This is a genomic window from Pseudoalteromonas piscicida (assembly GCF_002744175.1).
GTDB lineage: Bacteria > Pseudomonadota > Gammaproteobacteria > Enterobacterales > Alteromonadaceae > Pseudoalteromonas > Pseudoalteromonas piscicida_B.
This window is the reverse complement of sequence record NZ_NKHF01000079.1, coordinates 1-47,614: the sequence shown is the minus strand read 5'-3', so window position 1 is coordinate 47,614 and position 47,614 is coordinate 1. Positions and strand designations below refer to the sequence as shown.

At 42.5% G+C, this 47,614-nt stretch carries 40 protein-coding genes and 2 pseudogenes; 14 read left to right on the top strand and 28 right to left on the bottom strand.

Annotation, left to right across the window (positions count from 1 at the left end; all coding sequences use genetic code 11):
- Window positions 1-267 precede the first annotated feature (267 nt).
- On the top strand, window positions 268-588 hold the full coding sequence (locus CEX98_RS17260; RefSeq protein WP_099643257.1) for a hypothetical protein: 321 nt from the start codon (window positions 268-270) through the stop codon (window positions 586-588).
- 67 nt (window positions 589-655) lie between these two features.
- Here CEX98_RS17260 and pyrF read toward each other — a convergent pair whose 3' ends face one another.
- The 9 genes and pseudogenes from pyrF to gyrA form a co-directional block, all read right to left on the bottom strand.
- The gene (gene pyrF / locus CEX98_RS17255) at window positions 656-1,363 is read right to left on the bottom strand and encodes an orotidine-5'-phosphate decarboxylase (protein WP_099643256.1); all 708 of its coding nucleotides are present in this window, start codon (window positions 1,361-1,363) and stop codon (window positions 656-658) included.
- A 28-nt stretch (window positions 1,364-1,391) separates the two neighbouring features.
- Window positions 1,392-2,527: pseudogene (gene lapB, locus CEX98_RS17250) on the bottom strand (lipopolysaccharide assembly protein LapB).
- A 2-nt stretch (window positions 2,528-2,529) separates the two neighbouring features.
- Window positions 2,530-2,793, bottom strand: coding sequence for a lipopolysaccharide assembly protein LapA domain-containing protein (locus CEX98_RS17245; protein ID WP_010377035.1), 264 nt, complete (start codon window positions 2,791-2,793; stop codon window positions 2,530-2,532).
- 17 nt (window positions 2,794-2,810) lie between these two features.
- On the bottom strand, window positions 2,811-3,101 hold the full coding sequence (gene ihfB / locus CEX98_RS17240; protein WP_010377033.1) for an integration host factor subunit beta: 291 nt from the start codon (window positions 3,099-3,101) through the stop codon (window positions 2,811-2,813).
- Window positions 3,102-3,162: 61 nt separating this feature from the next.
- Window positions 3,163-4,830 carry a 30S ribosomal protein S1 gene (gene rpsA, locus CEX98_RS17235; protein ID WP_099643255.1) on the bottom strand — a complete coding sequence of 556 codons (1,668 nt, stop codon included), beginning with the start codon at window positions 4,828-4,830 and terminating at the stop codon, window positions 3,163-3,165.
- Between the two features lie 99 nt (window positions 4,831-4,929).
- Window positions 4,930-5,646 (bottom strand): (d)CMP kinase, encoded by a 717-nt coding sequence (gene cmk, locus CEX98_RS17230; protein WP_099643254.1) that lies wholly within the window; start codon window positions 5,644-5,646, stop codon window positions 4,930-4,932.
- Between the two features lie 250 nt (window positions 5,647-5,896).
- Complete coding sequence (aroA, locus tag CEX98_RS17225) at window positions 5,897-7,177, bottom strand: 3-phosphoshikimate 1-carboxyvinyltransferase (protein WP_099643253.1); 1,281 nt, start codon at window positions 7,175-7,177, stop codon at window positions 5,897-5,899.
- Entirely contained in the window at window positions 7,177-8,259 is a 1,083-nt protein-coding gene (serC, locus tag CEX98_RS17220; protein ID WP_099643252.1) for a 3-phosphoserine/phosphohydroxythreonine transaminase, read from the bottom strand. The genes aroA and serC overlap by 1 nt, the downstream gene beginning before the upstream one ends.
- A gap of 212 nt (window positions 8,260-8,471) precedes the next feature.
- Window positions 8,472-11,144: a DNA gyrase subunit A gene (gene gyrA / locus CEX98_RS17215; RefSeq protein ID WP_099643251.1), complete on the bottom strand. Its 2,673-nt coding sequence runs from the start codon at window positions 11,142-11,144 to the stop codon at window positions 8,472-8,474.
- A gap of 265 nt (window positions 11,145-11,409) precedes the next feature.
- Between gyrA and ubiG the strand changes: the two genes are divergently transcribed.
- The 5 genes from ubiG (at window position 11,410) to yfaE (ending at window position 16,861) form a co-directional block, all read left to right on the top strand.
- Window positions 11,410-12,120 (top strand): bifunctional 2-polyprenyl-6-hydroxyphenol methylase/3-demethylubiquinol 3-O-methyltransferase UbiG, encoded by a 711-nt coding sequence (ubiG, locus tag CEX98_RS17210; protein WP_099643250.1) that lies wholly within the window; start codon window positions 11,410-11,412, stop codon window positions 12,118-12,120.
- Entirely contained in the window at window positions 12,117-12,764 is a 648-nt protein-coding gene (locus CEX98_RS17205) for an HAD family hydrolase (protein WP_099643249.1), read from the top strand. Before ubiG ends, CEX98_RS17205 begins: the two co-directional genes overlap by 4 nt.
- Window positions 12,765-13,119: 355 nt before the next feature.
- Window positions 13,120-15,405, top strand: a complete 2,286-nt coding sequence (nrdA, locus tag CEX98_RS17200; protein WP_099643248.1) for a class 1a ribonucleoside-diphosphate reductase subunit alpha — start codon at window positions 13,120-13,122, stop codon at window positions 15,403-15,405.
- 53 nt (window positions 15,406-15,458) lie between these two features.
- Window positions 15,459-16,589, top strand: a complete 1,131-nt coding sequence (gene nrdB, locus CEX98_RS17195; protein WP_099643247.1) for a class Ia ribonucleoside-diphosphate reductase subunit beta — start codon at window positions 15,459-15,461, stop codon at window positions 16,587-16,589.
- A complete protein-coding gene (gene yfaE / locus CEX98_RS17190; protein ID WP_099643246.1) occupies window positions 16,589-16,861 on the top strand; it encodes a class I ribonucleotide reductase maintenance protein YfaE in 273 nt (90 codons plus the stop codon). The genes nrdB and yfaE overlap by 1 nt, the downstream gene beginning before the upstream one ends.
- Window positions 16,862-16,887: 26 nt before the next feature.
- On the opposite strand, the gene CEX98_RS17185 is transcribed toward yfaE, so the two are convergent.
- Window positions 16,888-17,412, bottom strand: a complete 525-nt coding sequence (locus CEX98_RS17185) for a YaeQ family protein (protein ID WP_099643245.1) — start codon at window positions 17,410-17,412, stop codon at window positions 16,888-16,890.
- 174 nt (window positions 17,413-17,586) lie between these two features.
- Between CEX98_RS17185 and CEX98_RS17180 the strand changes: the two genes are divergently transcribed.
- Window positions 17,587-20,064: a TonB-dependent receptor gene (locus CEX98_RS17180; RefSeq protein ID WP_099643244.1), complete on the top strand. Its 2,478-nt coding sequence runs from the start codon at window positions 17,587-17,589 to the stop codon at window positions 20,062-20,064.
- Between the two features lie 68 nt (window positions 20,065-20,132).
- Here CEX98_RS17180 and CEX98_RS17175 read toward each other — a convergent pair whose 3' ends face one another.
- The 5 genes from CEX98_RS17175 to CEX98_RS17155 form a co-directional block, all read right to left on the bottom strand.
- Window positions 20,133-21,557 (bottom strand): M1 family aminopeptidase, encoded by a 1,425-nt coding sequence (locus CEX98_RS17175; protein ID WP_099643243.1) that lies wholly within the window; start codon window positions 21,555-21,557, stop codon window positions 20,133-20,135.
- 342 nt (window positions 21,558-21,899) lie between these two features.
- The gene (upp, locus tag CEX98_RS17170; protein ID WP_099643242.1) at window positions 21,900-22,532 is read right to left on the bottom strand and encodes a uracil phosphoribosyltransferase; all 633 of its coding nucleotides are present in this window, start codon (window positions 22,530-22,532) and stop codon (window positions 21,900-21,902) included.
- Window positions 22,533-22,544: 12 nt separating this feature from the next.
- Window positions 22,545-23,093: an NAD(P)H nitroreductase gene (locus CEX98_RS17165; protein ID WP_099643241.1), complete on the bottom strand. Its 549-nt coding sequence runs from the start codon at window positions 23,091-23,093 to the stop codon at window positions 22,545-22,547.
- Between the two features lie 237 nt (window positions 23,094-23,330).
- Window positions 23,331-24,026 (bottom strand): HvfX family Cu-binding RiPP maturation protein, encoded by a 696-nt coding sequence (locus tag CEX98_RS17160; protein WP_099643240.1) that lies wholly within the window; start codon window positions 24,024-24,026, stop codon window positions 23,331-23,333.
- Between the two features lie 68 nt (window positions 24,027-24,094).
- Entirely contained in the window at window positions 24,095-26,056 is a 1,962-nt protein-coding gene (locus CEX98_RS17155; protein ID WP_099643239.1) for an FAD-dependent oxidoreductase, read from the bottom strand.
- Window positions 26,057-26,268: 212 nt separating this feature from the next.
- Between CEX98_RS17155 and sppA the strand changes: the two genes are divergently transcribed.
- Together sppA and ansA are read left to right on the top strand one after the other, a co-directional pair.
- Window positions 26,269-28,149 carry a signal peptide peptidase SppA gene (gene sppA / locus CEX98_RS17150; RefSeq protein ID WP_099643238.1) on the top strand — a complete coding sequence of 627 codons (1,881 nt, stop codon included), beginning with the start codon at window positions 26,269-26,271 and terminating at the stop codon, window positions 28,147-28,149.
- A gap of 71 nt (window positions 28,150-28,220) precedes the next feature.
- Window positions 28,221-29,231 carry an asparaginase gene (ansA, locus tag CEX98_RS17145; protein WP_099643260.1) on the top strand — a complete coding sequence of 337 codons (1,011 nt, stop codon included), beginning with the start codon at window positions 28,221-28,223 and terminating at the stop codon, window positions 29,229-29,231.
- A gap of 67 nt (window positions 29,232-29,298) precedes the next feature.
- Here the strand turns inward: ansA and gndA are convergent, their stop codons facing one another.
- A complete protein-coding gene (gene gndA, locus CEX98_RS17140; protein ID WP_099643237.1) occupies window positions 29,299-30,672 on the bottom strand; it encodes an NADP-dependent phosphogluconate dehydrogenase in 1,374 nt (457 codons plus the stop codon).
- A gap of 448 nt (window positions 30,673-31,120) precedes the next feature.
- On the opposite strand from gndA, the gene pyk reads away from it, so the two are divergent.
- Window positions 31,121-32,554, top strand: a complete 1,434-nt coding sequence (pyk, locus tag CEX98_RS17135) for a pyruvate kinase (protein WP_099643236.1) — start codon at window positions 31,121-31,123, stop codon at window positions 32,552-32,554.
- Window positions 32,555-32,694: 140 nt separating this feature from the next.
- Here pyk and CEX98_RS17130 read toward each other — a convergent pair whose 3' ends face one another.
- From CEX98_RS17130 to CEX98_RS17105, 6 genes are all read right to left on the bottom strand, one after another.
- Window positions 32,695-33,519 (bottom strand): LytR/AlgR family response regulator transcription factor, encoded by an 825-nt coding sequence (locus CEX98_RS17130; protein ID WP_099643235.1) that lies wholly within the window; start codon window positions 33,517-33,519, stop codon window positions 32,695-32,697.
- Window positions 33,519-34,589 carry a sensor histidine kinase gene (locus CEX98_RS17125; RefSeq protein ID WP_099643234.1) on the bottom strand — a complete coding sequence of 357 codons (1,071 nt, stop codon included), beginning with the start codon at window positions 34,587-34,589 and terminating at the stop codon, window positions 33,519-33,521. Before CEX98_RS17125 ends, CEX98_RS17130 begins: the two co-directional genes overlap by 1 nt.
- A gap of 174 nt (window positions 34,590-34,763) precedes the next feature.
- Window positions 34,764-36,320: a SulP family inorganic anion transporter gene (locus CEX98_RS17120; RefSeq protein ID WP_099643233.1), complete on the bottom strand. Its 1,557-nt coding sequence runs from the start codon at window positions 36,318-36,320 to the stop codon at window positions 34,764-34,766.
- Between the two features lie 441 nt (window positions 36,321-36,761).
- Window positions 36,762-37,220, bottom strand: a complete 459-nt coding sequence (locus tag CEX98_RS17115; RefSeq protein WP_010376979.1) for an Lrp/AsnC family transcriptional regulator — start codon at window positions 37,218-37,220, stop codon at window positions 36,762-36,764.
- A 112-nt stretch (window positions 37,221-37,332) separates the two neighbouring features.
- The gene (locus CEX98_RS17110) at window positions 37,333-37,974 is read right to left on the bottom strand and encodes an MBL fold metallo-hydrolase (RefSeq protein WP_099643232.1); all 642 of its coding nucleotides are present in this window, start codon (window positions 37,972-37,974) and stop codon (window positions 37,333-37,335) included.
- 2 nt (window positions 37,975-37,976) lie between these two features.
- On the bottom strand, window positions 37,977-39,767 hold the full coding sequence (locus CEX98_RS17105; protein WP_099643231.1) for a M14 family metallopeptidase: 1,791 nt from the start codon (window positions 39,765-39,767) through the stop codon (window positions 37,977-37,979).
- Between the two features lie 123 nt (window positions 39,768-39,890).
- Between CEX98_RS17105 and CEX98_RS17100 the strand changes: the two genes are divergently transcribed.
- Entirely contained in the window at window positions 39,891-40,724 is an 834-nt protein-coding gene (locus CEX98_RS17100; RefSeq protein WP_099643230.1) for an SDR family oxidoreductase, read from the top strand.
- An 84-nt stretch (window positions 40,725-40,808) separates the two neighbouring features.
- Here CEX98_RS17100 and rplT read toward each other — a convergent pair whose 3' ends face one another.
- From rplT to thrS, 4 genes are all read right to left on the bottom strand, one after another.
- Window positions 40,809-41,168, bottom strand: a complete 360-nt coding sequence (gene rplT, locus CEX98_RS17095) for a 50S ribosomal protein L20 (protein WP_010376973.1) — start codon at window positions 41,166-41,168, stop codon at window positions 40,809-40,811.
- A gap of 15 nt (window positions 41,169-41,183) precedes the next feature.
- Window positions 41,184-41,384: a 50S ribosomal protein L35 gene (gene rpmI / locus CEX98_RS17090; RefSeq protein WP_010604868.1), complete on the bottom strand. Its 201-nt coding sequence runs from the start codon at window positions 41,382-41,384 to the stop codon at window positions 41,184-41,186.
- 180 nt (window positions 41,385-41,564) lie between these two features.
- Window positions 41,565-42,128 carry a translation initiation factor IF-3 gene (infC, locus tag CEX98_RS17085; protein WP_099643259.1) on the bottom strand — a complete coding sequence of 188 codons (564 nt, stop codon included), beginning with the start codon at window positions 42,126-42,128 and terminating at the stop codon, window positions 41,565-41,567.
- A gap of 56 nt (window positions 42,129-42,184) precedes the next feature.
- Entirely contained in the window at window positions 42,185-44,095 is a 1,911-nt protein-coding gene (gene thrS / locus CEX98_RS17080; RefSeq protein ID WP_099643229.1) for a threonine--tRNA ligase, read from the bottom strand.
- Window positions 44,096-44,323: 228 nt separating this feature from the next.
- On the opposite strand from thrS, the gene CEX98_RS17075 reads away from it, so the two are divergent.
- Window positions 44,324-45,316, top strand: coding sequence for an endonuclease/exonuclease/phosphatase family protein (locus CEX98_RS17075; RefSeq protein ID WP_099643228.1), 993 nt, complete (start codon window positions 44,324-44,326; stop codon window positions 45,314-45,316).
- 34 nt (window positions 45,317-45,350) lie between these two features.
- The gene (locus CEX98_RS17070; protein ID WP_099643227.1) at window positions 45,351-45,797 is read left to right on the top strand and encodes a DUF3010 family protein; all 447 of its coding nucleotides are present in this window, start codon (window positions 45,351-45,353) and stop codon (window positions 45,795-45,797) included.
- Between the two features lie 458 nt (window positions 45,798-46,255).
- On the opposite strand, the gene CEX98_RS23605 is transcribed toward CEX98_RS17070, so the two are convergent.
- Entirely contained in the window at window positions 46,256-46,348 is a 93-nt protein-coding gene (locus tag CEX98_RS23605) for an SEC-C metal-binding domain-containing protein (RefSeq protein WP_099643258.1), read from the bottom strand.
- A gap of 3 nt (window positions 46,349-46,351) precedes the next feature.
- Window positions 46,352-46,485, bottom strand: a pseudogene (locus CEX98_RS17060) (IS110 family transposase); the annotation flags it as partial.
- Window positions 46,486-46,607: 122 nt separating this feature from the next.
- On the opposite strand from CEX98_RS17060, the gene CEX98_RS17055 reads away from it, so the two are divergent.
- The gene (locus tag CEX98_RS17055; RefSeq protein ID WP_099643226.1) at window positions 46,608-47,582 is read left to right on the top strand and encodes a hypothetical protein; all 975 of its coding nucleotides are present in this window, start codon (window positions 46,608-46,610) and stop codon (window positions 47,580-47,582) included.
- The last annotated feature ends 32 nt before the right edge of the window (window positions 47,583-47,614 follow it).

The following is a 47,614-nucleotide window of genomic DNA, read 5'->3' as shown; positions in this document are numbered from 1 at the left end:
TTTCATTTTTAGTTAACTTGCTCCATAATTCCCGTTAATTTAGTTACTTACTAAATTAGGGTCATAAGTGCGCAAACATGGCTCCTAAGCTGGATGTTTGTTTATTCACAACAAACTTCTGCGCCAGTTTACGTGATTAAAACAGTAAAAAGCGTCACACCAGGATTCAATGTAATAATTACTAGTGTACGAACTACTCCCCTACTCATTAATTTAGTAAAATATGAGTTAAAACATAATTTAATAGCGACATAACAAGGAGATGTAATGCGAGAAGAAGATCGACTAGTTCCTCAGCAATTGGGGCAATATCTATACCAGCAAATATTTGAGCCATGGAGTGAAGCACGGCTTGTATTAGATTATCATGATGACAATATGCCAAGGTGCTCGGCTTTTTATTATGATACAAACATACCGAAACAAGCACATGTTATCCCTATAAGTGATGAAATTTTCGCGCTTTTTCTAACTGTGTTCGAAAATGCGACATCAAATCAGGCAGAAAACTGGCAAAAAGCGGTTTTCTCAGTACAACGAAATGGTCAATTTAGTTTGAACTTTGAAACGGCGGATAATAAAGACTAAAAGGTTCGACTCGACTACACAGGCATCATAAATAGAAAAGGCCAACGATAATGTTGGCCTTTTCTATTTAAAGTGAAATACTTTGGTTTATCGCTTTCAATGCAGCTGCGGGATTTTCTGCTTGAGTGATTGGGCGCCCTATCACTAAATAGTCACTACCTGCTCTCACTGCCTTTTCAGGTGTCATAATACGTTTTTGATCGCCAGCATCAGCACCTGCAGGTCGGATACCTGGTGTAACCAGTTTAAACTCTTCGCCGAGTTGAGCCTTTAATAGTTCAGCTTCTTGTGCAGAACAAACCACTCCATCTAAGCCTGATTCCTTCGCTAGTTTCGCAAGGTATAACACTTGCTCTTGAGGTGTCTTTTCGATACCAAGCTTTAATAGCTGACCTTGATCCATACTAGTTAATACAGTCACAGCGATAAGTAACGGCGCTTTGTCACCGTAAGCTGCCAATGCTTCTTTTGCTTTTGACATCATTTCATGACCGCCACTTGCATGAACATTTACCATCCACACTCCAAGTTCAGCTGCTGCAGTTACGGCTTTTGCAACTGTGTTTGGGATATCATGAAACTTCAGGTCTAAGAACACATCAAAATTCATATCTACCAGTTTTTTTACAAACTGAGGGCCAAAATAGGTAAACATTTCTTTACCCACTTTTAATCGGCATTCGTCAGGTGAAAGCTGAGAAACAAATGACAATGCAGCTTCTTCATTATCATAATCAAGCGCAATCAAAACCTTTTTTAAATCTTGTGTCGACATAGTTACCCTATTTGGCCAAATTAAAATCTTAATAACCGTCTAAGCCACGGCTAGGAGCAAGAGACTCCCAATGTTTGCAGGAGGGACATAACCAATACATTGTATGGCTTGTAAATCCACAGTGACCACATTGATAATTTGGCTTAGTAGCGATATATGACTTAACCAATTTATCTATTTCTTGTAGTACGTGATCTATTTTAGCATCTTTGCCACTGATGAGTTGCAGTAAATAACTAAAGCCCCTAATTGATGGTTCACGTTTTAAACTATCAGTTAGAAACTCTATTGCTTCAGAAATCTTTCCCTGACTTACCAACCTTGGCAAAATTTAATTCTTATTAGTACGCCACCTTTTTCTAATAGCTCAGACATCAGCTCAAAAAACTGCTCCTGAATGTTTAATTTAACATAACAGGATTCTAAATCTTCAAGCACTAAAGGCGCCATAAAAACAAACTGGCTCACTAGTTTACGCCAGTAGTATATGCTCTTTACATAATCATCATGTGTATAGGCATCTTTGCCCATTTCATAAAGTGGCCTAACGGTTTCATGGGCAAGTGAAGTTGCCTTTTCAAATAAACTTGGATTATTTTCCTGATCCGCTGCTTCACAATAAAAGTTTGCAATCGTTGCACAGTGAGATGATTTTTTGAATAGCTCGGGGTGTGCTTCATACATATGAACCCCTTTTCGCCAGTCTCTAGTTTGAGAATAAAGATTTAAGATTGGGTCTAGTGCCTCTTTAAAACCCGACTTTACGAGAATGACCAAATGTTCTTCAGCACTATCGAGTAACCCCGCTAATATATAGTCTTGTGCTAACTCTAAACGGCACGACTTTACCACTTCTTCGTCAAGGTTTGGCTGTTTAAGTAACAATTCGTGAATTTTTATTGCTCTATCTAACTCTCCCCGCTTTCTAAATAAAGAGGCGAGCGTTAAATAATGATCGACTGAGTCAGCAGATACTTCTAGGAGTTTGGTAAGATGTTCAAGACCTTGGTCCTCTTCTCTATCTAATAGGAACTTAAGGCCTTTACTGTATTCTGAGGTGATCTGTCTACTTTGCTCTAAGGCTTGGTTTTTTGCACTATTTTTACCCATAACATAACCGTAAGCAGCAGCTACAGGTAATAATAAAAACAGCAGCTCGATCATAACTAGCGTTCGGCTGCTTGGCTAAGCTTACTATTACTTTTTTTTAGGCGATGATTTTGCCATTTAAGCTTAGATAAAACCGACGCTGTTACAAGTAAACCAATAATTATACCAAGCGCTAAACAGATGCTCATTAAGGTTGCGAGCGGTAACTCTGCACTTGCAATTACAAAATTGACATTAACTACTTGTGGATTTTGCGTTCCAACTAAAAATGCAATCAGTATGGCAACAACAGCTAATCCCTTTTTCAATACTGCAACCAAGTTTTGCTCCGTTAGACTTAATTATTTAAGCTTTCGTTTACTCTATCGCGCAGTTCTTTGCCTGGCTTAAAGTGTGGGACATATTTACCATCCAGTTCTACTGTTTCGCCAGTTTTAGGGTTACGACCAGTACGAGGTGAACGGAAATGAAGCGAGAAACTACCAAAACCACGGATTTCAATGCGCTCCGAGTCTGATAATGAGCCAGCCATTTGTTCAAGGATTTCTTTTACCGCATTCTCTACATCTTTAACAGGAACGTGAGCGTGCTGCAGTGCAAGTTGTTCTATCAATTCAGACTTTGTCATAATGTTTCCTTAAGGGTAAAAGGAAGGGCTATATGCCCTTCCTAGTTTTAAGACTGATTAATTAGTCTTTTTGAGCATTTTTGAAAGCTGCAGCCATTGCGTTTTCGAACGCTGGCTCTTCTTTCTTAAGCTTCTCTAGAGCTTCTTTCTCTTCAGCTTCGAAGATAGCTTTAACTGATAGGCTGATAGTACGGTTCTTACGATCAACACCTACAAATTTAGCTTCAATTTCGTCACCTTCAGAAACAGCAGCAGTTGCGTCTTCAACACGCTCTTGCGCGATGTCAGCTACACGGATGTAACCTTCAACGCCTTCGCCTAGCTCTACAGTTGCGCCTTTAGCGTCAACTTCAGTCACTTTACCTTTAACAATAGCACCTTTTTTGTTGGCGTCTAGGTAGTTAGTGAATGGATCAGCGTCAATTTGCTTAACGCCTAGAGAGATACGCTCACGCTCTGGGTCAACTTGTAGAACGATAGCTGTGATTTCGTCACCTTTCTTGTACTCACGTACAGCTTCTTCGCCTGGAGTGTTCCAAGAGATGTCAGATAGGTGTACAAGACCGTCGATACCGCCTTCAAGACCGATGAAGATACCAAAGTCAGTGATTGACTTGATCTTACCAGAAACTTGGTCGCCTTTGTTGTTAAGACGAGCAAATTCTTGCCAAGGGTTAGCTTTACACTGCTTAAGACCAAGAGAAATACGACGACGCTCTTCGTCGATTTCAAGAACCATAACTTCAACAGTGTCACCTAGTGAAACCACTTTTGAAGGGTGGATGTTCTTGTTAGTCCAATCCATTTCTGAAACGTGTACTAGACCTTCAACGCCTTCTTCGATTTCAACGAAACAGCCGTAGTCAGTTAGGTTAGTTACACGACCAGTAAGCTTAGCACCTTCTGGGTAACGACCAGCGATTGCAGCCCATGGATCTTCGCCAAGTTGCTTAAGACCTAGAGAAACACGTGTTTTCTCTTTGTCGAACTTAAGTACTTTAACGTTGATTTCGTCACCTACGTTCACGATCTCTGAAGGGTGCTTAACACGCTTCCAAGCCATGTCAGTGATGTGTAGAAGACCGTCAACACCACCTAAGTCTACGAATGCACCGTAGTCAGTAAGGTTCTTAACGATACCTTTAACTTCTTGACCTTCAACAAGGTTTTGAAGTAGCTCTTCACGCTCTTGTGAGTTCTCAGACTCGATAACAGCACGACGTGAAACAACAACGTTGTTGCGCTTCTGGTCTAGCTTGATTACTTTGAACTCTAGCTCTTTACCTTCAAGGTGAGCTGTGTCGCGAACTGGACGTACATCAACAAGTGAACCAGGTAGGAATGCACGGATTGAATCAACTTCAACTGTGAAACCGCCTTTAACTTTACCGTTGATAACACCAGTAACAGTCTCTTGCTCTTCACAAGCTTTCTCAAGACGGATCCAAGCTTCGTGACGCTTAGCTTTTTCACGAGAAAGGATAGTCTCACCGAAACCGTCTTCGATTGCATCTAGTGCTACGTCTACTTCGTCGCCTACTGCAACTTCTAGTTCACCAGCAGCATTTTTGAATTGCTCTGCAGGGATTGCACTTTCAGACTTAAGGCCAGCGTCAACAAGAACAACGTTGTTCTCAATAGCGATTACTGTACCTTTAACGATTGAGCCTTGCTCAACTTCAAAACCCTGTAGGCTTTCTTCAAATAACTGCGCAAAATTTTCTGACATACTAAATACGTCTCTATAAAGTTAAATTACCAATTAGCAACCATGCTGCATGGGGTTGTTAAATAAACACTAGCTTCCTGCCTGTGTCATTAAAAAATATTACTTAGGCAAGCAACTTTTCGGAAGCTTACCTGCCACAATGGCGTCTTGAATAAAAGACATAACCTGTTCGAACACTTGCTCGGCATTATGCTCTGTTGTATCAACAACAATTGCATCGCCGGCAGGCACTAATGGGGCAACCTTGCGATTCATATCGCGATCATCGCGAGCTTTAATGTCTTCTAACAGACCACTTAGTGTAACATCATGGCCTTTTTCATTCAACTCAACAAATCGTCTGCGAGCACGTTCTTCAGCGCTTGCAGTTAAATAAATTTTGAGTTCTGCGTCAGGGAACACCACCGTTCCCATATCACGTCCATCCGCTATCAAACCAACTTCGCTTCTAAAAGCACGCTGGCGTCGCAGTAACGCTTCTCTTACACGAGGGAGTGCCGCAATTTTTGACGCTGCCGCGCCTACTTCTTCATTGCGGATGGTGTTCGTAACATCTTCACCTTCAAGTACAATTTTGCTTTTTTTAGTTTCTTTATCAATTGAAAATTGCACATCCAAATTGGCAGCGAGTGGGACTAATCCTTCCTCGTTATCTGTGGCAATTTGGTGGTGTAGTGCTGCTAAAGAAAGCACGCGATAAATCGCACCACTGTCCAACACTTCCCAATTTAATGTTTCAGCTAACAAGCGACAAACAGTTCCTTTGCCTGAACCACTTGGGCCGTCTACGGTGATCACTGGCATAGCTGCCTGCATTTAAACCTCCTAAAAATGCTCACCTGAATTTGACGGCGCATAGTATACGTCAATTTGCTGAATATATCCTTATTTACCTGTCATTTTTTGTTATATGTCAAATTATTAGTACAAGTAAAGACAGGTAACATCGGGCTTTGCGCGCAATTTGCTGACTAAAAAATATGCACAATTTTCCAACTCAAGCATGTTCTGAAGTAAATATAAGCAACATTTTTTGATGCCGAAACGATTCGGCACCAAGGTAAGATCAGTGTTGGCTAATGCTTTCTAGCACTGAAAAATAGGTAGGAAATGTTTTAGCGGTACATTTTGGATCATTGATAATGATCGGCTGGCCACCAACAGCAACCATTGAAAAACACATCGCTATCCGATGATCATTATAGGTATCGACATCAGTAAAATTAAAACGAGTAGGTGGTGTTACCTCGATATAATCATGCCCCTCTACTACCTCTGCGCCAACTTTCTTAAGCTCAGTGGCCATTGCAGCTAACCTATCGGTTTCTTTTACTCGCCAATTATAGATATTACGAATTGCTGTTTTACCGTTAGCAAATAATGCCACTGTAGCCAGTGTCATTGCTGCATCAGGGATCGCATTCGCATCTATATCTACACCATTTAGCTGGCCCTTACGGACGATGATGCGTTCGTCGTACCAATCAATTTCTGCACCAACTTGCTCCATAACGTGAGCAAACCCTATATCTCCCTGAACGCTTTGCTTCCCTACTCCTTTAATTTCTATTTCTCCACCAGCGATTGCCGCTGCGGCTATAAAGTAGGAAGCTGAAGATGCATCTCCTTCAACCATCAAGGCACCAGGCGATTGGTACTTTTGCCCTGCTTTTACCACAAAGCTTTGATAATCATTGTTTTCTACATGTACGCCAAAGTGGGCCATCACACCAATCGTGATATCGATATATGGCTTGGAAACAAGCTCTCCTTTGATTGCCACTTTGGTATCACCACTAAACAGCGGTGCAGCCATGAGTAAAGCCGTCAAAAACTGGCTTGAGATACTACCATCAATCTCTACTTCTCCACCTGCCAGCGGCTTTCCAGTTATTTTTAACGGTGGGTAATCTTTATTTTTAAGGTACTGAATATCGGCACCAAGCGCTTGCATAGCGTCCACAAGGTGGCCAATTGGTCGCTCTTCCATACGTGGTTCGCCAACCAGTTCATATTCACCAGAGACTGCTGCTAGTACCGCTGTCAAAGGCCGATAAGCAGTTCCGGCATTACCTAAAAACAAAGGCTCCGTTGGCGTAGTAAACGCCCCACCACTGCCTTTAACTATTGCCACAGTGTTATTTTCTTCTAGGGTCACTGAGACACCTAGTTGAGACAACGCCCCTAGCATATGTCGAATATCGTCACTGTCTAATAAATTAGTTACTCTTGTGGTACCCTCGCAAAGCGCAGCAAGTAATAAAATACGATTGGAAAGGCTCTTAGAGCCTGGTAGTGTGACGCTACCATTCACCGCAGTGATTGGCTTAAGCGTAAGCTGTTCCATCAACTATTCTCCTGAGCAAATTTATCCATAAATGCAACCAAGGCTTTAATCCCCTCAATTGGCATTGCATTGTAAATACTTGCTCGCATACCACCTACGAAACGATGGCCTTCTAGTGCAATTAAGCCATTTTGCTCAGCTTCTGCGAGAAACTTAGCATTCAGACTGTCATCTTTTAGCCAAAATGGTACATTCATTAATGAACGGCAGTGCGTAGCAACCTTATTTGAATAGAAATCTGAGCTATCGATGTAATCATAAAGAATGGCTGCTTTCTCTTTATTGTGGGCTTCCATTGCTTTTACACCACCTATACTTTCAAGATATTTAAATACTTCAAAAGCAAGATACCAAGCGAAGGTAGGAGGTGTGTTATACATACTCTGTTGATCAGCCTCAATGGCGTAATCGAGAATAGCTGGTCTTGGTAACCCTTCTCTTTTTAAGAGCGTTTTACGAACAATAGCGATGCTTAGACCCGAAGGACCTATATTTTTTTGTGCCCCTGCGTAAATCAAATCGAAATCATCTACATTGATTTCACGCGAAAGGATATTAGAAGACATATCAGCAACGATCGGTGCGCTCGGGTGTTTTGGTACATCAAAGATTTCAATGCCGTCTATTGTCTCATTCGGGCAATAGTGAATAAATGAAGCGTCTTCCGGTAATTTCCATTCAGATACAGGCAAGATATCAAATTGGCCGTTTTCGTCAGTGCGGATATTGATGGCATGTGTTTGGGTGAATTTTGCGCCTTCTTTAGTCGCCCCAGTAGACCAAATGCCATTTTCAACATACACGCCTGGTAAACCGTCAATATGAAGGTTTAGCGGCACAGCGGAAAAGTGACCACGGCCGCCGCCATGCATAAACAATACTTCAAATTCGTCAGAAATATTCATTAAGCGGCGTAAACTCGCTTCACATTGTTTCGCCATTTCCAGATAAGGTGCTGAACGATGGCTCACTTCCATCACAGACACCCCTAGGTTCTGCCAGTTTAGAAACTCTTTTTGCGCCTTTTTCATAACTTCTACAGGTAACATCGCAGGACCCGCGCAAAAATTATAAACGGTCATATTTTTCCTCATTCCAAATAAGCTCGTCCATCCAATTCACTGACGAATTGCTATCATATATTTGTGGATGAACAGTAAGTTGCCCGGACAAATGCCGGATAATTCGTAGCCTTAATTTATCAGGGTTCGAGCTATTGTCATAGAGGAACAGATTGAAAAAAATAACAGAAATAAAAAAAGCGACCGAAGTCGCTTTTTACAGGTAAGATTTTTTATTCTTCGGCACCGGAATCAGCTGCTGGAGCCGCTTCGCCTTCAGGTTCAACGATTTCACCTTCAGGTAAGTCCTCTACCTCAATTTCTTCGATACGTTGAAGACCGACTACTTTCTCGTCTTCCATGGTACGGATCAGAATAACGCCTTGAGTGTTTCGACCTACTGTAGAAACTTCTTTTACACGCGTTCTTACTAACGTACCGCGGTTTGAGATCAACATGATTTCATCATTGTCATCAACTTGAACCGCACCAACCACAGAGCCATTTCTTTCAGTGACTTTGATTGATACAACCCCCTGAGTTGCACGGCTCTTCGCAGGATACTCTTCAAGCGGTGTACGCTTACCGTAACCATTTTCGGTAACCGTCAAGATCGCGCCATCACCTTGAGGAACAATCAATGATACTACTTTGACGTCGTCAGGCATCTTAATACCGCGAACACCCGTCGCAGTACGACCCATAGGACGTAAAGCTAGCAGCTCTTCTCCAGTTTCAGGGTCGCGCTTCACTTCGCCAGTTTCTGAATCACGCTGCTTCTCGTTGAAACGAACCACTTTACCGTGCTCGGTGAATAACATGATGTCGTCTTCACCTGTCGTGATGTTAGCACCAATTAGGCTATCACCTTCATTTAGGTTAATAGCGATGATACCACTTGCACGTTGACGGCTGTACGCTGTCAATGGTGTCTTCTTAACGATACCGCTGGCTGTTGCCATGACGATAAATTTATCTTCTGCGTACTCACGCACTGGTAAAATAGTAGTGATACGTTCATCAGCTTCGAGTGGCAGCAAGTTAACAATAGGCTTACCGCGCGCAGCACGAGATGCCAATGGTAGTTGATACACTTTCAACCAATACAAGCGGCCTGAAGTTGAGAAACATAAAATCGTATCATGCGTATTTGCAACTAATAAACGCTCGATAAAGTCTTCATCTTTCATCTTAGTTGCTGAGCGACCTTTACCACCACGGCGCTGGGCTTCGTAGTCGCTAAGTGGCTGATACTTAACGTAGCCTTCGTGAGAAAGCGTAACCACAACATCTTCTTCGTTGATCAAATCTTCAAGGCTGATATCGTGTGCAGCCGCAGTGATCTCAGTGCGACGCTCATCACCATAAGTTTCTTTGATCTCTACTAGCTCATCACGGATCACTTCCATCAAGCGCTCTGGAGAAGAAAGGATATAAAGTAGCTCTGCGATAAGTTCAAGTAGCTCTTTGTATTCAGCAAGGATTTTTTCATGCTCAAGACCAGTAAGCTTATGTAGTCTTAGGTCTAGGATCGCTTGAGCTTGTTGTTCAGACAGATAGTATTGACCGTCACGGATCCCTAACTCTTCTGCAAGCCAGTCTGGACGTGCAACGTTTTCTTCGCCTGTACGCTCTAGCATCGACTTAACATTACCAAGTTCCCATGGGCGAGCAGTTAATGCGGCTTTCGCTTCTGCAGGCGTTGGTGACTTACGGATAAGTTCAATGATTGGGTCAATGTTTGCAAGCGCAATTGCTAAGCCTTCAAGCGTATGCGCTCTATCTCTTGCTTTGCGAAGATCAAATACAGTACGACGGGTAACCACTTCACGACGGTGGATAATAAACGCGTCTAGCATTTCTTTTAAGTTGAAACACTTAGGCTGATTGTTGTCTAGTGCAACCATATTAATACCAAACACAGTTTGCAACTGGGTTTGCGCATATAGGTTGTTAAGTACTACTTCGCCTACTTCACCACGCTTGATTTCAATGACAATACGCATACCGTCTTTGTCAGACTCGTCACGTAGTGCACTGATCCCTTCCACTTTTTTATCTTTAACAAGCTCTGCGATCTTTTCGATCAATCTCGCTTTGTTTACTTGATAAGGGATTTCGTGAACGATAATGGTTTCTTTACCGCTTTTCTCATCGACTTCAATTTCCGCTTTTGCACGGATATATATTTTACCTCGGCCCGTTTTATAGGCTTGTTCGATGCCTTTTTTACCACTAATAATAGCAGCAGTTGGGAAATCAGGACCTGGAATATAGTCGATCAATTCTTCAATGGTAATGTCTGGATTCTGGATCACAGCCAAGCAACCATTGATCACCTCAGTTAAATTGTGAGGTGGGATATTGGTAGCCATACCAACAGCGATACCGGATGAACCATTCACTAGTAGGTTTGGTATTTTTGTTGGCAAAACATCTGGGATTTGTTCTGTACCATCATAGTTTGGTACATAATCTACGGTTTCTTTCTCAAGATCCGCTAGCAACTCGTGCGCAACTTTCGCCATACGAACTTCCGTATAACGCATCGCAGCGGCAGAGTCACCATCAACAGAACCAAAGTTACCTTGTCCATCTACCAACATGTAACGTAGAGAGAAAGGTTGCGCCATACGTACAATTGTATCGTATACAGCACTGTCACCATGAGGGTGATATTTACCGATAACGTCACCAACTACACGAGCTGATTTCTTATAAGGTTTATTCCAGTCATTTTTAAGTTCGTTCATCGCGAACAATACACGACGGTGCACGGGCTTAAGGCCATCACGTACATCGGGTAAAGCACGACCAACGATTACACTCATCGCGTAATCAAGGTATGAATTTTTTAATTCATCTTCGATATTGACTGGCAGGATTTCATTGGCGAGATCAGACATTTGACTCCACTTTCCTTCAGTGTCCACCCCTTTTGTGTCACACTACAACGATATGTAGAGTTGCTTTTCTGAATATCAAATTGCTTTTATGTTGAAGTGCCAAATAAACGCGCTTCAAAAATAGCCGAATTGCCTCAGAGTACCAGCGGGGGCGTTGTTTATTATAAAATTCGTAAAGCATGCTACCACACTTTTTAGCGTTTTACAGGTGCTATTTTTATCTAATCCCCTTTATAATGCGCTCAATTCGACGAGGAAGTTTTTTATGACCGAACATCAAAATGTAGACCCTAATGAAATCGCCAAATTTGAAGAAATCGCTGAGCGTTGGTGGGATCGAGAAGGTGAATTTAAGCCATTACATGATATCAACCCACTGCGGTTAGATTTTATAAATGATAAGTGTCAAGGACTGTTCGCAAAGACGGTATTAGATGTTGGCTGTGGCGGCGGCATATTAACAGAAAGCATGGCGAAAATGGGCGCCAATGCCACCGGTATCGACATGGGACAAGAGCCGTTAAACGTCGCCAAACTGCACGCATTAGAAACCGGCGTACAAGTTAACTATCAAAAAGTGCCCGTGGAAGCGTTTGCCGAAGCGAATGGCAGCACATTTGACGTGGTTACTTGTATGGAAATGCTTGAGCATGTTCCCGATCCCGAATCAATTATTCGTTCCGTTGCCCAACTCGTTAAGCCCGGTGGCCATGTGTTTTTCTCAACCTTAAATAAGACCACAAAGGCATACTTGTTAGCCATTGTCGCCGCAGAAAAATTGTTGAAAATGGTACCTGAGGGCACTCACGAACACGATAAATTCATTCGTCCCTCTACCTTGATAGATTGGGCTGAAAAATACGACTTAAAAGTTAGAGCTGCAACTGGCATTAATTACAATCCCATCGGTAAGACATTCACGTTAACTCAAGATGTCTCAGTCAACTACATTTTGCACTTTGAGAAATTAGCATGATCCAAGCCGTATTATTCGACCTAGATGGAACCCTACTTGATACCAGCGATGATTTAGGCGCTGCATTAAATCATGTTTTAGTGGCTCATCAGATGCCCGTTGTTAGTAAGTCACAATATAGTAGCGCCATCTCTAACGGCGTTGCAGCGATGCTTGAAGTTGGCTTTGGTGATTCGTTGGCAAAATTCGATATCAAACAACTGCGCAAAGAGGTACTTGATTATTACATGGATAACCTTTCGGTCCACTCTCATTGCTTTGCCAATATTGGTGCTTTACTTGATGCTCTTGCAGCACAGGGTATCAAAGTTGGCATCATGACCAACAAACCGGAGTTTTTAACACACCCGTTACTAAAACAGATACCCGAACTTGCAAATATCGAGACAGTTGTCTGTGGTGATACGCTCTCTGTAGCTAAGCCCAACCCCGAACCGCTGCTGCTTGTAGCATCAAAACTCGGGCTAGAGCCAGAGCACTGTCTATATGTAGGTGATGCGGAACGAGATATAATTGCTGCAAAATCCGCAAAAATGTTGAGTGCGGCTGCAATGTGGGGTTTTATTCCTTCCGAGCCGGAAGCACAATCTTGGAAAGCGGATCTTTATCTTACTAACCCACTGGATGCGCTATCGCATATTTAGTGCTAGAGGGAAAATAAAACACAATATATTGTGCTTTTGCTATAATAGATACGAATTTTGTGTAGAAAAAAATCAGTTGGAATTTTTTTTTATTTTTGCTTAAAAGCATCATCTTTCGGTTGATTTTTCTTTGTGGGCAGATAAGTGGTTATTCATAGGTTAGTGGATACTTACATAAATAAATTATCCCAAACTTATCCACAATTCTACCGAAGTTGTTCTCTTGCAAATTTACGTCAACCCCACTATCTTGTGATCCCTAGCCACTAGGGCACCATATATAGTGGTGGTTTGCTAAACAATTTTTAATCGTGCGATATCAAAAGCGCGTTCCTAAGGAATACAGGCACATAACATGAACCAACAGCTATCTGTATGCAAAAGAAACGGTCGCAAAGAACCGTTAGATCTAGATAAGATCCATCGTGTCATTACATGGGCCGCAGAAGGCCTTGATAACGTCTCAGTTTCTCAGGTTGAGTTAAAGTCACACATCCAGTTTTATGACGGTATTCGTACTGGTGATATCCACGAAACGATTATTAAAGCTGCTGCTGATCTGATCTCAAAAGAATCTCCAGATTATCAGTATCTTGCTGCTCGTCTGGCTATCTTCCACCTTCGTAAAAAAGCGTATGGTTGTTTTGAGCCTCCGCATTTACACGATCACGTTGTGAAGCTAGTAGAAGATAAACGCTACGACCAGCATTTGCTTACCGATTACACCAAAGCTGAATTCGATGAGTTAAATGACTATATAGATCATAGCCGCGATATGAACTTTAGCTACGCTGCTGTAAAGCAGTTAGAAGGCAAATATTTAGTTCAAAACCGTGTGACCGGTGAAATCTACGAAAGCGCCCAGTTTTTATATGTATTGGTTGCAGCAAGCCTATTTGCAAACTACCCAAAAGAAACACGTCTAGACTACATTAAACGTTTTTACGACGCGGTTTCTACATTTAAGATTTCTTTACCTACGCCAATTATGGCAGGTGTTCGTACGCCAACACGCCAGTTTAGTTCATGTGTACTCATCGAGTGTGCTGATAGCCTAGATTCAATCAACGCGACATCGTCTGCGATTGTGAAATACGTGAGTCAACGAGCTGGTATCGGTATTAACGCAGGTCGTATTCGTGCGCTTGGTAGTCCAATCAGAAATGGCGAAGCTTACCACACAGGGTGTATTCCTTTTTATAAGCACTTCCAAACCGCTGTTAAAAGCTGTTCACAAGGTGGTGTACGTGGTGGCGCTGCTACCCTATTCTACCCGCTTTGGCACTTGGAAGTAGAAAACCTATTGGTACTGAAAAATAACCGTGGTGTTGAAGAAAACCGTGTTCGCCATCTGGATTACGGCGTACAATTTAACAAAATGATGTATAGCCGTCTTATAAAGGACGACTACATTACGTTATTTAGTCCATCGGATGTACCTGGGTTATACGACGCATTCTTTGAAGATCAAGATAAATTTGAAGCACTATATGTTAAGTACGAACAAGATGACTCTATTCGTAAGAAACGCATTAAAGCGATTGAGCTATTCTCAATGTTTGCGCAAGAACGTGCAAGCACAGGCCGTATTTATTTACAGAACGTTGACCACTGTAATACACATAGCCCGTTCGACTCTAAAGTAGCGCCAATTCGCCAGTCAAACTTATGTCTTGAAATTGCATTACCGACTAAACCACTTAGTCATGTCAATGACCCTGAAGGTGAAATTGCACTTTGTACGCTTTCTGCATTTAACTTGGGTGCAATTAAGTCTTTGGATGAGCTAGAAGAGTTAGCAGAGCTTGCAGTTCGTGCCCTTGATAACTTATTAGATTATCAAGATTACCCCGTTCCTGCGGCTTACAATGCGACTATGGGTCGTCGTACACTTGGCATTGGTGTTATCAACTTCGCGTACTATCTGGCGAAAAATGGGGTGAAATACTCTGATGGTAGTGCCAATGGTCTAACCCATAAAACATTTGAAGCAATTCAGTACTATCTGATGAAAGCTTCAAATGAGCTTGCTAAAGAGCGTGGCGCTTGTCCTAAGTTCGACGAGACAACATACTCGCAAGGGATCATGCCTATCGATACTTATAAGCGCGATCTTGATAAGGTATGTGAAGAGCCACTACACCTTGATTGGGATGCATTAAGAGCAAGCATTAAAGAGCATGGTATGCGTAACTCTACGCTGTCTGCCTTAATGCCATCTGAAACCTCGTCGCAGATCTCAAATGCAACGAACGGTATTGAGCCACCACGCGGACACATTAGTGTTAAAGCCAGTAAAGATGGCATCTTAAAACAAGTGGTGCCAGAGTATGACCGCTTAAAAGATAACTACGAGTTACTATGGGATATTCCGTCAAACGATGGTTACCTAACACTGGTAGGTATTATGCAGAAGTTCATTGACCAAACTATCTCTGCAAACACAAATTATGATCCAAGTAAGTTTGAAGCAGGTAAAGTACCTATGAAGCTATTGCTAAAAGACTTACTAACCGCATACAAACTCGGTGTTAAAACACTTTACTACCATAACACTCGTGACGGTGCGTCAGACGCTCAGGATGAATTAAAACCTGAAGCAGAAGATGATGGTTGTGAAGGCGGCGCTTGTAAGATATAACTTTTTATGCGGGTGGTCTTCACCCGCTTTTTTAGGTATTGAGTAACACATTTATGGCATATTCTACGTTTAGCAGAAATCATAACGACCAACTAAAAGAGCCGATGTTCTTCGGACAAACTGTTAATGTATCTCGCTATGACCAGCAGAAGTATCCGATCTTCGAAAAACTAATTGAGAAGCAACTATCGTTTTTTTGGCGTCCAGAAGAAGTAGACGTAAGTAAAGATAGATTGGACTTTCAAGCGCTTCCTGAGCATGAAAGACATATCTTTTTGAGCAACCTAAAATATCAAACATTGCTAGACAGTGTTCAAGGTCGCTCTCCAAACGTTGCGCTACTGCCAATCGTCTCTATCCCAGAGCTTGAAACTTGGATTGAAACTTGGGCATTTAGCGAAACGATTCACAGTCGCTCTTATACACACATTATCCGTAATGTGACGCAAAACCCTGAAGTTATCTTTGATGATATTGTTGGCAATGACAGAATTGTTGAACGAGCGGATGCTGTTACCAAGTATTATGACGAGCTGATTGAAAAGGTAAGCCTTTATAATCAGTACGGCGAAGGTAAGCACGAAATAAACGGTACGACAGTCGTTATCAACTTGTTCGAACTTAAAAAGCTCCTTTATCTTTGCATCATGTCGGTTAACATTCTTGAAGCGATCCGCTTTTATGTGAGTTTTGCATGCTCATTTGCCTTCGCAGAGCGTGAGCTGATGGAAGGTAATGCGAAAATCATCAAGCTAATCGCCCGTGATGAAGCACTGCACTTGTCTGGTACTCAGCATATTCTCAATATTATGCAAGAAGGCAAAGACGACCCAGAAATGTCGATTGTTGCAGCACAGTGCCGTGAAGAAGCAATCAATATGTTTGTTGAAGCCGCAGAGCAAGAAAAAGAATGGGCAGAATACCTCTTTAAAGATGGTTCAATGATTGGCCTGAATAAAGATATCCTGTGTCAGTATGTTGAGTATATTACTAACATTCGCATGACTGCCGTTGGCCTACCTTCACAATTTGAGACAAAATCGAACCCAATCCCTTGGATTAATGCTTGGTTGGTTTCTGATAATGTTCAAGTTGCCCCTCAGGAAGCAGAAATAAGCTCATACTTGGTCGGACAAATCGACTCTCAAGTAGACGCCTCTGACTTTGGTGATTTCGACCTGTAATGGTTGAAAAGCCCTCCTTCCTCATTCAGGTTGAGAATATTGAGAAGCCACTGGAACATGTGGCTTCTTCGTCTTCGATCCTTGAAACCTTAGAGCAAGCAAAAGTGGAAGTGCCATATCAATGTCGCGAGGGGTTTTGCGGTGCTTGTCGTGCAACACTCATTGAAGGCCAAACTCAGTATTCAAATGAGCCGTTGGCATTTGTAAGAGATGGAGAGGTATTGCTGTGTTGCAGCAAGCCTGTCAGCAATATCAAAATAAAACTTCCTTAATCGTTAACCGCAGGCAGCTATCAAAGTTAAATAAGTTTTGTAACTTGCGCTCTAATATAGTGCTCGCCGTCGGTCACACTGATGGCGCTAGTTTCAAAAATAACGTCCCAATGTAAACTTCGCGTCAGCATTTCGCATAACTCGGTTATGAAACTACTGGGTATGTTAAACACTGAAAACGACTCGATAAACTGTAACTGTGCCCTGCGCTCTTCAAACCAATGCTCACCATCTATGCAAAGCACCACAACCTTAGCGTAAAGCTTTTCGTATTTGATGATTTCATCAACCTCTAACGCGCCAATAAACAAAGCCACCTCTACTTGCTCATTGTCGTCTTCGAGCCACACATCAGGCCAGTACTTCTTGGCTACCTTGCTCCACTTTGCTGGCTTATCATAGGACAATGCACAAATTCCCAACAGCTTCATGGCAAAATGTTCACTACTTTCCTTCGCCAGCATTGCCGTTGTAAACGCTTCTTCATGATGGCTGTGGTGAAATAGATCAGCGACTTTAATCCTAGCCTTAAATACAAATGGCTTGTTCATCGGTGTCTACCTACGTGGGCTGATATATTAACTATAGTTGTAATTCTAATTTCAACAACAACTAAGTTATAGTATAACGTTATTGATTCACCCAATTTGTAGTGTTATATTATAACTCTATTGCCGACTAGGCTAACTCGTTCAGTACACAACCTAACTCGTGGTAAAATAAATATGTTTAAGCAGTCTCTTATCGCCAGCGCGTTATTTTCATTATTAGGCGCTTCTCCAGCTTATGCTGCACAGCTTACAGGTAAAGTTGTTGACGCAAATAATCAACCACTTAGCAATGCAACCATTCACCTCCATGGTAAAAGCAAATCAGTTCAATCAGACAAGAATGGACAGTTCACCATTGCTGTAGACACTGACTCCCAGTTGCATATTTCTAAGCCAAACTACAGAGACAACAGAATCAATGTAACAGAGCAACAGGGGTTTATCCGTGTTCAGCTAGAGCCTACTTCGGTAGAGACAATTGTTGTTTATTCTTCTGCATTACACAAAAATAGCATGGAGATGACATCTCCTGTGAGTGTGTTAAGTGGTGATGAGTTAAAAAATCACGCAAAGCCAACGCTTGGAGAAACATTAAAAGGGCAACCAGGTATCAATGCCAGCTACTTTGGACCTGTTAGTTCCAGCCCAATCATCCGAGGCTTAGATGGCCCTCGAGTTAAAATTACCCAAAATGGATTAGATAGTAGTGATGCTTCTCGCGTCGGCCCGGACCATGCAAATACTAATGACTCTTTAGCTGCCCAACAAATCGAAGTATTAAGGGGCCCTGCAACGCTACTCTACGGCTCTGGCGCGATTGGCGGTGTTGTAAACGTGGTAGATAACCGCATTCCAACGGATGTTATTGAACACCTACAAGGCGCAGCCGACTATAGCCACGACACCAATTCGAACACCAATACATTTGCTGTCTTACTTGAGTCTGGCTTCGATGGTTTTAATTTCCACTTTGACGGCGTAAAACGTAAAGGTGGAGATTATGAGACGCCTAATTTTGCACTTCCTCATGATGAACATGAAGACCATGACGGTCACGAAGAACACGACGAACACGGTCATGAAGATGAGCATGAAGAACATGCGCTTGAGTATGCAAGCAAAGTAGATAACACGTTTATCGATTCTGAACAGTTCAACCTCGGCACTAGCTATGTAGGCGACCATTTGACCGTCGGCTTCTCTTACGGACGTGTTGATACTGACTATGGCATTCCAGCCCATTCACATATTGGCCACGATCATGACCACGACCACGAAGAAGATGCCCATGATCATGATGAAGAAGAAGCTCATGCTCATGAAGAAGAATCTGTATTTGCAACAGTAAAACAAGACCGCTGGCAAGGCCTAGTTAACTATGCCGTGCATAGCGACTGGCTAGAGTCTATTGGTTTGCGCGTAGGTTATACCGATTATGAGCATGCTGAAATTGAAGACGGTACTGTCGGCACAGTATTTAAAAATGATACTACTGAACTACGCCTAACTGCTGAGCATCGTTTAGGACAATGGCATGGCACAGTTGGTTACCACTTCTCTGATAGTGATTATGCCGCAGATGGCGATGAAGCGTTTACGCCATCGACTAATACTAAGACCCATGCGCTGTACATCCTCGAAGAACGACGCTTCGGTGACTTCACCTTAGAATTAGGTGGTCGAGTCGAAGACTATCAATTGTCGAGTAAGGGTAACCAATTAGATGCCCATGAAGACGATGGCGACCATGACCACGAAGATGAGCACGATCATGGACATGGTGGTAATTTAGATGCTGGCTTCATTGCCTATGATCTTGATATGACAAATCTAAGTCTGTCTATTGGCGGTGTGTATGATTACGCTGATGGGCACAATGTCGCGGTTTCGTTATCTCGTTCAGAGCGTGCTCCGCTTACGGCTGAATTGCTATCAAACGGCATCCATATTGCGACAAGCACTTACGAACTTGGTCTAGGCTATGAACTAGAGGGCGACCATCTACATTTCGAGCCACAAGACATAGAACAAGAGACATCAAATAACCTAGATATCAGCTTTAGAAAGTTCTCTGGCAACTTTGGCTATACTGTTAACTTCTTCTATAACGACATTGAAAACTTCTACTATCAAGCCTTAACGGATTATATCTTCAGTCCGGAGCATGGTTTAGAGGTTGCTGATCATGAACATGAAGGTGCAGTACCTGTATTTAAGTTTGAAAGCAGCGATGCCAAATTATATGGCTTAGAGTTTGATGCTCACTATAAACTCAGTAACTATTCACGCGTTAAGGTCTTTGGTGATTCGCTCACCGCAAAACTAGATAATGACGACTACCTTCCACGTATTCCGAGTAATAAGTTAGGGGTTGATTACGAGCACAGTTACGAAAACCTAACCGCTAACTTCACTGTTACGCATTACTTTGACCAAGACAATATTGCTAGCTACGAAAGCGAAACCAAAGGTTACACACTGGTTGATATGTCATTTAATTATGACTTTGAGCTGATGGGTAACGATATGGTTGGCTATGTAAACTTAGACAACTTAACGGATGAACTGGGCTTCGTCCACAGCTCATTCATTAAAGAGCAAGCCCCATTACCAGGCCGCAACGTCAAGCTTGGGATCAGAGGCTACTTTTAATACCGATTCCTTTCTTTTATAGAAACCAAAAAGCTACCTTCTGTTGGTAGCTTTTTTATTGGGTTGCCTTATATCTTATCCTTTCTTTGACTTAAGGTAATGAAATGCTCAAAGCTAGTGGCGTTTGAGATATCTTCTATAAACGCGAGACTATTCACCCACCGAGATAAAACCCAATCGATGTCGGGGTCATTTAAGTCACGTAGTGCAAAAATAAAATCACTTGTTGATGCGCCGCTTTTCACATGTGCTACATAAAAACTACGCAAAAGATGATTGAACTTTTCTTCTCCTAGTTCATGATGCAAAAGCGCAAAAAATAATGCGCCTACGGAGTAGGCGTTAAGCCCTACTTTTCCATACTCTTCAAATGCCGTGGTTAAATATTTCGGTTGTTTAGCAAATTGTTTTTGAGCACGTTTTAGCACATCTGTCATATGTGAGCTTAAAGACGCCATTTTGTTCAAGCGTGAATCAGTTAAGTACTCTAAAAAGGTAGCCTTACCCTCATTCCAGCGCGGTGAGTAGCTTTCATTTGAGCGTGGATCCCACAAATGACTAAGTTCATGATAGAGACGAGTGACCTCTACAAACCCTTCACTGTCTTGGATAATTGCGCTAACGTCAGCTTGAGCACCAAACCCCTTTGGGATCTCTATAAAACTAAATTCACCGGTACTTTGACGTTGGCCAAACCAGTTTTCATATAAGGATATGGTTTGCTTTGCCTTTTCTATATAGTGAGTTGCATGCTTATTACCCGGTAACGTAAATAACTTAAAGCCATGCCCTTTGGTAACGGTATAAGGCGCAACCATGAAGTCCATTCTCCAAGAGGGTTTCTGGTTTTTGTATGAGTATACCCTTCGGCCTTGATTTTCTGTTACACCTATAAGGGTTCCGCCATTAGCTACAACTAAGCCATTATCCACTTCAATATCAGCAGTGTAGTTATATCGCTTTTGCCAAAATCTCGATGCGCGATTCACCTTGTCATCAGGTACTGTGATTAGCGGATAGGCGTATGCGTCCATACGAATAATAGAAAATTCAGGAGAGATATCATCTTTTATATAGCCCATGCCTGTTTCTGTATAACCCTTTATATGTCCAGAGTAATTCACAGTAAAAACTACCTCTTGCTCAGGTAGAATCGCGTCTGGCAGCAATAGCTGAATATAATTTGCCTGAAATAACGTATCATCACGATTACTCACAACGCGTTGTGTATAGTTGAGCGGCTTACCTGTTGAACTGGTAACCCCCGTAACGCTAAGCAATCTATAAAGTCTTAACGGAATTACGCTGACAGGTGATTTGCCCTGGTTTTTAGCGGTGATCGTGGCACTACCTGATAAACTGCTCGTTTGCGTATTGATGTTGAGGTCTAGGTGATAGTTAGTTGCAAATGTTTCTATGTTCTCGATGCTAGTGAGTTCACTTGCTGATACACAAAAGCAACTTAGCCACAAAAATATGCGTAGCAAATACATCGTCTATCCTTATTGTTTTTTTATTGTCCAAAGTACAATAAGTGTGAACAACTCGTTCTGCTATAGAATTTTTTTGTATGCTTGTTTTAAATCAATAAATCTGTAGTTAGCCCGTAATTATTTAACCTAAACTCGGGATGAGAAGTTAGCTAATCAACTAAAGCATACGAGCTCATAGTGCTGTTTAGACGAAAAGAAGTATTGGCCGATAACACCGCTACCACACCTGATGACGTCAAATTATCAACATCCGCGAAAACAAGATAGAAGTTTGCTATTGAATTGTTTTAACTAGGAGCAACAATTGCCATTACGCAGATTGTTACTCCAAACTCCGATTACCTAGGCTCTGGTGCCAAAAATTTTGTCACCAGCATCGCCAAGACCCGGCACGATATAACCTTTTTCATTCAAGTGGCTATCAAGAGAAGCGGTATATATTTCAACGTCAGGATGCGCTTCTTCAACCATTTTTACTCCCTCAGGTGCTGCAACAAGAACAACGGCTCGGATTTCTTTACAACCAGCCTTTTTAAGCATGTCTATTGTCGCAACCAAGGAACCACCGGTTGCAAGCATCGGGTCAATAACCAATGCAAGTCTTGCGTCTATATTACCTACCAATTTTTCAAAGTAAGGAACCGGCTCTAACGTCTCTTCGTTGCGTTGTAAACCAACGACACTTACCTTAGCCGCAGGAATAAGTTGTAAAATACCATCCAACATCCCTAGCCCTGCGCGTAAAATAGGCACTAAGGTAATTTTCTTTCCTGTTAAACGCTTTACCGTTAACTCATTGCCATCCCAAGCCGATATAACTTGGTCACTGAGGGTCAAGTCTTTCGTTGCCTCATAGGTGAGGAGGTTGCCCACTTCGGAGACAATTTCACGAAAGTTTTTAGTCGACATCCCCTGCTCTCTGAGTAATCCAAGCTTGTGTTGAACCAATGGGTGATCAATAACATGTAATGCCATGGTTATGTTTCCTTATAAACTGCTAAAGAAGTCTTCTGGTTTGTGTCTCACGGGCTTAGTACACTGTACTGTCGGTGTGCCTAGATAAAGATAGCCGACAATTTCATCTTTTTCGTCAAGCCCTAGCTGTTTTTTAACTTCAGGGCTTTGGGCAAAATAACCCGTGCGCCATACACCTGACAATCCTTGGGCAAAGGCAGCCTGTTGCATCGCTAATACGCTGCAACCAGCACTTTGAATTTGCTCAATACGTGGTACTTTTGGATGTTCTTGATAAGGCGAGACTGCAATAATCAACATCGGCGCACGCTGTGGCAACGCCTTTGCTCTATCGATAATCCGCTGTTCTTGCTGCTCTTTTAACGCTGCTTGATAATAAATCTCACCCAGCTTATCTCGGCCTTCTTCCTCTACGGTAATAAACCTAAACGGAGTTAAGCCTCCATGATCTGGCACTTTTAGCGCTGCTTTTTTGATGATCTCTAATTGTGTTGGACTCGGTCCAGGAAAAGATAAGTTACTATCTGATTGGCGTGTTAGGAGTAATTCTATTGCATCCATTAACTCGTCCCGTGTTGTGCCTTCAAAATGGGCGTGATTTAGGTGCGCTTAGTTTATCACTTCCCTTTTGATTCGACTACGCAACGTAAGTGCTTTGTATCAGCCTCCTTGCTGCAACTTCATAGCTAATAGTTTGCTTTATGCTTGTTATACCAATTCGCTTAATTAAGTAGTCTATGAGGCAAGAAAATTTTGACGCCGTTAGCGTCAAGTTTACTCCCTCAAATTGAGCAGACATTAATGTCCATTGGTATTTTCTATCACTCTTCTTACCCAATAGTCTATGCTGACGTAACGCCCTCCGCCGGTAAAAAACAACGATAATAGTAAAACAAAGTAAGTTGCCGCAAATTCAATGCCGTTATTTAAAATGACTACGTTGCCTTTTTCATACAGGTAGCTCGGCTCGCCGTGCTCAGCTACGAGCTCTTTTATGGTATCTAATCTTTCTTGTGCTGCTTTGCTGTTCTCAAGGCTAACTTTTGCTTCATCAAAGCCGAGCCACAGCGGGACGTTTGCCGCACTGGTATCTGGATTAGTCGGTGCTATCGCAAACCAGCCATTATCAAGATGAACGGTGGTGGCCGCGACCACCATAGTGATCATCAGCGGGATTGATATCAAGCGAGTCATTAAGCCAATCAGCAACAACCAACCACCTAGAAACTCCGTCCAGGCCGCTAAAAATGCCAATACGTCTGGCAATGGTAAACCCAATCCCCACTGTGTATTGCCAAACCAAGCCACCACATTAGGATCGGCCAAGAAGCGTTGCAGCGGTGTAGCTTCTGGATTCGATAGATTCAATTTGTTATACCCAGCAATGATCATCACAGGCGCTAAAATAAGCCGGATCAATAAAGGGGCCAAACCCGAAAAGTATTCTGAGATATGTTGTAAACGTCGATATGGTGTTAGAAAGTTGGCTGGCATCTAGGCTGCGGTCCATAGTTAATAAATAGATTATTAGTATAGACCGCAGATAGCTTGATGTTATTACATTAAATTTTCCGTGCTACTTGAAGTGCTTCAGCGATCGCGCGCTTGGCATCTATCGCTGCCGCAAGCTTTGCACCACCAATCACATGTTGATTTTCAGGTAGTGCTTCTTTGTCGAACAGCGAGTCATTTGAAACTTGACCAATACAGGCGATTACCGTGTCCACATCAAGCACCTGCTCTTCACCGGCAACTTTCACTGTGAGCCCGTTATTGTCAAAACTCACATATTCACACTGGGCAATTTGTTTAACCTTATGATGTTTAGCGACTGCTCTGTGGATCCAACCTGTGGTTTTGCCAAGATCTTTACCAAAACGACCCTCTGAGCGCTTCAACATATAAATAGGTCTTTGCTCTTGAGAAGGCTTAGGCTCACATTCGATCCCCCATTGTGACTTAAAGTCTGGGATCGACTGCTCACGCTGCTCGGTTAGAAACGCGACCATATCAAAACCAATACCACCTGCGCCCAATATCGCTATCTTGTTACCTAGCTCGACTTGACCCTTGATCACTTCATCATAAGCAAAAACCCGCTTGCCATCGGCACAAGCAATTTTTGACATTCTAGGGCTAACTCCAGTTGCAAACACCACATCATCGAATGACGCCGCCATTGACTCTTGGTAAGGTGTTTCTAAACAGAGCTCAACTCCTAAACGCTTAATTTCACTCACGTAAAAGTTAAGTGTGTGCTGGAAGTCTTCTTTTCCTGGGATCCGCATCGCCAAATTAAACTGACCACCAAGCTCACTTCCTTTATCGATAAGCTTAACTTGATGCCCTTTTTTAGCGAGATAATAACTGACCGACAATCCGGCAGGTCCGGCCCCGACCACAAGCACTTGTTTTTTGGTTTTGGCTTTATCAAGAGGGTAATCTAGCTCATATCCTGCTTGCGGGTTCACCAAACATGTAGCGCGCTTGCCTTTAAAAACATGGTCTAAACAGCCTTGGTTACATCCAATACAAATATTAATTTGCTCTGAGCGCTGCGCTTGGTACTTATTAAAGAAATCAGGGTCCGCAAGTAACGGGCGTGCCATCGAAATAAGATCCGCGTCTCCTGTTGCAAGTATGTCGTTGGCAAGCTCAGGAGTATTGATACGGTTTACCGCCACCACGGGAACATCGACGGCTTGTTTCAAACGATTAGACGCTTCACGGTAGGCACCCGGTGGAACCATAGAAGCAATGGTCGGTACACGCGCTTCATGCCAGCCAATCCCTGTATTGAGTATATCCACACCTGCTGCAACAAGCGCTTTGGCTTGTTGAGTGACTTCCTCTGCCGTCGAGCCATTGGGGATTAAGTCCATCACAGACAAGCGAAATACAATGATAAACTTATCGCTCACCTTAGCTCGCACAGCCTTAACGATATCCGTTGCTAAACGCATTCTATTTTCAAGACTGCCACCATACTCATCAGTACGTTTGTTTGTATGGTTAGCCATAAACTCATTAATTAAATAACCTTCCGAGCCCATGATCTCTACGCCATCATATCCGGCTTTCTCTGCTAATCTAGCTGATTTAGCAAAGTCTTTAATCGTGCCTTTGATAGCACTTAGGCTCATCGCTTTTGGCGTATAAGGATTGATTGGTGCCTTAATCGCACTCGGTGCAGTATTAAACGGATGATAGGCATAACGCCCGGCGTGTAATAACTGCAGACAAATTTTTCCGCCGTGTTTATGCACTACATCCGTATAGGCTTTGTGTTTTATAACGTCATATAGCGAGTTGAATGAAGAGGAAATCGGCGTAAGCTTACCCCTAAGGTTCGGACTATATCCTCCGGTTACTATCAGCCCTACACCGCCCTTCGCCCGCGCTTCATAAAACGCAGCAAGACGCCTTCTGTTATGCCACCCTTCTTCTAGCCCGGTATGCATTGAGCCCATTACCAAGCGATTACGCAAACTCGTATGTTTAAGTTGTAGTTCTTGTTCTAACATTTGCCGCCCCACAAAACTGGTCTTACCTGTGAACATTAACGTTTTTTTATTATTTGGCAAGTCTTAAGCTGAAAGAAATTAACGATCCATGCCTCATTGGTGATATTTCAAACATGAAAATACTTAGTTACGTTTTTCTATTATTCATGAAACTCACTCTGATATATGATAAATACATAGAGTTGTATTGAAGTTAAGCATAAGGGATCATTTTGAAACTGATAGCGAATATTTTTAAGGGCATTTGGGCCACACTAAACTTCTCCAGACGGTTGATTCTTAACCTGCTGTTTTTATTTATACTTATCGCCATTGTGATAAGTGTTGTTACGGGTGAAGATCAGGTTAAGGTTGAAGATAAAAGTGTTTTACGCTTGAATCTAAACGGGATCATAGTCGAACAATTGACATACGTGGACCCATTTGAAGCGGCGATGGGCAGTACAATTGGCAACTCAGAGCAACCTCAGGAAATCTTGTTGGACGATGTGATCGACGTTATCTCCAAAGCTGCCAAAGACGATAGGATCACGGTAATGTACCTTGACTTACAACGTCTTCACAGCGCACATCTAGACAAATTGCGAGATATTAAAGATGCGTTAGTACAGTTTAAAGCGGCTGGCAAAAAAATATACGCTCACGGTGCATATTATACTCAAGCTCAATACTACCTAGCGTCTATCGCAGACGAAGTTTCTTTACATCCATACGGTGGCGTAAATATTACTGGCTTTGGTATGTATCCACTTTATTTCAAAGAAGCATTGGACAAATTAAAAGTAACTCAACACATATTCCGTGTTGGCACATACAAATCAGCAGTTGAACCATATATCCGTAGCGATATGTCTCCAGAGGCCAAAGAATCTAACCTTGGCTGGATCAGTCCACTTTGGACGCAATACAAAAGAGAAGTTGCCGAGAATCGTGGTTTTGACATTGCCAATTTTGATGAAACATTTGCCGCAATCACCGATAAAATGGAAGCCGTTAAAGGCGATTCAGCACAATACGCAATCGACAACCAATGGGTTGATGCGCTAACTACCAATCAGGAATTTGCACAAAAGCTTATCGATGAAGTGGGATTAGATGCCAAGGGTAAATCGTTTAAGCAAGTTTCGTTTAATCAATATCTATCGACGCTTCCGCCTAAAGAATTTGCTGAAAACCCATTCACTGAAAAAGTAGCCGTGATCGTTGCTAAAGGTCAAATCTCCGACGGCAAACGTAAAGCAGGTGCAATCGGCGGCGACTCAACTGCTGCACTGCTGAAAAAAGCGCGACTAAACGATAAAGTAAAAGCGGTAGTGCTAAGAATTGATTCAGGCGGTGGCAGCATGTTTGCCTCTGAAACCATACGTAATGAAGTAGTCGCGCTAAAGGCTGCTGGTAAACCTGTGGTAGCCTCTATGGGCTCAGTTGCCGCATCAGGTGGTTATTGGATAGCAGCCTCAGCAAATGAAATTTGGGCATCGCCAAGCACCATCACAGGCTCAATTGGCGTATTTGGTATGATCATGACCTTTGAAAATGCGGCAAACTCGCTTGGTATTTATTCTGACGGTGTTGCAACAACCGAACTTAAAGGTCAATCTCCATTTAGAGGAATGGAAGGTGGTTATAAAAACCTTATTCAAATGGGCGTTGAAGACGCTTATGACAAATTCATTTCCATGGTTGCGACAGAGCGTAACATTGAAAAGTCAGCGGTTGACCAAGTTGCTCAAGGCCGCGTATGGCTAGCAACGCAAGCTCTTGATTTTGGACTTATCGATAAGCTAGGTAATAAAAACGATGCTATTGAAGCTGCTGCTAAATTGGCGAACCTAGAAATGTACGATGTGATCACGATTGAACAAGCGCTTACCGAGCAAGAGCAGTTAATGCAACAGATATTTGGTGCTTCGCTTGTTCAAAATGCAATAAGTGCAATCGTACCTGAACAATCTGTCTTTACTAGAGCAGCACTAAATACCTTAGACCAAGTAACAAAGACGGTAGAAACACAAACTCAGATGCTAGGACAACTTAATGATCCTAACCATGTTTATACCCTTTGCTTAGTGTGTAATGTGACCGCTGAGTAAACTTGATTAAGCACTGCAATTGTGATGCTGCAGTTGATATACTAAGCCCAGATTTTATTCTGGGCTTTTTTATGAAAAGAAAAAAAATATACATCGCCTATACTGGCGGTACGATTGGTATGAAACAATCCAGTCGTGGCTATGTGCCTGTTGCTGGCTACTTAACAGATACCGTAAAAAATAATGCTGAATTCACTCGTGATGAAATGCCGTTATTCGACATTCATGAATACTGCCCATTAATTGACTCCTCAGATATGTCGCCTCACCATTGGCAACAAATAGCAGATGATATTCAGTCAAAGTATCATGACTACGATGGTTTTGTGGTGCTGCATGGCACAGATACAATGGCTTATACTGCTTCTGCGCTGTCATTTATGTTTGAGAATTTAACCAAACCGGTGATTGTCACAGGCTCACAAATTCCTTTGTCTCAGCTTCGCTCTGATGGCCAAGTCAATTTATTGAATGCCATGTATTTGGCCGCCAACTACCCTATTGCTGAAGTGAGCTTGTTTTTCAACAATAAGTTATATCGTGGTAACCGAGCAATAAAAGCACATGCCGACGGTTTTGATGCCTTTGCTTCACCTAACCTTTCACCACTGGCACAAGCTGGAATAAATATCCAACTGCTCGAGGGGAAATTAAGCCCCTATGTAGAGCAAAGCCTTCAGGTCACTAAAATTTCTCCACAACCCATTGCCGTGATGCACCTGTATCCAGGTATTTCTACGGAAATCCTTAAAAACCTGATGCAAGGTGAAATGAAAGCCCTTATTTTACTCAGTTTTGGCGTTGGTAACGCACCTCAAGATACGCAATTTTTAACGGAGTTAAAAGCGATCAGCGATAGAGGCGTAGTCATCATCAACCTCACCCAATGCATACAAGGTAAAGTGAATATGGGAGGATACGCAACGGGCAATGCATTACTCAACTGCGGTGTGATCAGTGGTTATGACATGACGCTAGAGGCTTGTTTGACTAAATTGCATTATCTATTTAGCCAGCAACTTGAACTAGAAACCATTCGTCACCTCATGCAGGATAGTTTGCGCGGTGAACTCACCCGCTAACCGGTGAGTGCCAATAAAAAAGCCGCAATCAGCAGACTGCGGCTTTTATTATCAAATATACAGTTAGTTATCTAACTTTTGCTTCGATCTCGACCAAGTCGGTTAAGTGGCACGTTTCACCACTGTGGGTTTTGATCCCATGTTCACCGAAGTAATCACGCTGGGCCTGTACTAAATGGCCATTGCTCGGCGTACTCAAAGTAGCAATATACGTTTGCGTAGCAGCAAGTACAGGGAAAGACAGCCCACTTGCCACCGCTTTACCGGCAATACTACGTAGCGCAAGAGCCGGTTTTTCGAGGGTATCGATAAACTCAACACCTTGCGCAATGTCATCTAGGTAGTCGGCACGAATAATACATCCCGCACGCCAAGTTTGCAGTGTTTTGTTAAGATCAACCTTCCACTGGTGCGCACGTGAAGCGCCCTTAATAAGGGCAAGGCCTTGGCGGTAACATAATAGACTTGCAAAATAGAACGCGTCTTTTAACTCGTCTAAATCAACGTCGATTGTTTGCGTCGATTTATTCGCGTATGTCATCTCTTTTGCAGCTGGAGTATCAATGGTGTTAGTTAAGTGACGCGCCTGAACTGCAGCGACAAGCGACGGCACTGCAATGCCTAGTTCCAACGCGTTTTGCGCCGTCCAAAGGCCTGTGCCTTTGGCACCTACTTTGTTATCAATAAGATCAACTAGCGATTCACCCTGCTCTGTTTCCAAGCTAAGAATATGACTTGAGATAGCAAGAAGATAACTGTTTAGTTTGCCTTCGGACCAAGACTCGAAAATTTCAGCCACTTCTTTTGGAGAGCGACCAGTGCCGAGTCGAAGTAATTGATACACTTCGGCGAGCAACTGCATTAGGGCATATTCAATACCATTGTGGACCATTTTTACAAAGTGCCCACTAGCTGACTGCCCTACACGGGCAAAGCATGACTCATTATTGTAGCTTGCAGCCACTTTTTCGAACCAAGGTTCGATGCGCTCCCAACCACCTTCTGAGCCGCTAGCCATCATCGCAGGACCATGGCGTGCCCCTTCAGCTCCACCAGAGATGCCCATAGTGGCAAATTCGAATTTATTTTGGTATTTCAGTTTACGAGCAATACCATCTTTGTAGTTGCTATTTCCACAATCTACGATGATATCGTCTTTCTCAACTCCCGCTTCAACCAAATCGCTACAAACTTTATCTACTAGTTCACCTGCTGGAACGAGTAATAAAATCGAGCGGGGAGTCTCTAACCTTCTGATCATATCACCGAGATCAGACACTATGTGTAAGCGCTCCGCCATACCTAACGACTGTGCGCAACTTAATAATTCCGCACCTACTTCGGGGTTCTTGTCATAAGCGACTAAGGTCATCCCCTTCTCAATTAGATTTAGCGCGAGGTTTTTACCCATCACACCCAAACCAACTAATGCAACCTGCATTTAGTTTCCTCCTCGGTAACATCAAAACTTTATGCGTTCGTGTATGTGCATTATACCTGAGCGACCCTGATTGACCAGCGAGACACACTATTCACTGATTAACTTGTTGTTGGCCACAAAAGTATGACAGCTAACACAATTCACTGTATAGCAATCATAGTGGCAGCGGAGCGAATTCACCAATTGGATGATGCACCGCAAATACTCCCCTAAACTAGAAGGTAAAATATTCGAGATTGACGCCCACTGACACCGGTGTCATAATGATGACATATAGATCATATAACTTAATTCGAGTGTTAAAAAGGGTATTTGCATAATTCTTTATGCTCTAATGAGTTAAATTGTGATTTTACAATGTGAAATGTGTAAAAAAACAGCAATTACAAGTTACTTTTAACACATTCATACGTTTTTGCTTACCTTGATAAGCTTACAGGAGAATCTGATGCTTAGACGCACAAAAATCGTCGCAACACTTGGGCCAGCGACGGATAGAGATAACAACTTAGAAAAAATCATTCGTGCAGGCGCCAACGTAGTCAGACTTAACTTTTCACACGGGGTTGCTCAGGATCATAAAAACAGAGCCGAAGCCGTGCGAGAAATTGCTAACCGTTTAGGTGTAAACGTAGCGATCCTTGCCGATCTGCAAGGTCCAAAAATTCGCGTTTCAACGTTTAAAGAAGGCAAAGTATTTTTAGAAGTTGGCGCAAGATTTACACTCGACGCCAAAATGGAGCCTGGACAAGGCGATGTAGACGCTGTTGGTATAGACTACAAAGAATTACCAAACGACGTAAAACAAGGCGATTTATTGCTACTGAATGATGGTCTTATCCAACTAGTCGTAGAAGATGTACAAGGTCACTTAGTACATACGAGCGTGAAAGTGGGTGGCGTGCTATCTAACAATAAAGGGATTAACCGCCTAGGTGGTGGACTAACCGCCCCTGCATTTACAGATAAAGACAAAGAAGACTTGATCACTGCATCGCAAATCGGTGTAGATTACATTGCAGTATCTTTCCCACGCAGTGGCGATGACATGCGTTATGTAAGAGGTCTTGCAGAAAAAGCGGGATCAAACGCTCAACTACTTGCAAAGATTGAACGTGCTGAAGCGGTTGAAACCGTCGAAGCCATTGACGATATCGTTCTTGCTTCTGATGCTGTAATGGTTGCTCGTGGTGATTTAGGTGTTGAAATCGGTGATGCTGCGCTAGTAGGTAAACAGAAGCAGATTATCAGCCGCGCTCGTTCATTAAACCGTACGGTTATCACCGCCACGCAAATGATGGAGTCAATGATTGATAACCCAATGCCAACCCGCGCTGAGGTGATGGATGTAGCAAACGCGGTACTAGATGGCACCGATGCGGTAATGCTATCAGCAGAAACCGCGGCTGGTGATTATCCAGAGCAAACGGTTGCAGCGATGGCTCGAGTTTGTTTGGGCGCGGAATCTCAGCCGCAAATCCATATCTCTAAACACCGTCTTGATAGCCGTTTTGCAGATACCTGTGAAACCATCGCGTTATCAGCAATGTATGCGGCGAACCACCTTGATTCGGTGAAAGCGATCGTTGCATTAACAGAGTCAGGCAACACGGCAAAACTAATGTCACGCATCAGTTCTGGTTTGCCTATCTATGCACTTTCTCGTCATCAATCGACATTGGGTCAAGCGTCATTATATCGCGGTGTGTATCCAGTAAGATTCGATTCAACACAGTGCTCAGATGACACCACGGTTAGAGAAGCGCTAGATACTCTAGTTGCAGCTGGTTCACTGGAAAAAGGTGACACAGTGATCATCACCCATGGTGACAAGATGGAAACTATCGGTGCCAGTAACACACTAAAAATCGTCACGGTATAAAGTCAACTACGAACTAGGTAGCCACGCTGCCTAGTTCTTCTTTCCTTAGCAATACCGCTGTTGTGATCGCACTAAAAAATACACTATAAAGCAGGGAAACAGTGCAAATCACTCGGCTTGAGTCTCAATCACCTTGCTTATTAGCTCGCTAATGCCGCTTTCACTTTATCTCTGTAGCTCCGGCTTACTTTTAGCTCTTGACCATTTTCAAGTACTAATAAATATTCACCACTGCTTTGAGTCACTAGTTTGCTGATTTGCTTAGTGTTTACGATGGCGGAGCGATGTACACGTACAAACAATGTCGGGTCTAATTCTTGTTCTAAGTCTTTCATTGTCTTGCGTAAGATATGTGTTTGACCATCGCTGCAATGTAGGCACATATAATCGCCAGCCGCATCAACCCACTGGATAGACGCCGTAGAGACACGAATGATCTCACCTTGCTCCTTTACAGCCAGTGATTCTGGAAACTTTTTATCTTCGATTGTGTCTCCTGTTGCTAATTTCTTAAGGATTTCTTCACAGTTATTACCAGTGATCCCTGCAACAAAGCTGGCTAGCTTTTTCTTATGCGCATTGTCTTGTTGTGTTTTTAAATAGCTTTGCACTTTTTCCACCGCCTGTTTTAGTCTGTTGTCATCAACGGGTTTTAAAATGTAATCTAGCGCATGGATTTCAAATGCTTTAACAGCATACTGGTCAAACGCAGTTACAAATACGATAGCAGGCAATGGTTTTACACTTTCACTCAATGCTCTGGCCACTTCAAAACCATTCATATTCGGCATTTGAATGTCCAGAAAGACTAGATCTATATCCTCTGATTTACACAGATCAATAGCTTGTTGACCACTGCCACACAATTCTACGACTTCGATTTCAGTAAAATCTCTTAACCTTACCGCTAAGCCTTTTCTTGCTAGCGGTTCATCATCTACAATTAGTGTTCTTATTTTGCTCATTACTTCTTCGCCCTTTCATATGGAACGCGAATGTTTACCTTTAAACCCGATGGCTCATTATCTGAGAGCACAAATGAATAGTTATTCTCATACAAGGTTTTCAGGCGATCTTTGGTATTCGCTAAACCCACTCCCTGTGCACTTTTTAGTTGCCCGTCTTCAAGTTCGGCGCCAGGGCCATTATCTCCTACCTCTAAGAGTAGTTCCTTTGCAAACACCTGTGCTTTAATTTCAATTTTTCCGCCATGCTCAATATGAGCAATAGCGTATTTAATGCTGTTCTCAATCAGCGGTTGCAGAATTAAGCTAGGCACAAGCGCTTGTTCGGCTTCCTCGGTAACATCCATCTCTATGGATAGTCTCTCATCGAAACGAACTTTTTCAATTTCTAGATACAGTTTGAGTGCATGAAGCTCTTGTTCAAGCGGCACTTTTTTAATGGGATCTGTGTTCAGTGTATGCCTTAAAAAGTCACTGAGTCTTGATACCATTTGGTTTGCATCTTTGTTTTCTTCAACCAAGATCAATGTTGAAATCGCATTTAAGGTATTAAACAGAAAATGCGGGTTAAGCTGGTAACGCAGCATTTTTAATTGCGCTTCATGCGCCATCGTGTTTGCTTTTAACGCTTTTTGTCGCTCGCTTTGTAACAGCTGGTAGTACTTAATTCCAAAATATAAGCCACTCCAACACAGTATGATATAAACCGAGTCTAACCCTTGCTGCAAATAATAAAACCACTCGTCAGGGCGATAACCATGACGATAGATTTCCCAGTGATTGAATTTTTGTACTACAGCCCACAAAGTACCGGTAAGGTAAGAGGCAGTGAAAACAACCAATATCAACACCACTGGGCTGGCATTCCAAATTTTTCGATATAGATAGCGCAGCGGTACTGTCATCAAACAACCAGCATAGGCATTTAATGCAATAACGAACACATAAATGTCACGCATTTCAAATACTTTAGAGCCAATGTAATTCACCAGCGCATAGCCCAGCCAACCGGCTATTTGTAATACCCAGAAAAATCTCTGCCTGTTATCAACCAGTGATTGCCACTTCAAAATGATTATACCTCTTCTATCTTAACTGGATTATATCTCAGCTCGTCGTCGTTATTCACTGCTGATGGTCTCAGTTTTTACACGCCCTGCCGCAAATAAAAAAAGACACCGCAGTGCCTTTTTTCGAAATAAATTAACAAGTTAATTTATATGAGCATCATGCTTAGTGCATCCTTAAGCTAGCTTGTCAGATGCTACTTTGTAGGTAGGATCAGCTTGACCATCTAACTCAACCAAGTCTTTTGCCTTTTCAAGCAGTACTTTACAATCCTGACTCAGGTGGCGTAGATGAAGTGTTTTACCCGCTTTTTTGTAGCGCTCTGCTAGTCCATCGATCGCTTCAATCGCGCTGTGATCGGCAACTCGACTATATTTGAACTCAACAATAATATCGTCAGGGTCGTTATTTACATCAAACAGATCGGCAAAGTTTTTCACTGAGCCAAAGAACAATGGACCGTGCAATTCATATACTTTTGAGCCCTGTTCATCGATATAGTTATTGGTGTAAATATGTTTAGCATGTTCCCATGCAAACACCAAAGCAGACACAATCACGCCCACGCAAACCGCGATAGCAAGATCTGTCACCACAGTCACACCGGATACTAGAACTATCACAAAAGCATCGGATTTAGGGATCTTTCTTATCAATCTAAAACTAGACCACTCGAACGTACCCAAAACAACCATGAACATAACGCCCACTAGCGCGGCTAATGGGATCATTTCAATTAAGCTCGCTGCAAATAGGATAAACACTAATAATAGCAACGCGGCTGTGATCCCAGACAAGCGACTGCGCCCGCCAGAGTTAATGTTGATCATTGACTGCCCAATCATGGCACAACCACCCATAGCACCGAACACACCACAAGTTACGTTTGCCGCACCCTGGCCGATACACTCACGATTACTATGACCACGTGTTTCTGTGATCTCATCAATTAGCGTTAGTGTTAGCAAAGACTCGATTAAGCCAATCGCGGCTAACACTAATGCGTATGGGAAAATAATTTTAAGTGTTTCAAGTGTCCAAGGCACATCTGGAATATGGAAAGCTGGGAATCCGCCTGCGATAGTCGCATCTGCATTTCCAGACATATCTTTAAGATAATCTAGTACATTTCTAGCGTCTAAATCGAGACCAATCACGATTCCTGTTACCACCAAGATAGCAGCAAGACTCGAAGGAATAGCGGTTGTTAACTTAGGTAAAAACTGAATAATTGCCATTGTTAGCGCAACCAATCCACACATAATATACAGCGTTTCACCCTGCATCCAAGTGAGGTTACCTTGTTCATCAAGGACTTTAAACTGACCAAGTTGTGCGAGGAAAATCACAATTGCTAGACCGTTTACAAAGCCAAGCATAACGGGGTGAGGCACCATTCGAATAAACTTACCGAGTTTAAATATACCGGCTAGTATCTGCAAAAAGCCCATCAATAAGACGGTTGCAAACAGATATTCAACACCATGCTCTATCACTAAGCTAACCATCACCACTGCAAGGGCGCCGGTTGCACCAGAAATCATACCCGGTCTGCCACCGAAGATTGAGGTGATAAGACCTACAATGAATGCCGCATATAAACCAACCAGTGGGTCGACTTGCGCAACAAAAGCAAAAGCTACAGCCTCTGGCACCAACGCCAGTGCAACTGTTAGCCCAGATAGTACATCGTTTTTAGCAGAGCTTGGCGCTTTGCTGATCAGATTAAACATCTATTTCCTCTGGTCTGAATTGACAATGAACACAAAGGCTGCGGATTCTAGCAAAAAGCAGCAATTTAAACAAATAGCAGACAAGATAGGCCGCTAAAACAAATTGATAGTACAAGCAGATTTAACGCTGTAGTAAAGGATAACAACGACGAAAGCACAAGCTGTTATTCCAAGTTCAGATTACTTTATACCAATTAGCTTAATTAAGTGCTCTATGTTGAGGCGAGAGAATCTTGTCGATAACACCGCAAAAATTTTGCTATTTAGCTGTTCTAAATGAGAAATTTTTAACGCAGTTAGCGTCAGATTTGCTCCTTCAAATTGAGCAAGTATTAAGACTAATTGGTATTAGTATAGAACAGTGACAGCTGGATGATAGGACGGATAATAGATGACAGCTGTCTGTTCATTGTAAGCCAACAAACAGACAGTGATACCGCATTAAAGTGGCAAAGAAGTACTGCGTTTTACGCAAGTCATCGTTACGTTTGAATGAACCTCTTGGACAAATTCAAGGTTAAGAAGGTTGTCTCGAACAAACTGCTCATAGCCTTCAATCCCTTTTGAAATAATGCGCAACATAAAGTCCATGGTCCCAGCCATTGAATAACATTCTGTCACTTCATCGTAACTCAAGATGAGTTTTTCAAATTCAGCAAGATTATTCCGGCCATGGTTCGACAAACGAACGTGTGCATAAACCAGCATATCAAATCCGAGTTTCTTCTCGTCTAGCAAGGCGACTTTACCTTTGATATAACCATCTTGCTCTAATTTAGCGATGCGTCGCCAACAAGGTGACTGAGAAAGTCCTACTTTATCTGCAATTTCAGCGGTAGAAAGACTTGCGTCTTGCTGTAACAATGCCAAGATCTGGCGGTCTACTTGGTTTAATGACATATCTATTCTAGTTTATTTAGCACATTAGCTTATAAGGCCAATGTTGATTATTATTCCCTGAAGCATAGTAGACTAACTTCGCGCTTATGCATACTATGCAAGGTCCCCTATTCTACCCAAATCGGCCACTCATAAAAGGGTTTGTCGCCTTTTCAAAGCCAATTGACGTGTTTTCACCATGGCCCGAATGTACAATGACCTCATCAGGCAAAGTAAACAATTTATTTTCAATAGATTGTTTTAATTGCGCTGCATCCCCTTTAGGGAAATCGGTGCGGCCAACAGAGCCTTTAAACAAGACATCTCCCACGATTACTTGCTGTGAAACCGGTTCATAAAAAACAACATGTCCTGGTGTATGACCTGGGCAGTGTCTCACTTCCAAATCAAGATGACCCACTTTAACGTTATCACCATCATTTAGCCACTTTGATGGTAAAAATGACGCATGGTTGGCAAAGCCAAACATCTGTGATTGCATCGGTAGTGCCTCAAGCCAAAATCGGTCCCCCTCATGAGGGCCAATGATCTCAATGCCAAAGTGCTCGCCTAACGCGGTGCTGGCACCTACGTGATCAAGATGGGCATGGGTGAGCAATATCATTGTTGGCTCAAGACCCTCAGCCGTTAACCTTGCGATAATCTTTTCCGGCTCGCCACCTGGGTCAACAATTGCTGCGGCTTTACTTTGCGGGCACACTAATACCCGACAATTTTGCATAAATGGAGTAACTGGTATCGTCAGCACTTGCATGGTTATTTCGCTCCAAATGCCATCAAAATTGGATATTTTAAATAAGCGTTATCATAAAATGGCGTTCGTGCATAAAGCCAGTCCATTCTCGCTTTTGGATCATTGGCAAACTTTTTGTCTTCACGTATTTTTTTATCAAAAGCCAAAGCCATTGCCGGGTTTTGTTTTAACATTGTTCTAGCAAACGGTTCAAGCGCATAATTTTCAACATATTCTGTGCGCTGAAAAATCGTATTGAACTCTCCCCAAGCAAAAAATGAGTCCGGTGCTTCTGGGTGTAATAGGTGAGTCGCCAACTCTCCAGATTGTTGTGATGTTTCCACTTTATACCAGCCACTTAAATCGACTTTCTCTTCCAGTGGATGAATATCAAACGACGCTTTTACCCTAAACCGCCCTTCAAAAGGCATAGTGTCAAATTGGTAGTCGTTCACTTTTGCTTGGCTAACATGTTCAACAACTGACGACTCTGGCAGTTTTTCCACCTCAATACCATGCAGCTTAAGCTTTTCTATGACATGCGGATATGCCGGTGGAATATAAAACTGTTCAGGAACATTTACGGTTTTTGTAACTTCCTTTTGCCAATAAATGGGAAGTTTTTGGTATTCTACCGGCTCACCTAAATATTTGGCCTCTACGTGGCCAGATAAAGCACTTTCGAACTGTTTGTACTTTATTCCTTTGAACTGGATATGATCAGGTGTTTTGGCGTAACTACGCTCTACCACTAATTTTTTAGGCGTAAACTCAGCTTCTTTTTTCACGGCCTCACGTAACGCACCAATATTGTTAGTTAGGCTCTTAATCACCCCATCCATAAACACGTAGGTTCCTAAAACCCGCTGTTTGTATGGCTTTAATGAATGGTTTTCAACCAGTATCGTTGGCAGGCCTTTTAAATCACCCCATCCGTTCGAGAACCTTGGTGTTGCAACCCAACCCGCAAGACCTTTTTTAAAGTCTCGCTTATCCATTACAAATACCAGAGGGCCAGGAATGTGCCCTTGGGCACTCAGCTCTGCGTTTATTTCTGGAGTCAGCTGATTTTCTAGCACCTCAGCAATAGCTGGTGACTCGCTAGCAAAGCTTGGGTTGAAACCATAGGTAACATCATATTGATAGTCCGCACCATCAGTCACATGTACGTCAATATAAAGGTCTGGATTATAGGCATTAATAACGCCCATTACCGCTTTAACCCCTGGGGTGTCTAATTTAGTGTAGTCGCGATTAAGGTTTAGGTTACTGCCATTGGTTCTAAAACCCATGACCCTTGGGCCACGTTGATTGATGCGGTTATACTCACCGCGTCTTTCATGACCATCAACATTCAAAATCGGAATAAACAGCAAATTCACTTTGGTTAAGATATCTCGACGCTTGCCCGTTGCAATGTCGCGAAGCAACATAAACATGGCATCTTTACCATCTATTTCACCAGCATGAATGCCCGCTTGAACCAATATAGTTGGTTTACCGTTATTGATGACCTTAGATTTTTCGCCTCCTTGCTCGGTTGCCACAATCATTTTAATCGCACGATTGCTATCGCTAAATCCTATCGTCTCTAATTTAAACTGAGTAGGATTAGCCGCGACCAAGCGGTCAACAAATGCCATGGTGTCAGCATAGCTAGGAGAGTCTACTCCCCCGCTAAGCTCGAAATCTGTCGTCAAAGGACCTTGTTGTTGTAATAATTGTTCGCTGTTCCCCTGCCATTCCATTAATGGCGGCAAATGACCATTCATACCTAGCATTGCAGTAAGCATAATAATGCTGGAACTCATCATAATTCTCTATTCCTCTGCTTTTATCCGCCAATTATATCAATATTTTATCTATCGGCTTACAATGTGCGGTGATTCAACAAAAATTTGCAGTTAATCGCAGATAACAATCACTTTAGGGACCAAATGAGCGTACAAAAATCGATTTTAATCACTGGCTGTTCAACCGGAATTGGTTATTACTGTGCATTGCAGTTGTCAAAAGCTGGATTTCAGGTCATCGCATCAGTTAGAAATGCAAAAGACTTGAATAAGTTTGAGGGCACAAACATTCATTGCATCTTGTTAGATCTGGTTTGTGAACAAAGTATCAAAGATGGCTTTGAGCAAGCTCTTGCCATCGCAAACGGGCGATTAGACGCGCTATTTAACAACGGTGCCTACGGTCAACCCGGAGCGGTAGAAGATTTGCCTACCGAAGTGCTGAGAAAACAATTTGAAGTTAACTTTTTCGGCTGGCATACCTTAACTTGTCTGGCCGTGGCACAAATGCGTAAACAAGGTGCTGGACGAATCATTCACAACTCTTCAGTGCTCGGACTAGTCGCCTTACCTTATCGTGGTGCGTATAACGCCAGTAAATTTGCATTGGAGGGATTAACCGACACCTTACGTATGGAGCTGAGCAACAGCAATATTCAAGTCAGTTTAATCGAGCCCGGTCCAATCGTGTCAAAGTTTAGGGAAAACGCTAAAGCGGCCTTTTTACAGCATATTGACCACGCAAACAGTGCACATCAAAAAGAATATCAGGCACAGCTTAACCGTTTAGGCGCTGAAGATGCACCGCAAAAGTTTACCTTGGGACCAGATGCTGTCTATAAAGTATTGCTTCATGCACTCACAGCCCCTCGCCCGAAAGCAAGGTATTACGTAACGTTTCCAACATATTTGATGGGCTATTTAAAACGCCTACTAAGCAGTCGGATGTTAGACAAGGTATTGATGAAGAATCGATAGCCAATCGCTTAGAAACTAAAAAAGGAGCCAGAGGCTCCTTTTCAATACAAAAGTTAGTACTAAGACTAACTCATGCTCTGCTTATTAAGCAGCTAGACCGTCTTTTGCTTTAGCAACTAGTGCTGCGAAAGCTACTTGGTCGTATACTGCGATATCAGCTAGGATCTTACGATCGATTTCAATCGATGACTTTTTAAGGCCATTGATGAAACGGCTGTAAGAAAGACCGTTTTGACGTGCAGCTGCGTTGATACGCGCAATCCAAAGTTGACGGAAAGTACGTTTCTTAGCACGACGGTCACGGTAAGCATATTGACCAGCTTTAGTTACCGCTTGGAAAGCTACGCGGTAAACGCGTGAACGCGCTCCATAGTAACCTTTAGCTTGCTTTAATACTTTTTTGTGACGTGCACGTGCTACTACGCCGCGTTTAACTCTTGCCATTTCTGATATCCTCTATTAAGCGAATGGTAACATACGATCGATTAGGCCTAGGTCATTCTTATGAACCATAGACTTAGCACGAAGGTGTAATTTACGCTTTGAAGACTTCTTAGTCAGAATGTGACGAAGATGCGACTGTTTACGCTTGTAACCGCCTGAAGCAGTCTTTTTGAAGCGCTTTGCAGCACCTCTGTGTGATTTTAGCTTATAAGCCATTTGCAATAACTCCGAATGATATTGCTTAACACTATGTAAGTAGGCGGAGATAAACTCACTTGCAGGCCTAACTTACTACCTAAAACCGGTGAAGGATCAATACCTTACTTTAAAACCGGATAACGCAGGTGGCCGAAGCACTTGGAACCTGCGTTAAATTCGATGCGTATTATGCCGAGATTAAGACTTTTTAGCAATAGGTGCCATCATCATTATCATCTGACGGCCTTCTACTTTCTTCGGGAATGACTCTACAGATGCAATGTCTTCCAACTCAGTCTTGATACGGTTTAACAGGTCGATACCAATTTCTTGGTGTGCCATTTCACGACCACGGAAGCGAATAGTGACTTTAGCTTTGTCGCCACCTTCCAAGAACTTGCGAAGGCTACGAAGCTTAACTTGGTAATCACCAATATCTGTACCAGGGCGGAATTTAACTTCCTTAACCTGAATTTGCTTTTGCTTTTTCTTTTGTTCTTTTTGGATTTTTGCTTTTTCAAAAAGGAACTTACCGTAGTCCATCACTTTACAAACTGGTGGTTCTGCATTTGGGCTGATCTCAACTAGATCTAAGCCTGCTTCATCCGCCATGTTTTGTGCGTCTCTTGTTGAGACAATGCCAGCCTGCTCGCCTTCAGCGTCAATTAAGCGAACCTCTTTCGCTGTAATCTCTTCGTTAATACGATTTTTCTGAGCGTTATTTTGCCCTTTTTTGCCGCCTCTAATGGTACGTTCCTCCAAAAAATTCAAAAGTAAATGCGTGTACCAGAAAAAGTAAAGTACACGCAAGTTTATATTTATAGTCGATTTTTAATCTCTTCGCTAACTTTCGCGATGAAATCGTCAACCGAGAATTTACCTAAATCTTCACCAGTACGGGTTCTGACTGCAACTTCTTGTTGCTCAACTTCTTTGTCACCCACAACTAGCAAATAAGGTATACGTTTTAAAGTATGCTCGCGGATTTTAAAACCAATCTTCTCATTTCTCAAGTCAGCGCAAGCTCTTATTCCAAGTTTATTTAACTTTTGTACAACTTCGTGAACATAATCGGCTTGTTTGTCCGTGATATTCATGATCACAACTTGCTTTGGTGCAAGCCAAGTTGGGAACTGACCAGCGTATTCTTCCGTTAAGATACCAATGAAGCGCTCTAGTGAGCCTAGAATTGCTCGGTGGATCATAACAGGCGTTTTACGCTCGTTGTTTTCCGCAACATATGTTGCACCTAAACGGCCTGGTAATGCAAAGTCTAATTGCACTGTACCACATTGCCATGCACGTTCTAAACAGTCATACAGGGTAAATTCAATCTTAGGACCGTAAAACGCTCCTTCCCCTGGTAAATATTCGAACTCGATGTCATTGGCTTTCAAAGCATCTGCAAGTGCTGCTTCTGCTTTGTCCCACATTTCATCTTCACCGATACGTTTTTCAGGACGCGTCGATAATTTAACAACGATCTTCTCGAAGCCAAAAGTTGAGTACGTATCATACACCATTTTGATACATGCTGATACTTCGTCCATAATCTGTTCTTCTGTACAGAATACGTGCGCATCGTCTTGTGTAAATCCACGAACACGCATCAAACCATGTAGTGCACCCGATGGCTCATTACGGTGACAACAACCAAACTCAGCCATACGTAATGGTAAATCACGGTATGATTTTAAGCCTTGGTTGAAAATTTGTACGTGACCTGGACAGTTCATTGGTTTAATCGCGTATTCACGCTTCTCAGACTCCGTAGTGAACATCGCGTCTGAGTATTTATCCCAGTGACCTGATTTTTCCCACAGACCACGGTCCATCATCAACGGACCTTTTACTTCTTCGTATTGGTATTCACGTAGCTTTTCGCGTACGAAGTCTTCTAGCTCACGGTAAATGCTCCAACCATCGTTGTGCCAAAATACCATGCCTGGCGCTTCTTCTTGCCAGTGCCATAAATCTAATGCTTTACCAATTTTACGATGGTCGCGCTTTTCAGCTTCTTCCAAACGCTTCAGGTAGGCTTTTAATTGCTTTTTGTCTGCCCACGCGGTGCCGTAGATACGTTGCAACATTTTGTTTTCTGAGTTGCCACGCCAGTAAGCACCAGCCACTTTCATAATTTTAAAGTGCTGACAGAATTTCATATTTGGCACGTGTGGACCACGACACATATCTACATATTCTTCGTGATGATATAAACCTGGACGGTCATCTTTTGCGATATTTTCGTCTAAGATTTCCATTTTGTAGGTTTCACCACGAGCTTCGAATGCATCGCGAGCTTCTTGCCAGCTCACCTTTTTCTTCACTACATCGTAGTTGGTCTTAGCAAGTTCCAACATACGCTTTTCAATTGCTTCAAGATCTTCTTGAGTCAATGAATGGTCAAGGTCAACATCATAATAGAAGCCATTGTCGATGGTCGGACCAATCGCCATTTTTGCTTCAGGAAATAACTGTTTTACAGCGTGACCAATTAAGTGCGCACAAGAGTGACGAATAATTTCTAGGCCGTCATCATCTTTTGCAGTGATGATTTCAAGTGCTGAATCGCTTTCAATAATGTCACAAGCGTCAACACGAACACCATTTACACGGCCAGCAATAGTGGCTTTTGCAAGGCCTGGGCCGATGTCTTGAGCGACTTCTAGAGTAGTGACTGGGTTTTCAAAAATACGCTGACTGCCGTCAGGGAGAGTAATAACTGGCATGATAAATCCTATTTACAGTGGTGACACCTACAATGCATCACATGTATATAATTAATTTTAAAGTGTGCCTATCAACGCTTTTACGAATAAGCATTGTCTTGCGTAATCATCGCGGCTCATCCGAGGACTTCAGGATAAGAGTCACTATTCTCGCGTGTTACTTGGCGAAGTGCAAGCCTAGAGCTAAAATTAATATACTAATTTGTAAAAAGTATTTTGGGATTTGTTGTGGCAAAAAAGCGTTATCGGTTTGCAACCTTTAATCTATTAAATTTTGCGGCCCCACCCTATTCGTTCTATCAGCTTCATGAGCACTATAACGAAACTCAGTGGCAGACTAAAACCCAGTTTATTACTGGGCTAATTCAGCATATTAATCCCGATGTGATCGTGTTTCAGGAAGTCTTTACGCCAGATAGCCTGCAAATGATATGCGAAGACCTAGGACTGGTTCATTTTGCAACGGTTGACTCTCCAAGCCCAGATCATGTGTATCCTTCTGTGCTATTTAAACCTGTAGTCGCCATCGCATCCAAGTTACCTTTTAAGTCGTTTGCCCCCTTAGAGCCTTGCCCAGAGCTGCTTGAATACCTAAACAACCAGCATCAATTTAGGTTTAACCGTACACCGATAAAATGTAAATTCGATATTCCAGGGTTTGGCTTACTCGCTTGCTATGCTGTCCACTTGAAGTCTCAGCGCGTTCATTCCATGGCCCATATGCTCGGCGAATCGCATCAGGACGACCCATTACTCACCTTGCTCCACGAAACCGTGGGTACGATGCAGTCCCAAATATCTCGTTCACTTGAAGCTTCTATCATTTATTACGACGCGCTTAAAACACAACGAGAAAAACAAGCCGCCACATTGGTAATGGGAGATTTTAATGATGCACTTGAAAGCCCAGCACTTTCTTTTATGACCCAAGCATTTCCTCCTGTTATCGCCCATAACGGTTTCGATAGTGTGGGACTGTTTGACAGCTTTTTTTACGCTGACAACAGCCATCAAAGCAAGCCTCCCAGCCACTATTATCAAGGTCAAGGCAACGTGCTTGACTATATTCTGTGTTCAAAGGAATTTAATCCAAACTGCGAATCACCAAATGTAAAATCGCTCCATTACCATAGTTTTGATGCACACTTAGATCCAAAGCGTGTGGATGAAGATATTTGTTATTCTGACCATGCAGCGATAGCAATAGAAATAACACTGTGAGATAATTCAATTTTTGCATAATCTGGACACGAAAATGAGAACACTTGGGGTTGAAATTTCAGGCAGCGAAGCGCTACTTTGCTTGCTAACGAAAGAAGATGATGTTTTTGATATTAGAGACATTCGCCAGCGCCGTTTTACCTTAGGCAACCAAGGGGCAGAACTTGAAGAAATGCGCAAGTTCCAATTCGACTTTGCAAAACTAGTAGAAGATTACGGTGTCGACTCGATAGCTATCCGCCAGCGTCCACACAAAGGTAAATTTGCAGGAAGCGCAGCAGGATTCAAAATGGAAGCTGCGATCCAGCTTATTGCAGATGTTGACGTGCAATTGCTATCGGGCACCGAAGTAAAAGAGCAATTAAAAAGAAACCCTATCCCTGTTGATTATGAAGATACGGGCTTGAAGAAATTTCAAGAGCAAGCTTTTATCAATGCCTACGTCTACATTCTTCGAAAAACATACGGCAAAGATGAGTAAAGCAACCAGTTAATTTGTAAAAGGCCAGAAACGAAACCGTTACTGGCCTTTTTTATTTTTATCACAAAAGAGCAGCCACTCTTCACGCTTCTGTAATTTTGGTTTATTGCCCTAGTAACGAGGTTCTGCGCGCGCCCTTGGCGCCGTTATGCTTTGCGATCCCCTGCGCGAAATAAGAAAACAAGTTAATTGGCTGATGTCTTAAGGTGTAATAAGAGAGCAAGTGCCGCGGTTAGCTCACAGCTTTTAGTCTATATTTGTATGGCTGCAATGAGCGAGTAAGAGACAGCCGCCAATATTACCTTTATTCTGCAAAGCGGCCGTTCAGCCAGCTTATTTGTGCCCCGAAATGGGTATTAAATACAATTTTAATCTGTTAAAAAACCTAACACAAATTAGCCTCATATGAATGCGGGGCTCACAAATCACTCAATTTTACCGCTAAATCTACATGAGAATTATGGCATACAGCAACGTTTATATTTCTTGCCTCTGCCGCATGGGCAAGGCGTATTTCTTCCCACTTTTCTAAGCTTTTTATGCGGTTTCATATCACCAGCTTTATAAACAAAGTGAAGCGTTATATCAGGGTATTTAGATTCAAAATGGTGAGCTAGTTTTTAACGGCTATTTCATTGAATTCCTTATGTGTATCAAGTCCGATAAAAAGTATGCTATGTTTGTTCATGCTAGCCTCTGCTGTTTAGTTATTTGACAAACTAATTATGGCTCTGGCTTTGAATTAAGCTACCCCACGAAAGCGGGGCTAGCACCGTGTGAGAGTCATTATGTCTAAGGAGAAAAACAGAAATGAAGGAAATACTCGTTCTTGTGGTTGCAATTGGATTTTTGGGCGGTTGCGCCTCCAATGTTCGAAATGAAGTCAATCGTTACGAACACGAAATATCAAGCAGCAGGAATAACATCGCCATATTGGAATCAAAAATAGCGAGAGAGAATGAAAATATTGAGAACTACAAATCAAGCATATCCAAGTCGAATAATTCGATACGTGATAACAAACAAAACATAGAAAGAGCACGAATCGGGATTTCACGATCAAAAGCCTACTTGTCTTCTCATTCTGATGTTTTCATTAATGGTCAATGTATAAGGCCTGATTTTGGTCCAAAACCAACACCATATTGCAGTAGTCGATCGGAGGCTAAAGAACATGCGCTTGCATTTTGTTCGATGTCTGCCGGATGTGATGCGGCAATGCTACTTGCTAGCGACGAATTGGATACATTTTCAAAAAGATTTCTGGCTAGCGAAGCTTGCTCAAGAGCAGTTCACGAATTAAGAAATGAAGGTTATGCTCCAGATTCAACTGCGGTAAATGCTTTAGAGGCATTGTCTGATACCGGTTGTAGTAATGAAAGTGATGGTTTTTTTGCGTTTTTAGGGAAAGTCAGTGGCTGCATAATGAGTGCATCAATCAAACTAGCCAAAATTCAATCTTATGTAAATTGCACTGAGCGAAAGGCTAACTCTTGCTATTCAAGCTATACAGACTGGCTGGGGGCGCCAGAAAACCGTGAGCGAGAGTGTTTGGAAAATTTTGGCAACATAGACACATACGCTAATGCTATCCTGAAGTATGAGAGGCAGATTGCCGAGAATGAGCGCTCCATAAGGAGCAAAAAGCAAAATATCAAAAGCAGCTCGGATTCTATAGCTCAAGCAGAGCAAGAATTAGCACGAGAAAGAGAGAGAAACTCTAAATATAATCGATTACTTGCGGAAAGAAAGAAAACCCTTGCTTATAAACTCTACGGCAAATAATGCATGGTTTTTCGTGTTTATCTAGCTAGGTG

Coding starts and splice junctions, on each gene's coding strand:
- CEX98_RS17260 (WP_099643257.1), top strand. CDS start 268: ATGCGAGAAGAAGATCGACTAGTTCCTCAGCAATTGGGGCAATATCTA.
- pyrF (WP_099643256.1), bottom strand. CDS start 1,363: ATGTCGACACAAGATTTAAAAAAGGTTTTGATTGCGCTTGATTATGAT.
- ihfB (WP_010377033.1), bottom strand. CDS start 3,101: ATGACAAAGTCTGAATTGATAGAACAACTTGCACTGCAGCACGCTCAC.
- rpsA (WP_099643255.1), bottom strand. CDS start 4,830: ATGTCAGAAAATTTTGCGCAGTTATTTGAAGAAAGCCTACAGGGTTTT.
- cmk (WP_099643254.1), bottom strand. CDS start 5,646: ATGCAGGCAGCTATGCCAGTGATCACCGTAGACGGCCCAAGTGGTTCA.
- aroA (WP_099643253.1), bottom strand. CDS start 7,177: ATGGAACAGCTTACGCTTAAGCCAATCACTGCGGTGAATGGTAGCGTC.
- serC (WP_099643252.1), bottom strand. CDS start 8,259: ATGACCGTTTATAATTTTTGCGCGGGTCCTGCGATGTTACCTGTAGAA.
- gyrA (WP_099643251.1), bottom strand. CDS start 11,144: ATGTCTGATCTCGCCAATGAAATCCTGCCAGTCAATATCGAAGATGAA.
- ubiG (WP_099643250.1), top strand. CDS start 11,410: ATGACCGAACATCAAAATGTAGACCCTAATGAAATCGCCAAATTTGAA.
- CEX98_RS17205 (WP_099643249.1), top strand. CDS start 12,117: ATGATCCAAGCCGTATTATTCGACCTAGATGGAACCCTACTTGATACC.
- nrdA (WP_099643248.1), top strand. CDS start 13,120: ATGAACCAACAGCTATCTGTATGCAAAAGAAACGGTCGCAAAGAACCG.
- nrdB (WP_099643247.1), top strand. CDS start 15,459: ATGGCATATTCTACGTTTAGCAGAAATCATAACGACCAACTAAAAGAG.
- yfaE (WP_099643246.1), top strand. CDS start 16,589: ATGGTTGAAAAGCCCTCCTTCCTCATTCAGGTTGAGAATATTGAGAAG.
- CEX98_RS17185 (WP_099643245.1), bottom strand. CDS start 17,412: ATGAACAAGCCATTTGTATTTAAGGCTAGGATTAAAGTCGCTGATCTA.
- CEX98_RS17180 (WP_099643244.1), top strand. CDS start 17,587: ATGTTTAAGCAGTCTCTTATCGCCAGCGCGTTATTTTCATTATTAGGC.
- CEX98_RS17175 (WP_099643243.1), bottom strand. CDS start 21,557: ATGTATTTGCTACGCATATTTTTGTGGCTAAGTTGCTTTTGTGTATCA.
- upp (WP_099643242.1), bottom strand. CDS start 22,532: ATGGCATTACATGTTATTGATCACCCATTGGTTCAACACAAGCTTGGA.
- CEX98_RS17165 (WP_099643241.1), bottom strand. CDS start 23,093: ATGGATGCAATAGAATTACTCCTAACACGCCAATCAGATAGTAACTTA.
- CEX98_RS17160 (WP_099643240.1), bottom strand. CDS start 24,026: ATGCCAGCCAACTTTCTAACACCATATCGACGTTTACAACATATCTCA.
- CEX98_RS17155 (WP_099643239.1), bottom strand. CDS start 26,056: ATGTTAGAACAAGAACTACAACTTAAACATACGAGTTTGCGTAATCGC.
- ansA (WP_099643260.1), top strand. CDS start 28,221: ATGAAAAGAAAAAAAATATACATCGCCTATACTGGCGGTACGATTGGT.
- gndA (WP_099643237.1), bottom strand. CDS start 30,672: ATGCAGGTTGCATTAGTTGGTTTGGGTGTGATGGGTAAAAACCTCGCG.
- pyk (WP_099643236.1), top strand. CDS start 31,121: ATGCTTAGACGCACAAAAATCGTCGCAACACTTGGGCCAGCGACGGAT.
- CEX98_RS17130 (WP_099643235.1), bottom strand. CDS start 33,519: ATGAGCAAAATAAGAACACTAATTGTAGATGATGAACCGCTAGCAAGA.
- CEX98_RS17120 (WP_099643233.1), bottom strand. CDS start 36,320: ATGTTTAATCTGATCAGCAAAGCGCCAAGCTCTGCTAAAAACGATGTA.
- CEX98_RS17115 (WP_010376979.1), bottom strand. CDS start 37,220: ATGTCATTAAACCAAGTAGACCGCCAGATCTTGGCATTGTTACAGCAA.
- CEX98_RS17110 (WP_099643232.1), bottom strand. CDS start 37,974: ATGCAAGTGCTGACGATACCAGTTACTCCATTTATGCAAAATTGTCGG.
- CEX98_RS17105 (WP_099643231.1), bottom strand. CDS start 39,767: ATGATGAGTTCCAGCATTATTATGCTTACTGCAATGCTAGGTATGAAT.
- CEX98_RS17100 (WP_099643230.1), top strand. CDS start 39,891: ATGAGCGTACAAAAATCGATTTTAATCACTGGCTGTTCAACCGGAATT.
- rplT (WP_010376973.1), bottom strand. CDS start 41,168: ATGGCAAGAGTTAAACGCGGCGTAGTAGCACGTGCACGTCACAAAAAA.
- rpmI (WP_010604868.1), bottom strand. CDS start 41,384: ATGGCTTATAAGCTAAAATCACACAGAGGTGCTGCAAAGCGCTTCAAA.
- thrS (WP_099643229.1), bottom strand. CDS start 44,095: ATGCCAGTTATTACTCTCCCTGACGGCAGTCAGCGTATTTTTGAAAAC.
- CEX98_RS17070 (WP_099643227.1), top strand. CDS start 45,351: ATGAGAACACTTGGGGTTGAAATTTCAGGCAGCGAAGCGCTACTTTGC.
- CEX98_RS23605 (WP_099643258.1), bottom strand. CDS start 46,348: ATGAAACCGCATAAAAAGCTTAGAAAAGTGGGAAGAAATACGCCTTGC.
- CEX98_RS17055 (WP_099643226.1), top strand. CDS start 46,608: ATGAAGGAAATACTCGTTCTTGTGGTTGCAATTGGATTTTTGGGCGGT.